We start from the raw sequence: 57,671 nt of genomic DNA, 5'->3' as shown, positions 1-57,671 counted from the left end.
GTCAGCAGACCATACCAGTTTGCCATCTACCCAAGTTTTCACGGGCCAGCCTTTGAGCTTCCAGCCTGTAAAAGGAGTGTTGCGTCCTTTGCTGGCAAACGTTTGTGGATCAACTGCCTGCTCCTGCTCCAGGTCAATCATGGTCAGGTCAGCAGTTGCTCCCTCTTCGAGGCGTCCTGTATCAAGTCGGAAGACACGCGCCGGGTCAGCCGTCATGCGGCGTACCAGAAAGTCCAGCGTCCATTGCCCGGTAGCTACAAATTTTGTGTATAGCAGTGGGAAGGCTGTCTCAAATCCGACGATTCCAAATGGTGCCATCTCCAACCCTTTTGCCTTCTCTTCCTCGCTGTGTGCTGCATGGTCAGTTACGATGATATCAATCGTACCGTCCTCCAGCCCCTCGATGCATGCCTGTACATCACGCGGGGAGCGTAGCGGAGGATTCATTTTCCAGTTGGCATCCAGTCCAGGAATGTCCTCATCGGACAATACCAAGTGATGCGGGCATACCTCGGCAGTGACCTTGATACCAAAGGATTTGGCATGGCGGATCAATCGCACCGATTGCTCTGTGCTCACATGGCATACATGATAATGTGCCCCGGTTGCCTCGGATAGCAGGATATCACGTCCGACATGGATCGCCTCAGATTCATTGGGTATACCTTTGAGCCCGTGGCGCTTGGCAAATTCACCGTCTGTCACCGCTGCTCCTACAACAAGTGTGTTATCTTCACAGTGTGCAATGACCGGCATATCCAGCGCTTTGGCTCGTGACATGGCATCCTTCATCATTTGTGCACTCTGCACTCCGACTCCATCATCCGTAAAGCCGATTGCACCTGCTGCTTTGAGCGCTTCAAAATCCGTCAGTTCACGTCCCAGTTCGTTTTTCGTGATGGCTGCATAAGGAAGCACCTTGGCGAGCCCAGCCTCTTGCCCTTTTTTCAATACCAGTTGAACTGTGTCCACATTGTCCGTCACCGGACGTGTGTTTGGCATGCAGGCAATCGTGGTAAATCCACCTTTTACCGCAGCGCGGCTGCCTGTTTCGATTGTTTCTTTATATTCAAAGCCAGGTTCTCTCAGATGCACATGCATGTCGATTAGACCAGGGATGACCAGCTTTCCCTGGGCGTCGATTTTTTCGACTTCGAGCTCTTGCCCGGATGCCCCTTCCTCCATAATGAGGCTAATTCCGGCTTCCGCATTTGCGATAGCCACAATTTTTCCGTCAGCGATGAGGATGGATTTTAATTCCGTCTCGCCCTGCTCGTTCAATACGCTTGCATTCATAATTAATTGTTTCATCTGAAATATTCCTCCGCTCAGGTTTTTTACAACTTTTTATCCTACGATTCTGCTGACAGTTTCTACAGCTTCATTGCCCGTTCCATAACCGCCATGCGAATTGGAACCCCGTTGGCCATTTGCGGAAAAATTCGCGATTGTTCGCTTTCCACAACTGCACTGTCAATCTCCACATTTCGATTCACTGGAGCCGGGTGCATGATAATTGTTCCGGACTTAAGGCCCGCTGCTCTTTCTTCTGTCAAACCGTACTGCTCTCGATACTCATCCGCTGAGCGCAACATTCCTTCAGCATGCCGTTCCAACTGCACCCGCAGCATCATGACTACGTCTGCCTGCAATGCTTCTTGCATCGGCACATAAGGCGCGTACGTTGCAAGATCAGATGCCTGCATATTGTCTGGTGCACAGAAGCTAACCTTGGCTCCGAATTTTTGCAAAGCCCACAGGTTCGAGCGAGCTACCCGGCTGTGCAGAATGTCTCCTATGATGGATACTCTCAAGCCTTTAAGCTCACCGAAAGTTTTGCGCATGGTGTAAAGGTCTAGCAGAGCTTGCGTTGGATGCTCATTGTTGCCGTCCCCCGCATTAACCAGCGGGACACTGACCTTTTCAGCAAGCTCTTGCAGCACTCCGGCTGGCTTTAACCGGATGACTCCAGCATCAATGCCCATGGATTCGAGCGTACGCACAGTATCGTAAATGGACTCCCCTTTTTCTACACTGGAAGCCGCAGCAGAAAAGTTCAAAACCTGAGCGCCGAGTCGCTTCTCCGCCATTTCAAAGGAAAAGCGTGTGCGTGTACTATTTTCAAAAAACATGTTGGCCGCGAAGCGTGACTGTAGAACTGGAATTAGTTTTTGCGGCTGTGATTCCCAATACTGAGCACGATCCAAAATCGACTCAATTTCATTTCGGCTAAGTTCTTTTAATCCGAGCAGGCTACGTTCTCTAAGTTGACTGGCTGTTGTGATCATACCTATTCCCCCCGGTTCTGAATGATCGTCACTTCGTCCTTACCGTCCGTCTCTTGAAGTGCAACTACGATTTCTTCAGATTTGGAGGTCGGGATGTTCTTGCCGATGTAATCCGGACGAATCGGAAGCTCACGGTGTCCGCGATCTGCTAGCACGGCCAGCTGGATCATTTGCGGTCGTCCGCAGTCCATCAAAGCATCCATCGCCGCGCGAATGGTGCGGCCTGTGTACAGCACATCGTCAAAGAGAATGACTTTCTTATCATGAACCGATATGTCGGCAGGATTCATCAAAAGCTCTTTACCATTTCCTTTAGCCTCGGCAACGCTGCTTCGGTCATCCCGGTAGGCTGTGACATCCAGTTCTCCCCACGGAATCGGTGCGCCTTCAATTTCAGCAATTTTTTCAGCCAAGCGCTGCGCCAGATGAACTCCGCGTGTTCGAATACCTACTAGCACACAATCGTCAATACCTTTGTTTTTCTCCAAAATTTCATGTGCAATCCGCGTTAATGCCCGACGAATCGCAATTTCATCCATCAGTACATGTGTTTCACTACTCATGCTTCCAGCCTCCTCAGGTGATGTTCCCTTCAGACCTGGTCCCGTGTTCGGATACAAAAAAGACTCCTTGCCCAAGTTTGGCAAGGAGTCTCGTGTGAACAGTCTTCCACTGTTCTCCGATCTGTCGGACACACTGAAGACATACCGCCGCAGCGGATGCACTGATCAGTGATCCATTCACGTTACCTTGCCAGCCTCACGGGACTGATTTAAAGGTGCTATTCAGGATTTCCTTTGTCCTGCTTCTTATAGTGCGAGATGGTTAGCCATCTCTTGGACAAAGTTCATCGCAACTACAAGAAGTATGACAGATTGAAAATCTCATGTCAACACCCGTTCAACCGGAACCACCGGAAGCACTTTAATAATTATACATCTTAGTTGTATAATTATCCATAGTTGTTTTTACCCATTCCTATTTAGACAATAAAAAAACCGCCATTTAGGCGGTTTTACTTAATAACTTATTCAAATTTTTGAATAGGAATGCAAAACATCATGGTTTTAGCGACTACGCAAGGAGGCTAATACATCCTCCATATCAGGAGGGATCGGTCTGCTAAATTCCAGGTACTCTCCAGTAGTTGGATGCTTAAATCCCAGTACCGCCGCGTGCAGTGCCTGACCATCCATACGAACCCCTTTACTGCGCCCATACATGGGATCACCAACCAGCGGATGTCCAATGAATTTCATGTGAACACGAATTTGGTGTGTGCGCCCTGTCTCCAATTGAAGTTCAAGCAGGGTATAATCCCCTAACCGTTCAATGACGAGAAAATGGGTAACTGCATGCTTGCTGTTGCGTTCCGTAACCGTGAACATTTTACGATCACCTGAATCACGACCGATCGGAGCATCTACGGTTCCCTGATCGTGGCTCAAATGACCATGGACCAATGCTATATATTTTCGAGTCACGCTATGATCCTTAAGCTGGGCTGCAAGTGATGCATGGGCCTGATCATTTTTAGCCGCCATCAGCAGTCCAGATGTATCCTTATCAATCCGGTGAACAATACCTGGACGTAATTCTCCGTTAATGCCGGAAAGATCATGGCAATGATACATCAGTGCGTTGACCAGTGTTCCCGAGGAGTGTCCTGGTGCAGGATGCACGACTAAACCACGTTGCTTGTTAATAACAATAACGTCTGAATCCTCATACACAACATCTAGCGGAATATTTTCCGGTATAATATCTACACTTTCCGGCTCAGGTATCGATAGTACAATACGATCTCCTTCAGCCAGCTTGTAATTCGCTTTGATCACCGCACCGTTCACCAGCACGCGACCATCCCCAATCCATAGCTGAATCTGGGAACGAGACACATCCTTCATTTCTTCGGCGATGTATTTGTCTATACGTGTTTTGGCATCCTCCGAACCTGCTGTCCATTCCAGAGATTCACCCTCCAGTTCGTCCTCATAAGACAAACCTGTGGCTTCGCCGCTTTCATTCACTTCGTTCATGCTATGACTTCCCTTCAACGCTATCCATGCCATTCCCTTTTCCCCGCCGCGATTCCAGCAATGTATCCAAAATAATCAGTGCAACACCGATGACAATCGCCGAGTCCGCTACATTAAAAATCGGGAATGTATAGCTTCCAAAATTGAATTGTGCAAAATCAACCACTTCTCCAGAAATAGCCCGATCCAAAAAATTACCGACCGCTCCCCCAAGCACCAAACTTAGCGCAACAGGAAGTAGCTTCTGCCCAGCTCTAACTGTCTTTCTCAGGTACCATACGATACCGATCACTACTACAATTGTAATCACGATAAAAAGCCAACGTTGCCCTTCCAAAATCCCAAAAGCAGCTCCACGATTACGATGGGAGGTGATTAGAAAGAAATTGCCGATGACCGGTATTTGCTCGTACAATTCCATCCGCGTAGCCACCAAATATTTAACTCCCTGATCAATCAAAAAAATAATTAGCGCAATACCAAAATAAATCACAGTCCTTCGTCACTCCGATCTGCTTATATCCGTTGTCGAACCCATTTATTGTAGCATAAGCCTTCTCAGATCGTCCACGAATCCCGCAGGCTATCGAGCATAGTCCTTTGCATGGAATCATTTGATTAGAATTTCCTATGTAAAAGAGGCCTTCCCGGTGCACACTACAAGGAGCATATCCGACACAACACATGCATGAAACCTAGAATAAGGAGAGGATTCCATGTCCCCATTGACGGACCAACAATTGCAGGGCTTGCGCAACGAACTGCTGGAACGCAAAAAGGAAATTGAGCATCGTTTACAAAACAGCGACCATTATGGACTCGGCGATTCTCAACGCGATCAAACCGGTGAGCTTTCTCCCATTGATAACCATCCAGGCGATCTGGCGACCGAAACTTATGAACGAGCCAAGGACATTTCCTTGCTGGAACATGACGAGTTTCAATTGGAACGTATCAATTCAGCCTTGATGGCTATGGACAAGGGAACCTATGGTATCTGCGCTGCTAGTGGTAAGCCCATTCCTTATGAAAGATTGCTGGCAGTTCCCTATACCATTTATTGCAAAGAATACAGTCCTGAAACAGAAGTATCCAACAACCGTCCAGTCGAGGAAGAATTTCTCGCTCCTGCGTTCGGTAGAACAAGCCTGGATGAGCGTGAAGAACAAAACGGCTTTGACGGTGAAGATGCTTGGCAGATCGTTGAGAATTGGGGTACCTCTAACACGCCCGCCATGGCGGAAAGTGGAGAAGTCCACAGCTATGATGATATGGAAATTGAAGCCGGCGATGATAATATGGGCTTCGTAGAGCCATATGAAAGCTTTGTCGCTACTGACATTTATGGAAGAAATGTATCCATTGTTCGCAGTTCTATTTATCAGCGATATATAGAAGATGGCGAGGGTGAAGGTTTGTTGGAGCCAGATATGCATGAGGACGAATCATAGCCTAGAAGCGAGCCGTCCTAGTAGGTGGTAAGCTCTAATTGTCGCTGGACGATCCGTACAATATCAGCGATATAATCACCGATAATCGGCAAATTCAGCGCTCCGAGCACTTGCAGCACATAAATAATGGTAGCTGCAAAAAAGGTAAATCCTAGCGCGATGCCGACTCCTCGGGAAATTCCAGATATTAGATTTAGCCAAAGTAATCGCCAAGGCTTATTCAGCAGCAAAGCGTAATCCGCAATACGTGTTCGTTCCATTTGCTCTGACACAGCCTGTACCAGCTTTTCCACACGACTTAGTTTCTCAGCCTGTTCACCTGCCAGTCCCTTATCCGAGGCTACGACGGTCCCTTCTCCGTTCATCCCTCGGGTACCCCTCCCCCGTGTACGCCTTGACCGTGCTGTCATATGCACAATCCCCCTTTTCCCATAGCTGCCCCGAACGCAGCAAACGAGCCGAAGCACGTAACGGAGGAAACCCGTTTCCAATGCTTAGGCTCGTTTTTATATACTGCCTGTTATTGTATTATGGGACAAGGGGCTTGTAATTATTCCCCAATATGAACGCCGATGGTTTTTCCATTTACTTCTACATGTTCTGCTGGTTCGGCTTGACCAAATGCCACAGTGGTCACCAATACATTCTCACGCAACACAGAATCGAAGCTTTCAATCGCCTGACGCAGCTCGTTGTCTACATCCAACGTCAATGCCACATACTTTTCAATCGGCAGATCCAGCTTTTTACGGTAGTCTTGTACCGCACGAACCACTTCACGTACCCAGCCCTCTTGCTCAAGCTCAGGCGTAATATCTGTGTTTAGCGCTACCGTTAAGCCATAGCCGGAAGCAGATGCGAAACCTTCTTTCGCTTTTTTCTCCACCAGCAATTCCTCGGCTGTAACCTGTAGTTCTTCCCCTTCTGGAGAAGCCACGTTCAGCACTCCTTTTTCTACAATAGAACGAGTGTCCTCAGCAGACATTCCTTTGAAAAGGTTTTGTAGGAATCCGACATTTTTGCCGTATTTCTTGCCTGCTACTTTCAAATTTAGCTTCAGTGTAAAATCTACAAATCCGCTATCGTCCGTCTCAACATGAATATGCTTCACATTGATCTCGTCTTTGATGATTTCCTCATAGCCGCTCAGGTCAAAATCCTGATCCATAGACAGAATCAACTCAGATAACGGTTGGCGTGTTTTCAGACCTGTTTCGTTACGGACATTACGTGCTAATTCAACGACGCGACGTGCCGTTTCCATATCACGTTCCAATTCCAGATCAATTAAAGATTCATTGGCAGATGGATAGTCGTCCAGATGAACACTTTCCCCATTGCTTAGGTTGAGATAAATATCCTCAGCGAGCAGCGGTGTAAACGGTGCAAGCAGCTTCGCCGTCGTTAACAGCACCTCCGTCAGTGTGCGGTACGCATCCAGCTTATCTTCTGTAAGCCCATTGCCCCAGAAACGATCGCGTGAACGACGAATATACCAGTTGCTCAGTTCATCCACAAACGACTCAATCGCTTTGGCAGAGTTCAGGAAGTCATTGACAGACAATGCTTTGTCCACAACCAAAATTAAGCTGTTCAGACGGGACAAAATCCAGCGATCCAATTTGTGTGCCGATGGCTTGAATGGATGCTCTGCCGGATCAAATCCGTCAATATCTGCATACAAGGTCAGAAACGCGTGTGTATTGACAAGCGTATCGACCAGCTTCGATTTAGCTTCGCCTACAATGCCTTTGGAGAAGCGTTTGCTGTTCCATGGTGCGCTATCGGAGAGCAATGCCCAACGGAAAGCATCTGTACCATACTCGTCAATCACTTCCCACGGATCGATAACATTCCCCTTCGATTTGGACATTTTCTGTCCCTGCTCATCCAGTACATGACCTGTTGCCATGACAGCTTTGTAAGGAGCTTTGCCAGTCAGCATCGTCGAAACTGCAAGCAAGCTATAGAACCAGCCACGAGTCTGGTCAATCCCTTCACAGATCATATCAGCTGGAAATTGCTGCTCAAACGTTTCATTATTCTCAAAAGGATAATGTTGCTGTGCAAACGGCATAGAGCCGCTATCGAACCATACGTCGATGACTTCTGGTGTGCGAGTCATTTCGTATTTACCGCATTGGCTACGAACCTTGATATCATCTACATATGGCTTGTGCAGCTCGATATCTGCTGGTACGTCCCCAATCGCACGTTCTCTTAACTCAGCAATACTGTGGGGTGCGAACTGTTCTCCAGTTTCCTCGCAAACCCAGATATTGAGCGGTGTGCCCCAATAGCGATCACGACTGATGTTCCAGTCCACCAGTTCCTCCAAAAACTTGCCAAAGCGTCCTTCGCGGATGTGACCCGGATACCATTCAACTTCGCTGTTGTTGGCAATCAGTTGATCCTTGATCGCAGTTGTTTTGATAAACCAGCTGTCCATCGCATAGTACAATAATGGAGTATCGCAGCGCCAGCAGAACGGATAGCTATGCTCGTATTTTTCCTTGCTGTACAGCAAGCCTTTTTCGGACAGCATTTTTACAATATCTACATCGCAATCTTTCACAAAACGGCCCGCAAAATCAGTAATTTCAGCTACATAGTTACCCTGGAGATCCACTACATTAATAAACCCAACGCCGTTTTCACGACATACGCGATAGTCATCCTCACCATGTGCCGGAGCCATATGAACGATACCTGTACCGCTGGAGTCTGTTACGAACTTCGCACCCAGAATCTGATTACCCTTCTCCACCTGAAAATAAGTAAATGGCGGGGTATAAGTTTGGCCAACCAGTTCTGAACCGGACAGCGTGCCAATCACTTCATGATCCCCTTTAATTACGGTTTCAACCAAATTTTTAGCAACGATGTATACACCATCTTCCTGCTTCACACGTGCGTATTCCAGCTCAGGATTAACCGCGAGCGCCACGTGACTCGGCAAGGTCCAAGGTGTTGTCGTCCAGGCAAGTACATATTCACCACTGCTATGCAGCTTGAATTTAGCCGTAGCACTTAGATCTTTTACATCTTTGTAGCCCTGTGCGACTTCATGGGAACTTAGCGTTGTTTGACAATCTGGGCAATACGGGCTCACCCGATGACCACGATACAGCAAATCTTTCTCATGAATCGTCGCCAAAATGTTCCATACACTCTCGATATAGTTATTGTCCAGGGTAATGTACGGGTGATCGAGGTCTGTCCAGTATCCGATCGCTTCGGTTAAATCGCGCCATTGCTGCTCGTACTCAAACACGCTCGCTTTACATTTTTTAATAAACTTCTCAACACCATATTCTTCAATTTCAGGTTTGTGGGAGATCCCCAGCTGCTTTTGCACGCCCAATTCCACTGGCAGGCCATGCGTATCCCAACCTGCCTTACGTACGACACGATATCCCTTCATTGTCTGATAACGACCGACGAAATCCTTAATTACACGACCCAACACATGACCGATGTGTGGTTTACCATTAGCTGTTGGTGGGCCTTCATAAAACACGAAATTAGGCTTTCCTTCACGATTGGTGATGGATTTGCGGAATGTATCCTCCTGTTTCCATTTGTTCAGGATGCGCAGGTCACGAGACCGTGCTTTTTCTTTAACATCCACTCTGTTCATAACATCATACTTCCTCTCTGCTCATCATTTATTGTTCTAGCGCACTAAAAAAAGCACTAAAAAAAGCAACAAAAAAAGCCCCATCCCTGTAAAAGGGACGAGACTGTGCTCGCGTTACCACCCTGATTCCGTAAACAGACCAGTCTAAAAAGACGATCTTGTCACGACTCTCTGAGCCCTACTCCACTTCAGCAGGGCGCCATTATAACGCATGGCAAACGGTGATTGCTTACACACGCCATAAATTTAAGCGCTTCAGCCCACTTCTCCGGGAGGATCTTCCATCATGTTCTGAACGTTGGCTTGCACCGAAAGGCCAACTCTCTGAGGGACAAATCATGACGTACTCGTTCCCATCAACGAATTACACATGTTAAATTCATTAAATCTTAAACCAGTAACATCGTTGCCTTGAATAACAACTATCAACCGATAGACGGATAATCGTTGAATCCAGTATAGTATTTACAGTTATAGCCTGTTTAAAGATAAAAGTCAACCCTAACAAGACCTAATAAAAGCTTGTCAGAAATCAAAATTAATAGATTTCTTTCATTTCACGCTCGCGCTCCAGTACTTCGCGTTCCCGGTTTTCAAGTGCTTCCCAGCCATCTTGGCTTAACAAGTCGAGCTGCGCTTCCACCAATGTACGAAACCGTGCTCGGTAAATGGAAGCCTGTTTCTTCAACTCTTCAACCTCCAACGCGATTTTGCGGGATTTGGACAATGCTTCGTTCACAATACGATCCGCATTTTTTTCCGCTTCCTTCACGATCAGTTGAGATTCCTTCTTGGCGTTGTTGCGAACTTCATCAGCTGCTTCCTGCGCGACAATAATCGTCTTGCTCAGCGTATCCTCAATCGTCGCGAAATGATCGAGCTTCTCCTGTACGTTCAACAACTGGGTGCTCAGTTCTTTATTTTCACGAATAACGCCCTCGTAGTCCTTGATCACCTGATCCAAAAATTCATTAACCTGATCCTCATCATAACCGCGAAGCCGGCGGGCAAATTCCTTATTATGTATATCCAATGGCGTTAATGGCATGCCGTCCACCTCCTATAAGATTGACAAAAAATTCATTTTCCGCGTCACGACGCTCAATATCATCTATCGGTCATCATACCCCGTTTTGTGAATACTGTACAGAGCAAAATCGTTCCAGTTCAACGCTATAGGTTAATTCTTTCGACAGAAATCTCATGAATCCTGCCTTCAGCTATACAAACTTACCGATTTTGACACGGAATCTACCCTTTTTTGTCATTCCGTCTGTTTCAAGCACTTTAAAACGCCCAAATCCCTGCATTGAAATAACATCTCCAACTTTAAGTGAAGTCGATGGGTTCTCCTCCACCTTCCAGTTTACCCGACATCGTCCCGCTCGAATCGGCGCTAATATTTTACTGCGGCTCAATTTGTAGACATCACTAGCAATCCCGTCCAGGCGCAAAGAAGCCACCGTGAGATCCATCGCCTCTAATGCAACTTCCTTCGTCCGAAGACTTGCTACTGGCAACAGTTCCGTCCATACATGAACACGATGTACCTGCTGCAAATGCATGGTCATAAAATCTCCGATCTCTGCTGCCACCAATACATGACACCCATCATCCAGCACGTGAATGTCCCCGATTTTTCCACGCTTGATTCCAAGCCCCAATATGGCACCCAGATAATCACCGTGCTCAAGAGTATTGAGTTTATGGTCATCAGAAGTGATGGAAAGAACCTTAATTCCCATTTCTTCATCGTCCAAATACGAATAATCGGGCGCAATCAGCGCCCGCTTTCGTTCTGAAGCCGTGTATCCGCCATCTACCCTAATCGTGACCTTGTCTTCTTTGGAAGCAAGTGTCTCCAATATGTACTGTTGTCGCGGATCCAAAAAATCAGTCAGCTTCTGCTCATGATAAGCTCCCGCATGACTGATCCATTCGGAAGCGCGATCCACATAATCCCGTTCATCCGGGTGAAAATGCTCATAAATCTCAGTTCGCATAAATCCTCCTAGACGAAATTGCCAATTAAAGAAATCAAACCGTATGATGCAAAACGCAGAGCAATCAACGCTATGATAGGTGAAATATCAATCATTCCGAAGATTGGCGGTATAAACCTGCGAAAAGGAGACAAATACGGTTCCACAAACTTGGCAAGTAGATCACCGATTACACTCTCTCTGGCATTAGGAAGCCATGACAGCAGAACATATGCAATAATCATGTACGAATAAATCTGAAATAGCCAGTAAATTACCTCGATCAAGAAAAGCTCACCTCATTCTGTTAAGTTCTTGTTCAGTGTCAGCCAGTATTTCCGTAATAGAGCCTTGAATTTCAACCGTATCTGGTGTACACAGAAAAATATTGTTACCGACCTTCGAAATGCCACCACTCAGTGCATATACAGTGCCACTCAAAAAATCAATGATGCGTAGCGCCTGATCCTTGCGAATTCGTTGCAAGTTAACCACGACAGTGCGATGTGAACGGATATGGTCGGCGATTTCCTGTGCTTCATCGTAAGAACGCGGCTCATACAGAACAACTTTCACATTTTTCTGTGAATGGATGCTGACAACATTCGTACCCTTCTGGTTCTTACGTTTATCAAAGCTTGGGGTTTCAATTTCTTGTTCTTCCGGCGTATTCATAACCTCTCGCTCTATAACTTCCTCTTCTTCCTGAAGCCCCAGAAAGTTCATGAACTTATTCATTACGCCCACTGAAAATCCTCCTCTCGTCCAACCAGTACGGAACCAAGCCGCAACCAGGTCGCTCCTTCTTCAACCGCCACTTCAAAATCATTGGACATCCCCATAGACAAGTGAACGATGGGTTCTCTAGTCAAGGCTTGTCCATTTAACCGATCACGCAGTTCGCGCAACCCCCGAAACACAGGCCGAGTAAGCTCCGGGTTTTCCTCATGAGGAGCCATAGTCATCAAGCCGATGACATCCACATGTTCCAACTCGCGAATTTGTTCCAAGAAGGGGGCAACCGCCTCAGGGGATAAGCCATATTTTGAGACTTCCCCAGAAATATTGACCTGCACAAAAGCCTGGACTCGCATTCCCAGAGCAGCTGCCTTCTTGTCCAATTCCTGGGCGAGCGAGAAGCGGTCAAGCGAATGTATAAATTTAAATTTTCCAATTACATCTTTAACCTTATTTGTTTGAAGATGACCAATAAAATGCCACGTTCCCCGGTCACCCAACTTGCTCCATTTATCCGCAGCATCCTGCCAGCGATTTTCGCCCACATGCTTCAAGTCGTTATCCAATACCGATGCCATTGCCGCTGCCGAAACATATTTCGTGACAGCGATCACATTTACTTCATCACGCGAACGTCCGCTACGGGTACATGCCGCTTCGATACGGGCGTTAACTTCTTTAATTCGTTCCTCCAAAGACACGGGAGGACTCACCTCTCTTCCAGACCAATCCAACTCGCCATTCTTCCTGTAACGCCGCCTTCCTTGCGATATGAAAAAAACAAATCGCTACGGCTACTCGTGCACAAGGTAGTACATTCGATATGGCTCGGCAATATTCCTGCTTTCATCATAATGTGTCGATTGCATTGTTTCAAGTCAAGTAGTGTTTTTCCACCTGCTAAGGGGAAATAAACAGAACCTTCCCATTTATCATTACCCGGGCAATCATGCTCTAAAACCCGAATTTGGTTCATCACATGTTCATCTACCTCATAGGATTCAGGACCAATAGAAGGACCAATTGCTGCTAGTATATCGGACGGCTGAGATCCATATTCAGTTTGCATGGTCTGTACCATTTTCAACGCAATCTCCGCAACCGTTCCCTTCCAGCCTGCGTGCGCCAACCCAATCACACTATGTACGGGATCACAAAAATATAAGGGTACACAATCAGCATAAAAGGAGGTCAGCAAAATACCAGGTATATTCGTTAAAAGTCCATCTGTGTCCTGAAAAGCTGATGCACGATCCATGAATCCTCGCCCACGATCAGCAGCCTGGACAATAGCAACATGATTACCATGGACCTGTTCACCACACGTCCACGCTTCGGCAGCAAAGCCAAGCTGCTTAGCAATCAGTTGGCGGTTGCGAATGACTTTCTCAGTGTCATCCCCTACATGAAACGCACAATTCAGACTATCGTAGGGCGCTTCGCTGACACCGCCATGACGCCCTGTAAAACCTGCTGTTAATCCCTGAACTTGTCGTTCCCAAGCTTGAATATATAACAACTCCGGCACGGGACGTCCGCCATTTTGCATGGGCGTAGTCCCTGTAGCCTCAGTATTCACTATAAACGGTTCCATTTCGTTCTCACCTCTATTGCCCAGTGTACCAAAAAGCCGCCACGATGTCTTCATAACATACTAAATAACGTGTTTCTACTCAAAAGCCTCGCCGATCATTCCGCTCCTGACGTTCGATATACAGCTTTTCCTCTCTTTCATCTGGAGGCTCGTGCAATCCCTCCAGTCGGACAAGCACAACGTCCGAACCGATTTTCACAATGTTATGCCACGGAATCACCAATTCGCTTCCCCCTCCGAACCAGCCCATAAACCGGCTGCTGCCCGGAACCACAATCGCTTCAATTTTTCCTTGTCGCACGTCAATCTCCAGATCACTGATTTGTCCCAGACGTCGTCCATCTACAATATTAATGACATCCTTGGTTTGAAACTCGGAAATTTTCATGGCTCTTACTGACGCTTCCGGTGCACTCACACGCATCACATCCTTTATTTCACTATATGAGAAGAAGAGGTCAAAAAAGTCCTGCAAACGCAAAAACGATCCGCACGGGATCGTTTTTATCACTGATTCATTCAAGCACTCATTTCATTAGGACTTTACATGTTTTTGCATTTGCTGTATAGCCGACTTCTCTAATCTCGAAACCTGGGCTTGAGAGATACCGATTTCGTCGGCAACCTCCATTTGCGTCTTTCCTTCATAAAAACGCATAGACAATATCATCTTTTCACGCTGGCCCAGGCGATGCATCGCTTCTCGGAGAGCGATTTCCTCAATCCATGAGACGTCCTTATTTCTGTCATCACTGATCTGATCCATCACATAGATTGGGTCGCCCCCGTCGTGATATATCGGCTCGAACAGCGAAACTGGATCCTGAATCGCATCCAATGCGAACACAACATCTTCTTTAGGCACATTCAGCGCCTCTGATATTTCAAAAATCGTTGGTTCCCGCGAGTTCAGATTTGTCAGACTATCCCGCACCTGAAGCGCCTTATATGCAATATCCCGCAACGAACGGGACACGCGGATTGGATTATTATCCCGCAAATAACGACGGATCTCTCCGATGATCATCGGCACCGCATAAGTGGAGAACTTTACGTTTTGCGAAAGGTCAAAATTATCAATCGCCTTCATCAGGCCGATACATCCTACCTGGAACAAATCGTCCACAAACTCCCCCCGATTGTTAAAACGCTGAATTACACTCAGGACGAGCCGGAGGTTGCCGTTGACCAATTTTTCTCTGGCTGATCGTTCATTATTTTGCTGAAGTGATGTGAACAACTCACGCATTTCTGCATTGGTTAATACCGGCAGTTTGGCGGTATCCACACCGCAAATTTCCACTTTGTTTCGGGTCATCGTGTCTTACCTCCCAAGGAGCAACATTAATGTTCATTATCTCCTGAGGGCATTTTTTTATTCGCCGTTTCCATCGCTTCCGGATATCCCCAAGCATTATACCATTTTATTGAATTCTTTCCGTAAGCGCTTTATAATTCGTTTTTCCAGACGCGAAATATACGATTGCGATATACCCAACAGGTCAGCAACGTCCTTCTGTGTCTTCTCTTCTCCGTCTTGTAAGCCAAAGCGCAGTTCCATAATCAAACGCTCACGATCCGTCAACTTATCCAGTGCCTTATGCAATAATTTACGGTCTACCTGCTCCTCGATATTACGATAAATGGTATCATTTTCCGTACCCATCACATCGGAAAGCAACAGCTCATTACCATCCCAATCGATGTTCAGTGGCTCATCAAAAGAAACTTCTGTTCTCGTTTTGCTATTGCGACGCAAATACATCAAAATTTCATTTTCAATGCATCGAGATGCATAGGTGGCAAGTTTGATTTTCTTCTCCGGGTCAAAAGTGTTCACCGCTTTGATCAGCCCAATAGCACCGATGGATACGAGATCCTCAATGTTGATTCCTGTGTTCTCAAATTTACGGGCAATATACACGACTAACCGCAAATTTCTCTCGATTAGCATTGACCGCACTGCTGCATCTCCAGTAGAAAGCTTTCCAAGCAAATACTCTTCCTCATCTCTTGTCAATGGAGGGGGGAGTGCCTCGCTACCGCCAATATAATAAATCTCTTCACTTTTCAGCCCGAACAAAAATAAAATACGATAATATTGCAGTTGCCATGCTAGCCTAATTTTCATTTTTAAATTCATTGGTTCCCTCATATCATTCTCCCCCTTTTGAAAATAGTGCAAGCTATACTCGCTCCGTCCATTCCAGCATTGAATGTTACTCTTCGTCTTCAAACATTGTCTTGTGCTCTTCTCCATTATCCGGATTCTGTAAAATGATCACTAGCATTTGCTTTTTGCTTCCGGTTTGTATCCGCACCTTCTTCTTCGTGTGCCGTCACATCTGGGTGGATGATAGCACGGTATTTGCCCTCTGCCGATAACTTTCCTCCGTCTAAGCCAATCAGCACTCGATGATGTACAAAATGAACTCCATTCATCACCACCTCTACTCGATCTGGTTTGAGTGCAAGCATAAAGGAATGTCCCCGGTTAATCCCACGATAAGGGACGAGACGAACCCGATCCTGCCAGCTGAACGATTCCTCGCCCAGATCCATCACTAGTTGGTCTGCATTACCCTCAGAACATTTTTGGAGCCAGGAGGCTGGTAAATACGATTCCCACAAAGCCGCCTCCATCACCATCACTGGAGTCCGGGTCAAAGGGTCATGCAGTTGGTTACCTGTATCCAACAAGCCTGTACACTCAATATGATCCTGCCCAATCCACACCTGTACTTGCCCCAAAAAGCCACTCATCCTTTCTGTGCGTTGCTTCGAGGACTGTACAATACGAAAGAAAAGCATCACTCCGCCAAATGCGCATAAAATAAACCAGAATGCGATTTTCAATTCAAAGGACATTCCACCTGAAGCGGTGTACCAAATGCCATTAAACAATTCCCCGGTATTTTGGAGAAAATAATGCATCCCCAAAATGCCACCTGCTGCTACAAAGTTGATCATGTAAAAGGCACCCATTGTACGTAGGTACTTTTGCATGCTGCCAAAGCCAAAAGCGACCAGCAGCATGATAACCGATAAGGCCAGCTTGATTAGAAACGTAAATAAAAATGACAACTCCGGCACAAACATCATGACCACGTACATTGCGCCAATTCCAGCTGAAGTTATCAATCGCCACCACACTGGACGGATTTTTCTCATCCAGGCGGTGACCATTAGCAGCACAGCATCAATGAACAAATTGACCAAGAAAATCAAGTCGATATAAACAACCAAGGATTCACCCGCCCAGCATGTTGCAGGATAGGCTTAAGTATAGTAGTCATACGATTCAAAGTCTGTCTAACGATGGGGACGGTGTCCGACTAATTTTGTCGGAAAGAGGAGAAGCACTGACCGTGCATCATGCGGAGAAAACAGAAAGAAGCCCGCATCTCCAAGGAGAATGCGGGCAGTCTGAATTTAAACTAGTTATCGTTATTATTATTGCGTGAACGGTTACGTAAGAATGTCGGAATATCCAATTGGTCACTGCTTTGAGAGTTACCAAATGGACGCAAGTTAGGAGAGGACTTTTCCGTTGCTTCGGAAGCCGCTGGATTAGCTGCTGGTCTACGTCCTGGTGCTGGCTGGCTTGGCTTACCTTCAAAACCAGTGGCGATCACGGTGACCTTAATCTCTTCTTTCAGATCTTCGTCAATGATAGCACCGAAAATCATGTTCACTTCCGGATCTGAAGCGGACGTAACAATTTCAGCCGCCTCATTGACTTCATACAGAGACAGGTTAGCTCCGCCAGTGATGTTCATAATAACACCACGCGCACCTTCTATGGATGTCTCCAGCAACGGACTCATGATAGCCTTGCGCGCTGCCTCAGCTGCACGATTTTCACCCGTTGCTTCGCCAATCCCCATCAACGCAGAGCCACGCTCCGTCATGATCGTTTTTACGTCGGCGAAGTCAAGGTTGATCAGTCCCGGTACAGCGATCAAATCCGAAATACCTTGTACGGCCTGACGCAGAACATTATCCGCTTCACGGAATGCTTCCAGCATTGGGGTTTTCTTGTCCACAATCTCAAGCAAGCGATCATTTGGAATTACAATCAAGGTATCTACTTTTTCTTTCAATCCCTCAATGCCAAGTTCAGCTTGATTGGAGCGTTTACGCCCTTCAAACGTGAATGGTCGAGTTACCACACCTACAGTCAGTGCGCCGCATTCTTTAGCAATTTCAGCAATGACTGGGGCCGCTCCAGTTCCTGTACCGCCACCCATTCCTGCTGTTACGAATACCATATCCGCTCCTTTGAGCGTATTCATAATGAGCTCGCGCGACTCCTCAGCTGCTTTTTTACCCACATCAGGGTTAGCTCCGGCACCCAGGCCGCGAGTCAGCTTATCGCCAATTTGAAGCTTATGCTCAGACTTTGCTAAGTGAAGCGCCTGGGCATCTGTATTGACAGTAATAAATTCTACACCCTGAACTCCGTTTTCGATCATTCGGTTAACTGCATTGCTGCCGCCGCCTCCGACGCCGATCACTTTAATTTGAGCCAAGCTCTCCATTTCAAAATCAAATTCCAACATACTATTCCATCTCCCCCTCAATGTGCATGGATGGCCCGTCCATGATTGGCATAATTAGCAATGAACGTTATATAAATTCACTGAACATATTTTTTAAGCGTTCAATCAACCCCTGCTTTTGCTCGCCTTCCGCAGCGGGACTGCTGCTCTTAGCTCGGTTAGTCGGCTTCTTGGTACTTCCGCCACTGTTACTAACGCTAGTCGATCTTCCGCGATAATAACGAATTGCATTGTGCAAGATCCCAACTCCGCTTGTGAATCCCGGATCTCTTACACCGATAAAATCAGGTACAGCGATCCTTACGGAAGCGGCCAGTTCGCTTTGTGCCACCTGAAGTACACCAGGCATGGAGACGGTGCCTCCGGTAAGTATATAACCCCCCGGAAGCTCTGTGTAACCCAAGCGCTTAACTTCCGCCTGAATGAGTTGAAAAATTTCCTGTACTCTCGGCTCAATAATAGCAGCCAAATCTTGTTGGTTGAACTCCTTATCTACATTACTGCCGATACGGGTCACTTTAAAGACGACATCGGTTGCTGCATCATCATACCAAGCGCAGCCGTATTTGAGCTTTACTTTTTCGGCTTGATCGGTAAGGGTTCTCAGTCCGTAGGCAATATCATTGGTTACAAACTCTCCACCGATTGGGAGTGTTGATGTGGCAACAATCGTTCCTTCCTGGAAAATGGCCACATTCGTAGAACCTGCGCCAATATCCACCAGCACGGAACCCATCACCTTTTCATCCTTCGAAAGAGACAACTGTCCAGCTCCAAGAGGCAACAAGACGAGATCTTTAATCCTCAATCCGGCTTTCTCAACGCAGCGCAACAGATTATGTATTGGGGTCTTGCCTCCAGTAACAATCGTAGCCTCTACTTCGAGACGAACACCGATCATACCACGAGGGTCCTGAATTCCTTCAAGGCCATCCACGACATACTGCTTGGCTACCACGTCAATAATCTCTCTCTCCGGTGGTACGGCAATAACTTCTGCCGCCTTCAGTACACGCTCGATGTCCTCCTCGCCGATTTCACGGTCCTCGTTGGACACGGCTACTACGCCATGACTATTTTGCAGACCAATATGGTTGCCTGAAATCCCCACATACACTTCTGTTATTTGAATACCAACCATGCGTTCTGCGTGATCCACGGCGTTACGGATTGATTGCACGGTTTGATCAATGTCTACAATTGCACCTTTGCGAATCCCTTCCGAGTCGGCAGATCCAACTCCAATAATATTAAAGGTTCCATTATTCATTTCCCCAATAATAGCCCGAACTTTGGATGTACCGATGTCCAAACTAACAATGATGTCATTGTTGCTCAAGTCTGTGGCACCTCCTGACTCCAAAATGAATTTCGTTCTTTAAACACACTCTGTACATATTCAACATACTCTATGCTTTCCCTCTTTTTTCTACAAATTTTTTAGAAGCCAATTTATGGTTGCAGTCACATAAAAATTTGAAGAAAAAAGAAGGAGGCAAGTCTATTACCCATAAAATCAATTCTAGCATTTTTTCACATCACTGAGTAGTATCTTTTTCTTGACTCTCTTCGCTCGTATCGGGTTTAAATGGAACGTAGGAATCTGCCTCCAGCATTGTGATCAAACCAGGATCTTCTGTTTCTAGCACCTGATTCAAGTAGCTAATCTTAGAGTTCAACAATGAAACGGTTGTAATAACCTCAAACTGGGAACGCGTGTACATTTTTATACGATCTGGAAAAGAAGGAATCGGTGCAGGAATGATTTCCGAAATATCAGCTGTCCATTCTCCTGGAATGCGTGATAAAGCATCACACAGCTTCGCTTTGTAGGGATCATCTGATTTCCACTTAGTCAAAATAGGCTTCTCAACCGCGATTCCACTACTTCCCACGCCCACGCTTGTCCCATTCGCTAGAATAGCACGCAGGCTCCCGTCACTTTGCAACTCGTAAGCTACCGTAGCAAACTCTTTAATGTGAATCGTAATGATACCTGGAAACTGCTTGTCCACTGTGACTTGCTGAATCGACTGAATTTCCCGCAGCTTCTCAGACACATCCGATGAACTGACTCCGAAATATTGATCTCCGACAGCCAGTCCACTTCGATTGAGAAGTTGCTCCTGGGTCGAAAATACATTACCATCAAAACGAATTTCAGAAACCTTACTCAACGAAGAACGGAAAAAGAGAACAGCGAGCAGTACAATAAACAACAAAATGAGAAGAATAGCAATCTTCCGGCTTGTTCTTTTTTTCGTTCTGTTCTTTTTAAGAACAGGTATTTGAGCATTTGGCATAGCTTCTCTCCACAAAAGCCCTTTGTCCCCCCGTTAACGGAGGGACATTATAGGCATTAATTTACGAAATCCAGTTGCTCGGGTACCGGAGACTGACGGCTCATTCGGGCACCCAATCCCTGGAAAAGACGTTCGATCCGGTCATATCCTCTGTCAATGTGGTGAACCTGCTCGACAATGGTACGTCCTTGAGCGGCCAGACCAGCTATAACCAGTGCAGCCCCTGCCCGCAGATCGGTAGCCTCTACTGTAGCCCCATATAGTCGAGAAACCCCTCTTATAAAAGCAGCATTCGCATCGACCGTAATATCAGCGCCCATTACATTCAGTTCATCTACATGCTTAAATCGGCTTTCAAAGACAGTTTCTTTCATAACACTGAAGCCGTCCGCCAAAGAAAGCAGGACCATAACCTGAGACTGCAAATCCGTCGGAAATGACGGGTAAGGAGAGGTAACGATCCTCTCTACCGCTTTGGGACGGCTCATACAACTTACGGTCATTATATCATTCAGAATGCCGATTTGAACACCAGCCCGCCTGAGGACGTGAATTAGGGCAGACAAGTGGGAAGGATTGCAATGTGTCAGAGACACACTACCACGAGTAGCTGCGGCTGCGATCATAACCGTTCCCGCAACTATTCGGTCAGGAATGACCTCATACGTACATGGATTGAGTTGACCGACTCCCGTAATTGTAATTGTGTCTGTTCCAGCACCAATAATATGGGCTCCCATGGCATTCAGAAAGTTTTGAAGGTCCTGAATCTCCGGTTCCCTCGCTGCATTGGTAATCGTTGTTCGTCCTTCGGCTAGCACCGCAGCCATCATAATATTTTCTGTTGCCCCTACGCTCGGAAAATCCATGTGGATGTCCGAGCCGATTAGCTTGCGGGCTCGAAACGTAATTTGCTCGTCTTTTTCCTCAATCTCTGCACCAAGAGCTTTTAGGCCCTCTAGATGTAGATCAATTTTGCGCTCGCCTATGGCGCAGCCTCCAGGCTGGTAAATGGAAACTTCTCCATATCTGGCGAGCAAAGGTCCCATTAGAAAGATTGAAGACCGCATTTGCTTCATCAAATCCTCAGGGATTTGGAACGTTCGGACGGATGATGTATCCACATATACCGTTTCCTCTTCATGTCGGCATGTGCAACCCAGTCTTTCCAGGATGTGCAGCATGACCTTAATGTCTAAAAGATGGGGGACATTCCGAATTTCCACCTTACCTTGGGCAAGCAAACTTGCTGCAAGAATAGGTAGTGCCGCATTTTTTGCCCCATGGATACGTATGGTGCCTGACAGGGGACGGCCTCCCTCAATCACCAATTTGTCCAATGTATCACCTCCGAGTTTACCGCTCACCCACTACGAAAACCTCCGGAACTAGCTTGATGCCGGTTTGAGATGATATTGTACTTTGAATATGCTTCATTAGGGTAAGCACGTCCTCTGCTGTCGCTTGGCCGGTATTTACAATGAAATTAGCATGCTGTACAGATACCTCAGCGCCTCCCGCCTTTAAGCCTTTGAGACCTGCGCTTTCAATAAGCCGGGCAGCGTAGTCTCCTGGTGGGTTACGGAACACGCTTCCTGCACAAGCTAACTGTAGCGGCTGGGTCAGTCTACGGCGATCTTTAAAAGCCGCAAGCGCTGCTGAGATTTCCTCTCGGTCTCCCCGCTTCATCTGGAACACTGCCTCTGTAACCATTCCACGTTGCTCATGCAGCACGGAGTGACGGTAGCTAAAATGCATATCCTCGGCATTGTACACAGCCAATTCCCCTGTATCCAGCACAATCTCAGCGGACTGGAATATTTGTGACACATCAGACCCGTGGGCACCAGCGTTCATGTAGACAGCCCCACCGACTGATCCTGGAATACCACCTGCGAATTCAAGACCTGACAGACCCTGCTTGCTAGCCATAACACATAGTTTGACCAGCGAAACGCCTCCACCAGCCACGATTCGTTCATCTTCGAAATGAACATAATCAAATCCTGGTCCCAGCTTAATCACCAGTCCCCGAATCCCTTTGTCAGAGACGAGCATGTTGGAGCCCCGCCCCAACTGCATCCAGGGTATTCCGTGTTCGCTAGCCAGCTTCAAAACTCTTGCCAACTGCTCCTTGGTATCCGGGATCACAAGAGCATCCGCAGGGCCTCCAATCTTCCAGGTCGTATATTTGGACAGCGGCTCATGCTCCAGCACTTTTCCGATATCATGCTCCGCTAATAATGGCATCCATTGCTGCATTGTACTGAAACCTCCTTGTTGCTTGCCCCGCACCGTTATAAGGCTCTCACCTAACAACTGGCAGCCTGGGTGATGGTCACAATCTATAGGGTATCCTATGTAAATACCGTCCAGTGTGTGACAACCGCCCAGATCTGCGCTGCGGACTACCTTTTATGGGCAAGACGCTCCATTTCTTTTACTAAAATATCTGCTGAGTCAGGCTTGCCAAGGGCCGATGCCAACTCCGCCATTCGACTCCGCCTTGCCTTATCCTTCATAATTTCCGCTATAGATTGAAACAGAGCCGGGCCACTCAATTCCTTTTCTGTGATCATGACAGAAGCCCCTGCCTTTTCAAGCGTACGAGCATTAGCCTCCTGATGGTTATTCGTCACATTGGGTGATGGAATCAAAATGGACGGAATGCCGAGCGATGTAATCTCTGCCAAGAAGGACGCACCTGCACGATTAACGATTAAAGAGGTACAAGCCAGCACCTCAGGCATATTGTGAATATAAGGAAGCACGTGTAGATGATTGGGCAATGAACCGATCTGATTTCGTATGCTGTCCAGCGTTTGCTCATAGTAAGATTCACCGGTCACATATACAAAATGGACGTCTTTCAGTTGCGAAAGTTGCGGAACCATCGCAATCATAGCATCATTAATGGCCTTCGCCCCTCTGCTGCCGCCAACCACCAGAACAACCGAGCTGTCCATCGGAACCCCTATAGTAGCAAATCCCCGATCCCGGTTAGCCAAACGAACTGTTGTAGCTCGCGGGTTCCCCGTGTAAAGTACATTTTTAGCTTTGGGAAAAGCTCCTTCAGAGCCTTCAAAGCTAACAGCCACTGTATCCACATAGCGACTCAGAAATGCATTGGTCAACCCTGGAATTGCATTTTGTTCATGAATAATGCTGGGGATTCCCAACCTGGAAGCTGCATAAACGACAGGGCCGCATACATATCCCCCGGTGCCAATAACGATATCTGGCTTAAATTTCTTTAATAATGCCTTGGATCTGCGAACTCCTTTGAAGAATCGCATGATCGTTTTTATATTTTCCACAGACAAGCTGCGACGAAATCCTGTGATATCAATAGCCTCAAATGGAATTTTTTCCTGAGGAACCAATTTACTCTCAAGCCCTCTTTGACCGCCAATGTATAAAAATTCAGCGTCTGGATCTATTTCTTCGCACTGTCTGGCTACGGCCAGTGCTGGATAAATATGTCCTCCAGTACCGCCGCCGCTCAACACGACGCGCATAAACGTTCACCTCGCATAACGTGATAAATTTAGTAAAATGCCCAGAGCAGTTAGCATTAAGGTCAATGAAGAACCTCCATAGCTGATTAAGGGCAGTGTTATTCCTGTAACCGGCATTAGGCCAATAACAACACCTATGTTAATGACGACCTGTACCGCCACCATTCCGACAATACCTACCGCAAGCAAACTGCCATAGGTATCCGGGATAGTAATAGCGACGCGCATCCCTCTCCACACAAGGACCAAAAAAAGCCCCAGCACAGTCATTCCACCGATAAAACCAAGCTCCTCCGCCAGTATAGAAAAGATAAAGTCCGTCTGTGGCTCGGGAACGTAGCTGTATTTTTGCCGGCTCATGCCGAGCCCCAGGCCCGCCAATCCGCCAGGACCAATAGCATATAGCGATTGAATAATTTGGTAACCCGCGCCAAGCGGATCAGACCAAGGGTCCAGGAACGCGGTAATGCGCTGGAGTCGATAAGGGGCAGCCGCAATCAGTGCAGCAAACCCCGCTGCCCCCGACAAGGCCAGTAGACCAAGATGCTTCATACGCGCGCCTGCCGTAAATACGATCAGCATAGATGCTCCCATCATTACCGTGCCTGTGCCCAAATCAGGCTGGAGCATGATGAGCCCAAAGGCCAGTCCCATGAGCCCAAGCGGGGGCAACAGCCCTCGAGTAAAAGTGCTGATATCATAATCAGGACGACTGAGCCATTGAGAGAGAAAAAGAATCATACCCAGCTTCATAAACTCGGAAGGCTGAATCCCAAAAGAGCTAATACCAAGCCAGCTTCGTGCTCCGCCTCTTACTACACCAACGCCAGGAATTAAAACGGCAACCAGTAGCAGCAGACAGATCAACAATACGACCTTGGCATATTTCTTCCAAATCCGATAATCCGTTCGGGCAGTAAAATACATGGCTACAAGGCCGAGCCCTGCAAACAGCAATTGTCGTTTAACAAAATAGTAGGAGTCCCCGTACTCGTGAAAAGCGAGGACGGCGCCCGCGCTGTATACCATAACCATGCCGATGGCTAACAAGCTTACAATACAGACGAAAAGCCATATATCTGGCGCCGGACGAGATTGCTTCATCAGGAGGCCACCCCTTGCATAAAAGTAGGGGCTTATCCAACCCCCCTACTTACAATTTATGCGCCGCCTCTTTAAAAATACGTCCACGCTCTTCATAGGATTGGAACATATCCCAACTTGCACAGGCGGGTGATAGTAATACCACATCTCCCGTCTCAGCAAATTCAGCTGCCTGGTGTACAGCTTCCACGAGCGTAGCGGCGGCATCCTCCCCATTATCGACGACCTTGACATGCTCTATTCCAGCCTGACGGGCCCGCTCTGCCAACTTATGCCGTGTCTCACCCAGAAGCACAACGGCTTTCACACCTTCCTGCAAGGATGGTGCAAGCTCCGCATAATTAGAGCCACGATCCAATCCACCGGCAATGAGTACAATGGGTTGCTTAAAGGAAGATAAGGCCATCATTGTCGCTTTCGAATTGGTTGCTTTGGAATTGTTGTAATAAGCTACACCAGCGTGTTCTACAACATATTCAAGCCGATGTTCCACGCCGCGAAAAACGCTTAATGGTTCCGCCAATTTTGCTGGTTCTGCGCCTGCGGCAACGGCGATTGCACAAGCAGCCAGAGCATTTTCTACGTTAAAACGACCCGGAAGCCCAATATCGCTCACACCTATAATGGGATGCAGTATCCCATTGCCATCGCGGTATACGATGCTTCTATCAATATCATCCGTCACATCCGGTATGTATGGCGGGTCAGTGAACACCCCTTCCTGCAAACGTTCCGTCATGGAGAAAGGAAGCAGCTTCGCCTGAATATAGGGCACAAGCTCACGGCAGACGGGATCATCCCAGTTCACCACCGCGGTATCCGATGCTGTTTGATTGGCAAACAGACGTGCCTTGGATGCAACGTAGTCCTCCATACTTCCATGGTAGTCCAAGTGGGTTTCGGCTACATTGAGCAAGCAGGCAACAGCGGGCTTGAAATCCTTTGTTCCTTTTAACTGAAAGCTGCTCAGCTCCACAACCATCCACTCATCCGGCTTGGCGTCTACAGCCGCCTCGCATAACGGCGTACCGATATTACCAGCAACGATCGGATGCATACCGGATGACTCCAGCAGCTTGCCCACCCATGTGGTGGTGGTCGTCTTTCCGTTGGAGCCAGTAATTCCGATGATCGGAGCTTTACATAGATGGTAGGCGACCTCAACCTCGGTCACGACCTCAATGCCGAGCTCGACAGCTTTCTGTACGGGAGGGGCCGTGTAAGGAATTCCTGGATTTTTGACAACCAGTTTCACTCCAGGATGAATCAGCCCTTCCGGGTGACCTCCGCATAAAACGGAAATTCCCAAAGCCTCTAATTCAGAAGCTTCGGGACATTGTTCCCTATCTTTTTTATCATTGACTGTGAGCTTAGCCCCGGCCTGGTGCAGCACCTTGGCAACTTGTACTCCGCTTTTGGCCAGACCGATAATGACTACTTCCTGATCTCGGTATGCGTCTGGATGGTTCATTTGTCTACAACCCCTTGTTGAGATAAAGTCCGAGTCCTGCTAACAGCAGTCCTACAGCCCAGAATGTAATAACTACTCGCCATTCGGACCAGCCGGACAGCTCAAAATGATGATGAATCGGACTCATTTTGAAAATACGCTTGCCACGTGTTTTAAAAGAAGCTACCTGCAAGACCACGGACAGCATTTCAATCACGAACACACCACCAATAATGATGAACAGAATTTCGCTTTTGGTAACAATAGCAATCGCGCCTATGGCACCGCCAATCCCCAGCGAGCCTGTATCACCCATAAATACCTTGGCAGGATGAGCGTTATATACGAGAAAACCAAGTACAGCGCCAATCATGGCTGCTGCGCAAACGGCAGCGGGAAGCGAGGTTGCCTGGATCGCCACAATAGCATAAGCTGCGAAGGCAATCGCACTTGTACCGGACAGCAGCCCGTCCAGCCCATCTGTAAAATTGACTGCATTGCTGATTGCCAGCATCATGATAATAATGAACGGATAATAAAACCAGCCGCCCCAATCAAATGACCATGACGTGCCTGGGATGCCGATTGCCGTGCTGTGATCATTGCTAATCAAAAGCCAGCACATAATCGCGCCAAACAATAACTGTCCGAACAGCTTTTGACGAGCCGTCAGACCGAGCGAGCGTTTAAATACGATTTTAATATAGTCGTCCAAAAAGCCGATCAGCCCAAAACCGAGCGTAGCAACCAATAGAACATAAAAGTCCGTATTTCTGATAGCTGAAAACTTAAGAAAGGTCAGCGTAAAAGCCAGCAGGATTACGATACCGCCCATTGTAGGCGTACCTATCTTTTTAAGATGGCTTTGTGGCCCGTCATCCCGGACCTGCTGGCCGAACTTCATTCGCCGCAGCAGCGGAATGAGCAGTGGAGCGGCAATGACCGCCAGTATAAACGATACGACGATCGTCAGCAGTAATAATTGAATATCCATGGGAGTCTCCCTCTCGTAAACATCAGTTCTGTAGCGGACCGTTTTTCAGCGCATCCACAATTTCTTCTAATCGCATCCCTCTGGATGCCTTAACTAGCACAATATCATCAGCATGAAGATAAGCCTGCAAATGCTCGATCAGCTTTTGCTTATCTGTATAAGCGTGTACGTTAGCAGTTGGCATTGTTCCGTGAGCACCCTCTGCAATCGAAGCGCCTAATGCACCGTAGGTAAACAGGGCCTCTACGTTATGCTTTGCAGCAAAACACCCAATTTCCTCATGGAATTGCTTTTCGTCAGCTCCCAGCTCCAGCATATCACCAAGCACGGCAATTTTACGTCCAGCCGTTTGATATGCAGACAACGTCTGAATGGCAGCCTTCATTGAAGCCGGACTGGCATTGTAAGCATCGTTCAGCACGGTAAGTCCATTGGAACACTTCACGACCTCAATGCGCATGCCCGTCAGCTTTAATGATGACAACCCTTTACGTATATGGTCTGCATCCACATTGAAATGACGTGCCACCGCCAGCGCAGCCAATGCATTTACTACATTGTGCTGTCCAAGCAAGGGCAGCCGGAAAGCCTCATGGCCGGATTGGGCTGTTATGAATAGGCTACCTTCTCCATCCGAAGTAATTTCAGTTGGATAATCATCATTGCTCGCAGCTAACCCGAACGTGAATAATTTTAATTCTTCAGGCTTGACCGTTTCAGGCTCCGCCAATACTTGTGGAAGTAGTGGTTCGTCCCCGTTGTAAATCAGCAATCCACCAGGCTTAAGACCACTTGCGATTTCCAGCTTTGCACGAGCAATTTCCGCACGAGAACCCAGCTGCAGTAAATGCGACTCGCCAATGTTGGTTATGACAGCTACATCCGGGTGAGCAATATTAGCCAGCAGACGAATCTCTCCGCGGCCACTCATGCCCATCTCCAGAATCAGAATATCCGTATCCTGCGGCATAGACAGTACTGTTAAAGGCAACCCGATATGATTGTTATAATTTCCTTCGGTTTTGTGTACTTTAAAAGTCGTGCCCAATAGAGCATTTACAATATCTTTCGTCGTTGTCTTGCCGTTGCTTCCCGTGATTCCGACGATAGAAACGTCAGTTTCGCGCAAGTATGCGGCCGCTAGATGCTGAAGGGCCTCTAACGTATCCTCGACCTCAATAGCATTGACGGTCGGAGGTGTTCCATGATCCTTTTGCCATAAATATGCTGTTGCTCCTCCCTCGCTTACGATCTGCTGCACATAATGATGTCCATCAAATCGTTCGCCCGCGAGTGGAACGAACAGCCCCAGGCTCTGTGGCCTGCGTGAGTCTGTAAAAACGCCCTCAACCATCCGTTCGGCATCCGCCCCTGCGTGAAGTGCTCCTCCACACATCGATGCAATCTGACCGATTGTTCTTTTCATCACTTGGATAAACCCCTTATCGCTTCTTTGGCTACGATGCGATCATCGAATTCATGCACCGTTTTTCCAATCAATTGGTAAGTCTCATGACCTTTTCCCGCAATCAATACTACATCGTCAGGGCTTGCCATTTCAACAGCTTTATGAATTGCCGTTCTGCGATCCACGATCAATTCATAGCGTTCTGCGGGTACGCCTTCATCAATCAACCCTTGTTCGATATCTTTCAAAATCACCAGCGGGTCTTCTGTCCGCGGATTGTCAGAGGTAATAAACGAATGATCGCTGTATCGCGCAGCAATTTTCCCCATTAACGGACGTTTCGTACGATCCCGATCTCCGCCGCATCCAAATACGCACCATACTTTACCAGTCGCAAATTCCTTTACGGTGCGCAGTACATTTTCCAATCCGTCGGGCGTATGGGCATAATCAACAATTACAGCAAAAGACTGACCCGCATCCACAGGCTCTACGCGCCCATCCACGCCTGCGATAGATTCCAGACTATGCTTGATATCCACCAGCGAGATTCCTTCCAGTAAAGCAGCTGAAATGGCAGCCAGTGCGTTGTACACATTAAACTTGCCGACCATTCGAAGCTCAATATCGGTATCCCCTTTAAAAGTGGATACATGGAAGGAGGTTCCCTTGGCACTTATAGTGATACGAGACGCCTGCACATCCGAATCCTTTTCCACGCCGTATGTAATCACTTGAGCAGCAGTTTGAGCCTGCAAATAGGAAGAGGCCGGATCGTCAGCATTCAGAACAGCATATTTGCTATCGGATGTATCGCGCGAGAAGGCATTTCCCAATCTGGAAAACAAAAGTCCTTTGGCAGCGCGGTACTCCTCCATCGTGTTGTGGTAGTCCAGATGGTCCTGCGTCAGGTTCGTAAATATAGCGGTACGAAAATCTGTTCCTTTGACACGGCCCTGCTCCAACGCATGTGAGGATACCTCCATGACACAGCATTGAACCCCTTGCCCTGCCATATTCCCGAGATAACGTTGCAGTTCTACCGCTTCGGGCGTAGTGCCAGACATAGGGTAAGACTGGCCGTTATAACGCATTTGAATCGTACCAATCAGCCCGGTGTTCACCCCGGCGTCGTTCATAATTTTTTCAATCAGGTATGTTATCGTTGTTTTCCCGTTCGTTCCGGTTATGCCGATCATACGCATGCGGCGGCTTGGCGAACCAAACATATAATCCGCCAAAACCGCCATGGCATGTCGCGCATCCTTTACGACAAGCTGCGGAACAGGCACATCCAGTTCTCTCTCTACGACCAAAGCCGCCGCCCCAGACGCAACGGCCTGCCCAGCATAGTCATGCCCGTCTACTGTAAACCCAGGTAAACACAAAAATAAGTCTCCCGGCTGGACACGACGTGAATCCGCCCCGATTCCTCGGCAATCCACTGTACCGTCACCCACCACGCGGGAGACGGCCAGCAGTGAAGCCAATTGTTGAAGCTGCATCTTACATTCCTCCATTGCTCTCTCGTTATTCATAGTATGGTATAAAAAGAACCTATCAATCCCCCATATATATACGGATCGTTGATCCTCGTTCCAACCTGGCGCCTGGCTTCGGTGCTTGACTTACGACCGTCTTGCCTGACCCGGATTTCACGAGCATAAAGTTCATATTCATATCTTCATATAAATCAGCTGCAGTGGCGCCTACTAAATCAGGCACCGTTTCAATCGGATTTTCTCCATACTTATACTCTTTGGCAATTTGATTGGTACGAGGTGGTATTTTCAAGGCAATCAGCGCATCCTTTAAAATATTTTGCACGATTGGCGCAGCAACCACCCCGCCGAATTGAATGCCCTTTGGGTTATCGACAGCAGTATAGACGACAATTTGCGGATCATCTGCCGGAGCAAAACCAATAAAAGATACAATATGCTCCGAGGAAGAATATCGTCCGTTAATTACCTTTTGTGCTGTCCCCGTTTTACCGCCAACCCGGTAGCCCTCAATAAAGGCAGGACGACCCGTACCTTTAGCGACGACACTTTCCAGCGCTTCCCTTACCTGTCGCGAGGTGTCCTCTGAAACAACCCTACGCACCAGTTCCGGCTCCACTTTTTCCAGAACCTTTCCGGTTCCAGGCTGAATCCAACCTTTTGTAATATGAGGTTTATAGAGATTGCCGCCATTGATGGCTGCCGATACAGCCGTAACCTGCTGAATCGGAGTGACAGATACCCCTTGACCGAAGGCTGTAGTAGCCAGCTCTACTGGTCCAACCTGAGGTAGCTTGAACAAAATCCCATTGCCCTCACCAATCATGTCAATTCCTGTTTTACTACCGAATCCGAAATTGCGAATGTACTTGAACAGTGTTTCTTTGCCTAGTCGCTGACCCAAGGTTACAAAACCAGGGTTGCAGGAATTTTCCACCACTTGAAGAAAGGTTTGACTGCCATGCCCGCCTTTTTTCCAACAGCGCAAGCGTGCCCCACCGACTTCAATATATCCTGGATCAAAAAAATGGTCATTTTTAAGATTAACCTTCTTTTCCTCCAGAGCAGCGGCTAGTGTAATAATCTTAAAAGTAGACCCCGGTTCATATGTCATCCAAATTGGCAGATTTCGATTGTAAATTTCAGGCTCATATTGCTTGTAAAGCGCTGGCTCATAGCTTGGACGTCCAGCCATCCCTAATATTTCACCTGTCTTGGGATTCATCGCAATAGATAATGCAGACTTGGCCTGAAATTTGACCATGGCTTGGTCAAGCTCACGTTCCATAATGGACTGCACCGACTTATCAATGGTCAATTGTAGATTCAGTCCATCCTTTGGTTCAATGTACTTTTCAGAAGAACCAGGCATCAGGCGTCCACCTGCATCTGACAAATAAGCGATGCTTCCATCGATCCCCCGAAGCTTACTGTTTTGCTGTTTTTCTACACCTGTCAGCCCTTGATTATCAATTCCTGTAAACCCAAGAATATGAGCCGCTAGATCACCATAAGGATAATAACGTTTGTTATCTTCAGCAACAACGATACCCGGCAGCTTCAAATCACGAATTTTTTGCGCTTTCTCCATCGTAATTTTTCGTCCGCCGGGCTGAAGTTTTTGGCTTGCTGTTCGTTTGGTAATCAGTTTGAGCACTTTATCCTCACTCATATCCAGCAAGGGCGCCAGCTTACGTGCCGTTTCTTCCGGCTCCTTAATTTGTACTGGTATCGCCATGACAGTCGGCGAACTGACATTATAGGTCAGCGCAGTCCCCTGCCGATCCAAGATTTCACCACGCTTGGCAGCAAAAGGAATATTGCGGCGCCACGAATCCTCAGCCTTGGCTGAGAGCTCGCTTCCTTTACCCAATTGAACATAGGCGAGCCGGATCGACAAGGCTGCAAACAATACCAATAGCCCCAGTAGCCCCCATACCAGCCTACGCCGCATGGTCACGTTAGATTTTTTCAAACGCGCCCCCTCCGTTCCTCTAATACTCATGACATGTCTTACCTCATGAATATTCAAAAGAACGGACATTAGAACAAGCTATCAGTTATCTTCGCCTTTAATTGCAGCAGCGCTTTTCTCATCTGCTACAGCAGATATTCCTCCCTTAGGAGTTTCCGCATTTGTTCCAGTATCCGCAGTAGTATTAGTCTTGGCTTTAGTATCAGCCTCTGTTTTCGTCGCATTGTCTATCTCATTAGCTGCAACTCCAGTGGTCGAGTCCTGTGTTTCCTCTGGCTTCACTCCGGTCACTGTCTCTTTGGCCGGCTGAAGCGTCACACTGACGATCCGCTTGCCATTTACCATTTGCGCCTTTTGAGAAACAACATACCCTTCACCGCTTACCTGAACACCAACCTTCATAAGCGTTAAGACTTGAAGTGTGTCACGCAACGATACACCTGTAAAATCGGGAATCGTCATGTTGGCACTATCCTCCGTCAGCAAATAGATGCGCTGTCCCGGTTTCATTTTGACGCCTGCTTCAGGATACTGACGAACAATTTTGGAGCCTTTACCTACTGTTTCGTAAGCTATCCCCTGTTTGAGTAATGCGTTTTGCGCATCTTTTTTCACTTGGCCAGTTAATTGTGGTACTGTCGGCAAGTTCACTGTTTTTACTGCCGTCCCATCCGATTTATTCGTTTTGGTTCCCGTTTTGGGAACCCCCATATATTGCAACGATTGGGACACGATCTTTTTAAACACGGGTGCTGCTGCTGTACCGCCGCCTACCGATTTGTTAGGTTCATCCATAACAACCAAAACAGCTATTTTCGGATCATTTACTGGTGCAAAACCAATAAAAGACACGACATCCTTCGAATGATCGTATACTTTTCCGACGACTTTCGTCGCTGTCCCTGTTTTACCAGCAACACGATATCCATCAATATAAGCAAGACGTCCCGTACCAATTTCCTGGTCAGACACGACCTGCTCCAGATAGCTGCTTGTCTGAGTTGCAGATTCCTGAGTAATCACTTGGCGAACTTCCTTTGGTTGAATCGTCTGCACTTCGCCTGTATCTGGGTTGATAATTTCCTTCACCAGATGAGGCTGCATTAACTTGCCGCCGTTAGCAATTGCCGAGATCGCCGCCACCTGCTGAATTGGGGTTACCTGAACACGTCCGTGTCCATATGCAGCCGTCGCGACTTCGGACTTGTACTGAGTATGGAAGGTAATAGCCCCGGTAGACTCACTTGGGAGATCGATGCCTGTTTTCACGCCGAATCCAAAGTTATTGATATATTTCTTCAGCCTCTCGCCACCCAACTTATCCAGCCCCAGATGGACGAAACCGACGTTACTTGAACGCTTGACCCCTTGCAGATAGGTTAACGTACCCCAGTTACGGCTTACGTCACGAATATCCCAGCCCCCGACGCGAATCATACCAGACTGGTAGGTCTCATTCGGATTAAATACCTTTTCTTGAACCGCAGCAGCCAAGGTTACTATCTTAAACGTGGAGCCCGGTTCGTAGATCGACTGAGTAGCATTATTACGGAAATTTTCCAAAGGCGTACTCCCGTATGTATTAGGATTAAAATTCGGATAAGTTGCCATACCGAGAACATCCATCGTTTTGGGATCAGCCGCTACCACAGTCATCGTTTTGGGATTATATTTTGCAATAGCTTCCTGCATGGCATCCTCTATATAATACTGAATTGTATCGTCAACCGTCAGCTTTAAATTTTTACCATTTTGTGCCGGCTCATAGATACTCTCCGATCCCTGTAGAGGGACTCCCTTTCGGTCTCGCTGATACAGGAGCTTACCGGCTGTACCTGAAAGCTCTTTATTATAATAGGCTTCCAAGCCCATTCCTGCTGTACCATCTTTTCGTAGATAGCCAAGGACATGAGAAGCCAGCTTATTTTCCGGATAATAGCGTTTGGATTCCTGAACAGTGTCCACCGCTCCAACTACATCATACTTGTCCCTCAAATACTCTTTGAACGTATCCACCTGTGCTTTCACCTCAGGGTCTACCTTCCAGCCCCCATTACGAATCTCGCGGTTTTTTAAGTAGTTGCCCGCTTTATCCTTTGCAGAAAGATGCCTTCTCAGCTCATCCTCAGGCGTTTTGAGTAGCTGGTGTAACCTGGCTACAACCTCATTCTCCAGATCATACTCCTGAATAATGCTAGGGTTGACAACTACCGTATAAGCGGGTGCATCTGTAGCTAATACATTCCCTTTACGATCCATAATGGTTCCACGCTTGGGCAGAATCACTTGGTCTTTTTCTATCTGTGTAACTACCTGCTTATGCCAGTATTCGCCGCTCACGACTTGAATCCAAAATACCTTAAGTAGCAGAACAAGAAAAAAGAGGGTAATACATCCCCCTATCAGCAGTGTGCGAAGCTTTATTCTTTTGACCATAGCTCAAACCTCTCTGCAAAAAAATGTACGTCAGAGCATAGCTTGATGCTATGCTCTTGACTATTTGGCAGCCTGCTTTTCCACACGAATGGGCTCTCTTGTTGGTTCGATATATCCCTGTTCCTTTGCAGTCGGCACAATCTGATTCTCCAGACGCTCCTTTTGAATCTTCAATTGGGCAATATTGGTCTGTAATTTGGTAATGTCCTTGCTGGCTGTATTAATCGCATAATTAATCTGATAAATGTGAGCATATCTGCCAATCAACGTACCGGCAATAACAATACATGCTACAAGTGTCACTAGATACAGCAGCTTTTCTCGAATCGGCAGCTCTCTACGGCGTGTAACGACTTTGGTGGTCTCACGATACCGTTGTTGCTGAACCTGCTCCTGACGGGCTCTTTCTTTTACAGCCAAATTACCACGTGTATAAGCCATGTCGCCTCTCCTTCTCCATTAAATTCACAATTTTTCGGCAACTCTCAGCTTGGCTGACCGGGATCGTGGATTAAGCTCCAATTCCTGTTCTGATGCCACAATCGGCTTACGATTCACCAGCTTTAGATCGCCTACCATTTTGTCATCCAGAATCGGTAAATCAGACGGATAGATGCTTTTCGCCAAATACTCCTTGAAAATATGCTTGCATATCCGATCCTCCAAGGAATGAAACGTAATGACCGAAATTCTGCCCCCTGGAGCCAGACATCTTACTGCCTGATGCAAAGTATCTTCCAGTGCACCCAGCTCATCATTCACAGCAATCCGCAAAGCCTGAAAACTGCGTTTAGCCGGATGTCCCCCGGTTCTGCGTGCCGCAGCCGGAATTCCTTCTTTGATAATATCGACAAGTTCCCCCGTTGTGTGAATAGGCTTGTTCGTTCTACGTTCAACCATGACCTTCGCGATCCGCCTGGAGAACTTCTCTTCTCCATATTGAAACAGGATTCGCGCAATCTCCGCTTCAGGCCATTCATTAACAATTTCATGAGCCGTAAGCAGGCTACTCTGATCCATCCGCATATCAAGCGGTGCATCATGATTGTAACTAAATCCCCGCTCCCCCTCATCGAACTGGGGCGAGGATACACCCAGGTCGAATAAAATACCCTGGACCTGCGGGACGCCGTCTTTTTCGGGCAATCCCAGTTCGGCCAGCTTGTCCTGCAAGTGGCGGAAGTTGGATTTCACTAATGAAATCTTCCCTTCATAGGCTGACAGCTTCTCTCGCGCATTGTTCAATGCCCAGTCGTCCTGATCAAAGGCGATTAGCCTCCCTTCAGGACCGAGCTGCGATGCAATGACGGAACTGTGTCCTGCCCCTCCCAACGTGCAGTCCACATAAATCCCGTCCTGCCTGATGTTTAGTGCCTGTGTTGCTTCTTCCTTGAGTACGGTAATGTGGTGAAACAAACGGCTGACCTCCTAAATTACAATTCAAAGTTGAAATCAACCAATTTCTCAGCAATGTCGTTAAATGCTTCTTCGGATTGGTTGAAATATTGCTCCCAAGTGTGCTTGCTCCAAATCTCTACCCGGGTGGACACTCCCAATACGACGCACTCTTTTGTAAGCTTGGCGTATTCGCACAAATTCCCCGGTAAATTTACCCTGCCCTGTTTATCCAATTCGCATTCAGTTGCACCCGAGAAAAAAAAACGGGTAAACGCCCGCGCATCAGCCTTCATCAGAGGCAACGCTTTAAGTTTTTTCTCCATGACAGCCCACTCATCCATGGGATACACGAAGAGGCATTGGTCCAGCCCGCGGGTAACCACAAACGAGGCACCGAGAAGTTCACGAAACTTGGCCGGTACAGTAAGCCGACCCTTCTCATCAATGCTATGTTGGAACTCCCCCATAAACATTGGTTTCGTCACCCCTTACCCCATTCTCCCACTTTGGCCCACTTTCCACCACCTAAGCATAATAGATTCGCTTTAAAAAATCAAAGACCTCTTTTTCATTACCAAAAAGTGATAAACCCTGGTTCAGGACATCATGTCTATTATTGCAGCCTCACGTCACATGATGCCAAAAAGCCCCTTATCCCGTGCAGCCGAACCCCCGACAATATGCATCAGGTTTCGAAACAACACGGAATAAAGGGCTTCTTCACTATCCATTATGTCAACCTATACCAGCACTTGCATTAAAAAATGCACTGCTTCTACAGCCTACATCGTGACCAAAAATAGATTACGCGTTCCAGCTATCCAAATAGACCTTTTGGTCTTCTGTTAATGTGTCGATCTTGATTCCCAAACTATCAAGCTTGAACCGAGCTACCTGCTCATCAATTTCATAGGGTACATTAATCACCGCTTTGCCTAGCTCGTTGTAACGATCATTCACATATTTCAAGCCAAGTGCCTGAAGTGCAAATGTTGTGTCCATAATCTCCGCAGGATGACCGTCGGCGGCAGCTAGATTCACAAGACGCCCTTCTGCAAGCAAATACATTTTACGACCATCTTTAAAGCGGTATTCCTCGATATTGCGGCGCACTGTGCGAATGGATTCGGAGCGTTTGGCAAGCTCAGGCTTACTAACCTCCACATCAAAATGACCTGCGTTACACAGCACTGCCCCATCCTTCATAACATCAAAGTGCTCCCCTGTAATTACAGCTTTGTTTCCAGTTACTGTAATAAAGAAGTCGCCCAGTTTGGCAGCTTCCACCATCGGCAATACATGGAAACCATCCATATGGGCTTCTACAGCCTTGATTGGATCAACTTCCGTTACAACCACGTTGGCTCCGAGCCCCTTCGCACGCATTGCAACTCCTTTGCCACACCAGCCATAACCTACTACAACCACTGTACTTCCTGCCACAACCAGGTTAGTCGTGCGAATAATACCGTCGAAAGCTGACTGGCCTGTTCCATAGCGGTTGTCGAACAAATATTTGCAGTAAGCATCATTTACAGCCACCATCGGAAAGTGAAGCTGGCCTTCTTTTTCCAAAGCCTTCAAACGAATAATCCCTGTCGTGGTCTCCTCTGCTCCTCCACGGATCGTAGAAATTAGATCAGGCCGTTCAGATTGCAACAGAGTAACCAGGTCGCCACCGTCATCGATAATGAGATCTGGCTTAGTTTCCAGTGCCTTGATTTGCAAATTTTTAAATTCCTCAGGATGTGGATTGTATTTAGCTAATACTGTAACACCATCTTCAACTAATGCGGCGCAAACATCATCTTGTGTCGACAATGGATTACTTCCCGTAATGGTGACTTGTGCTCCACCTGCTTGTACCACTTTAGCCAAATAAGCCGTTTTGGCCTCCAGATGCAGACAAATAGTTACCTTCAGACCAGCAAAAGGCTGCTCTTGCTCAAATTGTTGACGTATGCGGTTCAATACCGGCATATGAGCCTCTACCCAATCAATTTTCAAATGACCTTCAGGGGCCAATTTAAGATCGTGAATAATGCTATTTTGCAGAGAATGGGAAGTCATACGTTATTTCCTCCTATATATTAGTTAAATGGGTTTATGATCATTATACATATATCACACGATGCGTCCCCGACAAATCCAAAGGTACGTTCATAATCATATCCATCAGGTCGAAACCGTAACGGTTCAGAAAATGATAGATCGTATACGCACGCTCCTGCGGCTGTCCAAATGGGAAAAGCGACCATTCAATATGATCCCAGTGGCGAAGTGCTGTTCCATTTTGCCGAAGCAACGCTTCCTGTACCTTTGTTTCCAGATAGGCGATTTGCCCTAGAATTTTCTCGCAGTTGGTTTCTCCGAGTTGTAGCAAACCTTTTTCGATCAACCCTGTCTGCTGTATAAGCGGTTTATACATGCGGATAAAGGCATCCTTAGCCTCGGAAAACTGATCCTGCATTCCAAGCTGATCTTGATTGGCAATCCATTGCTTTTTCCGCTCCTCAAGCCCGTCTCTAACTTGACCAAAAGTTAGTTCGTACTTAAGCATATGCTTTTCCACGCCTGGCTCCATCAATGTAAAGGACATCCGAGGCAGCAGTAGCGGCATCTGCATCCCCAGCACTCCAAAAGCGTCCCGTGTAATCGCCCAATAGGCAATTTCTCCTAGACCCAGCACAGACGCTAGTACCGGGAACAATGAATCCTGCAGAAGAGGACGGGTTAGCACATTGTTACTGAACCGTTCCGGGTGACTATCTATCTCTTCAAGTAATTCATCTGCTGTAAACGCCACTAAACCACGTCGATCCGTAAATAATCCAGCTTTTTTGAAAAGCAGCAGGCGTTCCTCTTCATGAATGTAAAAAAGATTCGCACCGTCTTCATGCACATCCGCTTGTAAGTGATAGCCATAGTCCACAATCCGCGTAGCGGTTGTCCTATAAGCTGTCTCCAACTCATCATTGTGCTGAACCAACTGTCTAAAAACAGATGCCTCCAACTTACGCAGCAAAGGATCTGCAGAATCCATAAGCACTAATCCATAGGTACCAAACAAACGGCCCATCAATACGGCAAAGGCATCACTTAGACCAAATGAATCTGTCAAACCGTGCTCAATCATGCGCATAATATCAGTCTTATGTTCTGAATCCGGCAGGCTCTGCTCTATATCTGCTATCACTTGCTTCCACTCAGCAGTATCGACTTTAACAGCACTAACCGAGGAACGACGTTCAGGCTGCTTATTCAGCTTGATTTTAACAGCTTGCGGGTCTTTTGCCATTACGTATGTATGATTGACCTCGTCCCAGTCATGATCTTCACCAGCAATCCAGAAAATTGGAATAACCGGACGTCCAAGCCGTTCCTCAGCTTCTCTAGCTGCCTTAATAATCGTAGCGGCTTTGTAAATGACCAGCATTGGACCAGTGAACAGTCCGCTTTGCTGGCCGCCTACTACTACCAAAGCATCTGGACTTTCCAAACAGTCCAATGAAGCGCGAACCGCATCATGCGAATTATGTTGCTCATTGTATATACGAAGACATGCTACGACATCCTTACGGTTTAATCGCAGATGCTCCGTCTTATCCAGCCACTTCGCCCGTTGGGCATAAGCGTCGGCGTGCAGAATATCATATTCATACAAATCGCTTGCGCGTCCTGTACCTTGTATGTAGTCTTCTGCCAAAGCCGACCCTCCGCGAAGCGTTTCCGGGATTATTTTCATGGGTCTGCCTCCTGTCTCCACCAAAACCTTACTGCTTGATTGTACCGAAAGCCCAAGTCCACGTCAAAGCTTCCTATAAAAAAACCGCCGAATAACTCGGCGGTTAGTGTATATAACAGAATCAGGCGTACGGTTCAGCTACAAAATGTCCTTTAGACACTTCAATGAGCGTGGCATTTTCCAGGTTATAAGCCCCTGCCTTATTATCAGAGGCGTTATGAATCGGTCCACCTTGATCGTCAGGCATAATAATTCGCTTTTTGTTAGCTTCGACTTCCGGGTCAGGAAGTGGAATCGCCGACAAAAGCATTTTCGTATATGGATGGATCGGATTGGCATATAGTTCAGCACTTTCAGCAAGCTCAACCATTCTGCCTCTATACATTACAGCTACCCGATCACTGATGTGCTTGACCATCGACAGATCATGCGCAATGAACAGGTATGTCAAGCCGAGACGTTCTTGAAGCTCTTTTAACAAATTAACAACTTGAGCCTGAATAGATACGTCAAGCGCTGAAATCGGCTCATCACAAATGATGAACTTAGGATTAACTGCCAATGCACGAGCAATACCGATCCGTTGACGTTGACCACCAGAAAACTCGTGCGGATAGCGTGTTGCATGGTCAGGATTCAAACCAACCAGATCAAGCAACTCCTCAATCCGTTTCTTACGTTCTGCACGGCTACCCGCCATATTGTGAATATCGAGTGCTTCACCAATAATATCAGACACGGTAAAACGCGGATTTAATGATGCATACGGATCTTGAAAGATCATCTGCATATCACGGCGCATTGCTTTCATTTTACCCGGCGATAATTTATAAATATCGGTGCCGTTAAAACGCACGCTACCTGCTGTAGGTTCATATAAGCGCAAAATAGTACGTCCCGCTGTAGATTTACCACAGCCGGATTCGCCAACCATACCCAGCGTTTCACCCTCACGAATATAGAAATTCAGGTTGTCCACCGCTTTGAGCACACGGTTTTTGCCAACATTAAAATACTTTTTAAGACCTTCAACCTCAATCAAATTGTTGCTACTCACCATGATCTCACCTCCTATTTCTTCAACTTCGGATCAAGCGCATCACGCAAGCCGTCGCCAAAAAGGTTGAACGCAAGCATAATCAAACTGATCAAACCTGCTGGGAAAAGCATCCGCCACGGATAATACATCCATCCTGTCAGAGCTGATTCAATCATTGAACCCAGCGATGCTTGAGGAGCCTGTACCCCTAATCCAAGGAAGCTCAGGAATGCCTCGGAGAAAATAGCACTCGGAACAGTCAAGGTCAATGTGACAATGATTGGTCCTACCGCATTAGGCAACAAGTGACGGAACAACAAACGACCTGCACCAGCACCCATGGAGCGGGAAGCGAGTACAAATTCTCGGTTTTTAAGCTGCAGCATTTCACCACGTACAATCCACGACATGTTAATCCACCCGGTTACACAGAGCGCAATAATAATTGTGGTGATACTTGGCTCCAATACAACCAGCAACAAGATTGTAACAAGCAAGTAAGGAATGGAATACAAGATTTCAGAAAATTTATTCATGATTTCATCAACGCGGCCACCAAAGTAACCCATAATTCCACCATAAATTACACCAATCATCAAGTCAATCAGTGCAGCAGCCAAACCGATAATCAAGGAAATCCGAGCGCCCATCCAAGTACGTACAAACATATCGCGACCCAGATCATCTGTTCCGAACCAATGCTCCGCCGATATTGAAGCAAGTACAATGAGAACCAAAACGCTTAAGCTCGTCATAGCCAATTTATTTTTACGAAGTCGCTCCCAAGCATCTCGCCAAGCGGATAAGCTTTCACGCTGAATAACTTCAGACTGCTTTTCATCCGCTCCGACTCTCTGGAAATCTTCTGGTTTCACCTGAAGCTTATCCAAATTCACAGCATTATCTTTAACAGACATAAAGTTATCCCTCCTTCCCGCCAGTAAGCTTAATCCGCGGATCAATAAATCCGTATGCAATATCTGTAATAAAACGGGCCACCATCAACAAAATACCGTAAAAAATAGTAACTCCCATAATCATCGTATAATCACGAGTTGTAATACTATCTACGAATACCTTACCGATACCGCCAATCCCGAAGATACGTTCAATAACAACTGAACCCGTAATAATATTGGCTGTCATTGGTCCTACATAAGTGACAACCGGTAGAATGGCATTACGGATAACGTGTTTGAACATAATTGTAATAGATTTCAAGCCTTTAGCCTTAGCAGTCTTAATGTAATCCGCATGAAGTACTTCCAGCATGCTGGAACGCGTTAGTCGAGCGATAAACGCAATTGGTGAAGCAGATAGGGCTGCAACTGGCAAAACGTAATCCATCGGGCCTTCAAAGCCCATAACATTAAACCAGCCTAATTGTTGAGCAAAGAAAAATTGGATTAACGATGCCAGAACGAAACTGGGAACCGCGATCCCCATAATAGCTAATACCATAGCGACGTTATCTATGAGCCTACGATGATACAAAGCTGCTAGCATCCCTAGCAAGATACCGACAATTATCGACACGATTATGGCAACAAAACCGAGTTTAAGGGAAACCGTAAACGTTTGTCCGATAATGTCAGTTACACTTTGATTCAGTTTTTTCATAGAAATACCAAAATCACCTGAAGCAATATCACCTAAGTATTTAAAATATTGGACATATACAGGCTTATCCAGCCCATATTGCTCCATTAACCGGGCTTGAATCTCAGGAGAAGTCGCTTTTTCACTCATGAAGGGGTTACCCGGAATTGCTTTCATGAGAAAAAACGTCGCAGAGATCAGAATGAACAAAGACAGCAACATATAAAAGAATTTACTGATCAAATAACGCGTCATTGCCCGTTTACACCCCCCATAAATTATTTTCGACACCATTCGATTTTATCGAAATAGAATTGGACTGTCCAATCTACTTATTTGCATGGTTACATGATGATGGAAAAGACTAGGACACACAAAAAAAACGGGATATATATGGTTCAATCCACATATATATCCCGAAGTAACTATCAAACTTCAGAATTGAGCTTTAGTTACTGTGTAATATACGCTCTTGTGAAATCAATTGCTCCACTAAAGTCAAGTCCAATGTCTTTAACATTCGGTTTCGTTAAGGAAACATTTGAATAATAGTAGATCGGAAGCATTACCATATCATCTTGAACCAGAATTTTCTCAGCTTTCGCGAAATCTTCCATACGTTTAGCTGGATCCGTTTCTGTTTTGGCTGCTTGAATCAATGAATCATATGCAGGGTTTGCATAACCAGCATTGTTGTTACCATTGCCTGTTGTCCACATATCCAGGAATGTCATCGGATCATTATAGTCAGCAGACCAACCACCACGAGCGATTTGGAAATTCAGCTTGTTACGTGTTTGGATAAATACGCCCCACTCTTGGTTTTGAGTTTTAACGTCTACACCAAGATTTTTCTTCCACATATCAGCTACTGCCAAAGCAATCTTTTGGTGACTTTCGCTGGAGTTATACAGCATAGTAATTGTAGGGAGTGTAGTGATGCCTTCTTCTTTCATACCTTCTTGCAGCAATTTTTTCGCTTCAGTGAAGTCTTCTTTGAAGTAATCATCTTTATGCTCACTACGGAATTCTTGAGAAACTCCTTTGATACCTGGAGGTACAAAACCGTAAGCAGGAATTTGACCACCCATTGTTACACGCTCAACGATCGGTTGACGTTGAATTGCCATTGCAAATGCTTTACGGATTTTAGCGTTGTCAAATGGTTTTTCAGTTACATTAAACAGGTAGTAGTACGTACTTGCAATACCTTTAGCCTTAAACTCGTTAGGCAATTCGTTTTTCACCGCTGTGATTTGGTCAGTAGGAATTTCACCTGTTGGCATACCTGAATAATCAAGTTGTCCACTTCTGTACGAAGCCAGCTCAGTTGCACCACTGTTTACAAGGGACATTGTGATTTTGTTCAACTTGATTTCGTCTTTACCCCAATAGTTTTCGTTCTTGGAAACTTCGATCTTTTGACCGCTATCCCAAGTCGTCAATGTGAAAGGTCCGTTAGTAATCATGCTATCTTTCTGAACTGCCCACTTATCATTACCTTTAATAGAAGGGTTTACAGGATAGAAAGTGTAGAAAGAAGTCAATCCCAAGAAGTAAGGAGTTGGATGTTCCAGCTCTACTTGCAATGTATGGTCATCAACAGCTTTGACACCTACATCTTTAAAGTCTGTAACTTTTGTTCCTTTATAAGATTTCGAAGTGCTCAGGTTATAGCCCTCAGCATTCTTGATATAGTACAATTGGTAAGCATATGGAGGTGCAGGAGCCGTTGAAGGATCCAATACCCGTTGCCAAGCGAATACGAAGTCGCTTGCTTTGACTGGGTCGCCATTACTCCATTTTGCAGTATCACGAAGTTTGAACGTGTAGGTTTTGCCGTCATCGGAGATTTTCCAAGATTCAGCAACGCCAGGGATTTCTTTGCCGTCAGGACCCATACGTACGAGACCCTCATACAAAGTTTTCAGAACCGCGTTGGTTTGACTATCCTGAGCTTGTGCCGGATCGAAGGTTGGCGGCTCGGAAGAAAGGTTAACGCGCAAAATTTGCTTGTCGGCCGGAGCCGGCGTAGTCGAGGTGTTTTCTTGTGCGCCCTTACCATTGGTATCGTTCTTGCCGCCGCAACCTGCGAGCAGTGCGCCAACTGCAAGAATGAGTGTCAAAAGGACTAAAAAGCTTTTCCTTTTCATCTAGCGTTTTCCCCCTAGTTCTAAAGTGGTATATGTTTATAGATTATACAACCAGCGGTCAAAAAAATCTACATTACATTTCTTCAAATTGAGCTTTTTTTTCAAAAAAACATGATTAATTCATATTTTTTCATCATTTCATGTCACTTTATATCACATGGAGTTGAATATATTTTTAAATATACCAACAACAGTCAACAAAATATACGCCAATGTCATCCCCATAAAAGTTAATCTCCAGACCGCTCTACATAATCTTTTACCATCAACCTTTCCTTTTATTCGGTTTTGAGCTCCTCCAATTAAACCCAATGCGAGTAATAAGAGCAGCAGAATCAAATAAAACCCGAATCGAGATGTAAATAGGACATTAAAGAGGGCTGCAACGGAAAATATCAGAAAAAAAGTAGTGATGTCCATAGAAGTAAGCAATGATTTCTTCTTTTCCATTTTAAGAATGTAGCGACAAACCACAAACACGATCAAAAACGGAAAAAAGGGAAGAATACTGAAAGTGATAATAGTACCTTGTATAAGACTCAACTGATCACCCCTCTTTTAGCCGCATTCCTTCAATTAATTGCCACAATACTTCATGAGTTGGTGCACTAACCCCAGCTTGCTCAGCCATCTGCACCAGTTGCCCATTAATGGAAGCAACCTCGGTCATAGAATGTGCAAGGACATCAGCTAGCATAGATGAGTGGTTATCTGCCGTTGCCTGGCAAACATCCATAATTTGATCCCACCATGCGCTTTCCCAGCGAATACCATGGGCTTCATACACTCGAATGCCTTCATCGTACAGCTTGCGCATCATATGTATTCGAACAGGCTCTGATAGCAGCTCGCCATTCCGAACTCGCCATACAGCCGTCAGTGGATTGATCACAGCATTAATTAACAGCTTGCGATAGATGCCTTTCTCGATTTCTTTCGACAAGCAAACGTCAAATCCTGCTGCAAGCAGCCGATTTAGCACATATTGTTGTAAATCACTGTTTTGCCCTTCCTCTCCTTCCTCCGAATATCCGATTTCAGTCAGGCCTGATCCCGCATGTACAATTGATGCTGGTCCTTGTTTTTTAGCGCCTTCGGTTGTCACAGCCGGGTATACCACAGCTTTGGGCCATGCATGCCTGATGCGTTCTATATGACCAATTCCATTCTGCAAACAAACAATCCCTGTATCCCCTTCTGTCTGAACCATAGGTTGGATTTGCTCCAATACTTCTCCTATCGCCCCCTGTTTAGTCATGAGCATGATCCACCGTGCCGGAGCCTGTGAATTTAACCGTTGCCAATCTGCCAATGGCGCTACCTGCAATGTATCACCACATACATGGACAGACGCTTGGCCCTCCTTGTCAAACACCGTAATCCCTTCCCAAGTAATGACGCGTGCCTGTTCAGGTGTTCGTGTCCAGAGCCTTACTATAGTACCCGTGGCCGACAATCTCCCAGCAAACAGCAATCCCAGCGAACCCGCTCCAATAATATCAATCACTTTGTATCGTCTCGCTTCCATCTTTTTTTCTACTATATCATATGCACTCGAATGAAATAACAAAAAACGCCAACTACGGCCAAGCGATAGTTGACGTTTTATTTGGATAGCTACTGTAATCTTGCTACTCAATGCGCTCCAGATTCCCGTTAGCGTCCATTTTAAACCTGGATTTAAGCTCTTCCTCATCTTCTGTAATTAGAGCCAAACGCCGAGCGCGGTCCATAATCTGAATCAAAGCTTTATAATCATCATTTACAACACGATAGTCGGTTTGCACCTCATTCACTTCTTTGGACAAACGGTCATTAATGGAGCGAAGCTGATTTAATTCTTCTTCCTTTTCCCGTAAATCTTTCTCCAGCAACTTAATCTGCCGATTCGTTTCCTGCATAGATCCCTTCCATTGACGTAAGAAGCGAATTACTGCATCAATAGATAACGTATCCTCACTCGTACCATCCGTTCTATATCCCCCTTCGACTGTATCGAGCGTGGCAAAGGCCGCCACCTGCGATACCCCCACTGGGCTCTGCTTGCGAATATAACTGCGCTTCTGACGCTGCGCTTTGGCAATGCTAATTGCTTCATCATAACGTTTGCGCACGCAACTATTCCACCGAAAGCCACAGGCTGCAGAGGTTCTTCCGATTTTTTGTCCAACTTCCTCAAACGCAGCGAGCTGTGTTCCACCTTCCCGGATATGCCGCAATGTCACCTCCGCCAATATCAAGTCATCTTCCGCACTCCATGCATCTTGTCTTATTGCAGTCATGCCTCTAGCCCTCCTAACAACATCCTGAAATAACCGTCTTCATGAACCGATCTTGCCGGTATTTGAATAGGGTATAAAAGCTGTTTATTCATTTCTATGCCTCTCGTAGAGTTCATAGAATCTATTTGATACTAAATTGTATTTCCATTTCTGCAAGAACTCATACGTGAAGTAAACAGTTTCGGGTTTCAAGCATGCTCTGACTGCTGTACAATAAAATGAATGGTTAAAGAATAAGAATGGATCATATATATTACCATTAGTCTTTTTCTGGAATACCTAAAAGGGGAAACTAAATGTATAAACGAACCAAAATTACGATCTGCACCCTGCTGACGATCATGATGATGTTAACTTCCATGTATGTGCGTCCTACGATAGCCGCTCCCTCTCAGGAAGAAAATCAGATTTTACAAGATAGCCTGTCTATTGTGGAGATCGACCATGAAATTGAGCGAATCAGCCAGGAGCAGCAGACTCTTTTGCAGCGACAACAGCAACTACGTAGTAGCCTAACTGTTCAACAGGAGCAAATGACCCTACAGCGTAAGCGTGCAGGTGTTGTGCTGAGATCTTACTATATGGGTGAAAGGGACAAGCTGTTGAGTGTAGTGCTAGGAGCTAAAAGTATAAAGCAACTCCTCTCATTGTACGATTATTATTTGTTATTGATCAGTCACGATCAGGATGTGCTTCAGGAGTACGAATCCAATTATCAATTTATGCGTAAAACAGAGCAACAAGTCACCCAAGCTACGATGGAACTGGAGACCGTTAAAACAAACCTACTGGCACAACGTAAGCGGATTCTCCTGCTCCAGTCTCGTGTAAATGAAGGTGTTAACGCCAGTAATAACCCAGAAACTCTACGCAAGCTAATTAGTGAAATGACAGCTTATTGGGAGAATGTAGGTGTGTACGAGGTAAATAAGCACTTTAAAGCATTAGCTCAAGCGATGCAGGATTTACCCCAATTCATTCAACAACAGCAAGGAGCCATGGTTACAAACGGAAAAAGCATTACGATAAGCATTCGTGAAGAGGACTTTAACCGCTTTTTAAAGTCAGAGAATGAATTGTTTAATCACTTCAACTTCTCCTTCGTACAGGATCGGATTGTGGTAGAAGGCCAGCAAGGAACGATGAAATTGAGGGTAGAAGGTCACTATACGGTAGAGAATGAACCGAAAAATGCAATTCTATTTCATGTAGACCGACTGGTATTTAACGGATTGGAATTGCCAGATACGACTCGCAACAAGCTGGAAGAAGATTTTGATCTCGGATTCTATCCACAGCAGCTTATTTCATATGTCAAAGCAACAGAGGTACATGCTTTAAAAGGTATTCTTGAAGTTAAGCTTGAATTAAGCTTTAAGTAAGTTTTTGCTCACCTTCATTATTCTGATTGTTTATAAGAACAAACAAGAGACCTCGGGATGCTCCCGAGGTCTTCACTATTTGTAATAACATACAGAGGCTATAGCAAATCGGCTGCCAACTGCGCGAGCTTGGAGCGTTCTCCTTTTTCTAACATAATATGCCCGCTAATCCCTTCCTCCTTAAACCGCTCCACTACATAGGTCAAGCCGTTACTGGCTGCATCCAGGTAGGGGTGGTCAATTTGCTCTGGATCTCCCATCAGAATGATCTTGCTCCCCTCACCTACCCGAGATACAATCGTTTTGATTTCATGTCTGGATAAATTTTGGGCCTCATCGATAATAATAAATTGCCCAGGTATCGAACGTCCGCGAATATAAGTGAGTGCCTCCACCTGAATACTGCCCAAGCCCATCAAAATTTTGTCGATATCACCGGATTTTTTGGCATCAAACAGATACTCCAAATTATCGTAGATTGGTTGCATCCAAGGGCGAAGCTTTTCTTCTTTTTCCCCCGGTAAATAACCGATGTCCTTGCCCATAGGAACAACAGGCCGAGCAATCAACAGTTTCTTGAAGCGATGCTCATCCTCTACTTTAAGCAGCCCTGCGGCCAGCGCCAGCAGTGTTTTGCCTGTACCAGCTTTTCCAGTGATCGTTACAAGCGGGATATCGTCATTCAGCAAAAGCTCCAATGCCATCCGCTGCTGAGCATTACGCGCGCTGATTCCCCACACTGATTCGTTACTCAAGTACAAAGGCTCTAATCGTTCTGCATCCTGGCTTACTTTTAGCAGTGCTGATTTTCCAGTCCCCATTTCATCTTTCAAAATAACAAATTCATGTGGATACAGCGTATAAGGTAGTTGCAGTGGTTTGATTGGTAAAAAACGATTAGAGTAAAATTCATCTATGATGGACGGATGCACCTGTATGGCCGAGTATCCGGGGTACAACTCACTTGGATCACCTGTTCTATCAGATAGGTAGTCTTCAGTCAGCAGTCCCAATACATCTGCCTTGATTCTGACCAACACGTCTTTACTAACCAATACCACCGCACGCGGTTCAGACTGCTCCTGTTCTTCCAAATGATAATTTAAGGCAACCGCCAAAATGCGATTGTCGTTCGAAACCTCCCCAAACATCTCCTGAACTTTCAAAAAACTTCGGTGGTTTAACTCAACCTTAAGCCTCCCACCTTGAGGAAGTGGAACGCCACTATGAAGATGACCCACTTCTCTCAACCCATCCAACAATCGTGATACATTACGGGCATTCCGTCCAATCTCATCCGCGTTGCGTTTTTTGGAGTCGATTTCTTCCAGAACAACAGCTGGAATAACAATTTCATGTTCTTTGAAGGTAAAAATGGCTTTCGGATCATGCAGCAGCACATTTGTATCCAGCACAAAAATTTTCTTCATTAAATCCCCTCCAAAGCGGCGTGGACAATCTCGTGTTTCATACCTATACCTATTCACTGGCTACCCAATACTTGCTGATTCCCTGAAAAAAGAGCCCCAAAGCAGCATAATGCAACGAAAAGTGTAGCTGAAGATAGTCTCAGAGGCCTGTACTTTTTAAAAATAGACACAAAAGGCCCAGTGATTGCTCACTGGACCTAGACTGGATTCACTATACATTTAGACATACCTCAACCCCCTTATGTTATATAAGAGCTTTACTCGCAGCGAGTATAACATAAGCGGGGAAAAAGATACATACTCAGGAATTGGAAGAAGCCTCCGTGCTGTCGCTTGCTTTTTTGGCTAATTCCTCTTGTAGCGCTTTTTTGGCCAAATCGAGCTGTTGCTCATCAATGTATACATAAGGGCTACGCCACGTTCCTGCTACGGGGTTGTATTTTACATTTTGCTTGGAAATATTCCAATAGGTTTGTACGATATTTTTCATTTGCTGTGACTCGATATCAGTCATCATATTCTTATCAACCGATTTAATAATTGCACTAAACTTGGTCAAAGCGTTAAAGGATTGCATTTGGTCAATCAGGGAATGAAGCACCTGGTTTTGTCGACGATTGCGATCAAAGTCGTCAGATTCAGCTGTTCTTGGACGACAATTCGATTTGCGATAGCGAACAAAATCAAGAGCCTGGTCACCGTTCAAATGCTTGGCCCCAGCGGTCAGGTTAATATCGGTGCCATCAGCACGGTCTCGGTAACACATATTTTTATCAACCGTCACATCTACGCCACCTAGATTATCTACAACATCTCTAAAGCCCTGGAAGTTAATAACCGTTACATAATCAATATTAATATTTAAATATTTGCCAATCATCTTCTTCATTTGCTCTTCAGCAACTTCGCCTGATTCTTTCTCTCTAGCCTTAAATACCGGATAATACTCATTCAGCTTGCGTGGCTTATATCCATCCATTTCTAGACGAGTATCACGAGGCAAGGACACAATGGTAGACGACTTTGTATTAGGGTTTAATGTAGCTACCATAATAACGTCTGACAAATAAGTCGGATGGTCAGGGCGATAGTCGGTTCCAAGCAATAAAATAGTCAAAGGCTTAGATTCAGCCAATTGCGTTTTGGGTACTTCCTTATTGATTCCAGTATCCAAAACATCCTCTACCTGATTGTAAATATAGTAGGTATAACCACCTGCTGCCAGGATCCCTATAATGAGTAGAAATAAGACAAACTTCATAAACGATCTGAAAAAGCTTTTTTTCTTTTTCGTTTTTTTCGGTTTGGCGGATTTTTTCCCGCTTTGTGTCCGGGGAGGCAATCCATTCGAAAGATTACTCATGCTTCAACACCTTTTCCTGCGTTTTGAGAAATATAGCTTTCTCCAAGTTTACAATCCTAAAACACATACAGCGGCGCATCCCGTTTCCGGGCGTCGCCGCTGTGGCCGAAGACCAATCCAATTAATTATATATTTGCTTGTGCTGTCTTACGTTGTTTCTCCGCACGCTCGCGCTCACCTTTGTTCAAGATCTTTTTACGCAAACGAATGGATTTAGGAGTGATTTCACAATACTCATCATCATTCAGGTATTCAAGTGCCTGCTCCAGAGAGAAGATAACAGGTGTTTTCAATTTAACCGTATCATCTTTTGTTGCGGAGCGAACGTTTGTCAATTGTTTCTCTTTACAGATGTTAACGACAATGTCGTTATCACGCGTGTGTTCACCAACGATCATACCCTCGTAAATTTCAGTCCCTGGCTCCAAGAACAAAATACCGCGGTCTTCTACGCCCAGCATACCATAAAATGTAGAGGTACCGTTTTCCGTGGATACGAGTACACCTTGATGACGTCCACCCACTTGACCGCCAACAAATGGTCCATAGCTGTCAAATGCATGGTTCATTACACCATAACCACGAGTCAAAGTCAGGAAGTTTGTAGTGTAACCGATCAAACCACGTGCAGGGATCAGGAATTCCAAGCGAACCTGTCCGGTACCGTTATTAACCATGTTGACCATCTCGGCTTTACGGGAACCCAGACTTTCCATAACTGCGCCCATGCTTTCTTCCGGAATATCAATGAGGAGACGTTCGATTGGCTCCATTTTCTTACCGTCAATTTCTTTGACGATAACTTCCGGTTTGGACACTTGCAGCTCGTAACCTTCACGACGCATGTTTTCAATCAGGATACCCAAATGCAATTCACCACGTCCAGATACAATAAAGGCATCCGGGCTATCGGTTTCATCAACACGCAAGCTGACATCTGTTTCGAGTTCTTTCAGAAGACGCTCACGCAATTTACGGGATGTTACCCACTTACCATCGCGACCAGCGAATGGACTGTTGTTAACCAAGAAGGTCATTTGCAGTGTAGGCTCATCAATTTTCAGTACAGGCAATGCCTCAGGATGGTTTGGATCGGCGATGGTTTCACCAATGTTGATGTCCTTAATCCCCGCAATCGCCACAATGTCACCAGCACCTGCCTGATCGGTTTCAATCCGTTTCAGTCCTTGGAAGCCGAACAGCTTCTCAATACGTGCTGATTTACTGCTGCCATCACGTTGGATAACTGTGACCGCTTGTCCTTGCTTGATGATACCGCGGTTCACCCGACCTACTGCGATTCGGCCCAGGTATTCGTTATAGTCCATCAGTGTTACGAGGAATTGAAGAGGCTCATCTACTTTCTCAGTTGGAGAGGGAATATGCTCTACCACTGTTTCGTACAATGCTTGCATGTTGTCATCTTGCTTTTCAGCATCCAAGCTGGAGGTTCCGTTCAGTGCCGAAGCATACACAACAGGGAATTCTAATTGATCATCATTTGCACCCAACTCGATGAACAGGTCCAGTACTTCGTCAATGACTTCTGCCGGACGAGCTGCCGGACGGTCAATTTTATTAACTACAACGATAGGTGTCAGATTTTGCTCCAGCGCTTTACGCAGTACGAATTTCGTTTGCGGCATGCAGCCTTCATAAGCATCAACGACGAGCAAAACGCCGTCAACCATTTTCATGATCCGTTCCACTTCACCACCAAAGTCGGCGTGTCCCGGTGTATCTACAATGTTGATCAGGTAATCTTTGTAAGTGATAGCTGTATTTTTAGCCAAAATCGTAATACCGCGTTCACGTTCCAGATCGTTGGAGTCCATGGCGCGCTCCTGAACAGCCTCGTGTTCTCTAAATGTTCCGGACTGTTGAAGCAGCTTATCGACAAGTGTCGTTTTTCCGTGGTCGACGTGGGCAATAATCGCAATATTGCGAATGTTCTCTCTTGCATGCATGGTTTGTATCCATATCCTTTCCGTATATCAAATAGTGTCTCTATCCTGAAGCAATGCTCATTCAAGGCTAACAATCGTTCTTTAGGCCCACTCCCTGCCAGCCTTCTATATGTTTCAGGCTTTATACAGACAGCTTCTCTCTCCGATTCGCGTGAAAACCTTAAAATAAGCGTCAGAAATCATTCCGACGCTCTTTTCATATCCATTATATTATAGTAGAAATATGTCATAAAGCAAGACATTATTGCCTGTTCCGTAATTTACCGCCATGAAATCTAGACAGCTTGTCGGTTACCAGTTGCGTTTGCTACGGTTGTTTACGACCAACCAGACTCCAGCTCCGATTAGCACAACGGCAATAATATACATGATGCCTGTGCTTAGCAAGGTAATAATCAATAAAAGCACCGATATCAAGCCTAATAGCACACCACCAGTATATACATTACGGGAAAGCGAAGTATCATTAATGGCATACTCCCATAATCCAATCGCTACACCTAGAAGGAACAAAGGCCATAAGTAGACCATTAAATGCCATCCCCAAGTATTGCATAGAAAAAAGAGGAAGCCGTATACCGACAAAATCCCTGCTGGCAGCAACATAAAGGGTGGTACTTTGCGCATCATGAACATTGCATGCAACACAATTCCTGGTATTAAAATCAGCAAGGGCCAAAGGTTTCGTCCCAAGAAGGAGAACGTCCCTAACTTCCCTAACAAAATAATCAGTCCTACGGCAACAATGCCTACTCCGATCATACGCTCTTTTCCGGAATTCATCGTGGTCTCCTTTGTTTGCTGGATTTGTTTTTGGGTCATCAAATGAAGTGGTTTTTAAGTACACTTGTATGAATGCATAGTTTTTACAAAAGCCGAGAATATACCTCAGCATCTGCGAACCCTATGTCTAGTTTAGCCGATGTTTTCCAAAAAAACTACGTTCAAATATGACGGGCACGCAGCTGCCGATATATTCCTACAATGACAACTGCTGCGGCCAACAAGAGCGGTAACCATGCATGTATTACCTCACCTATGCCTACTAACCATATACCCAATTTGGGATCACGCAGTAGCATTTCTCCTGCCGTAAACGCTAGGATGGCAGATCCGAGCAGAACAAGGATCGGGAATCGGTGAAGCCAGATTGCTATCACGTTGCTGCCCCAGACGACAATCGGAATACTAATTGCAATACCAATAACAATAATAGCTATGTCCCCATTGGCTAGAGCTGCAATAGCTAATACGTTATCCAGACTCATTACAAAATCTGCTACAAGTATTACCTGGATCGCCTTCCATATGGTTGCTTCAGCTCTTACTCCCACATGATCATCATTCTCATAAAGCAGCTTAAATGCAATCCATAACAGAAGTAAACCGCCCGCCGCCTGAATAAAGGGTATGCCCAGCAAAATGACAGCTACAAAGGTCAACACACAGCGCAGAAGAACCGCGCCGACCGCCCCCCACCATATCGCTTGACTTCGCTGTCTTTCAGGCAAGTTTTTGCTAGCCATAGCTATAACAACTGCATTATCACCACTTAGCACCAAATTAATCATTAATATTTTTAATAGCAAAATGATATGCTCCATATGTACAAACACCCCCATCCTACATGTATGCGAAATCGGACGAGGCTATGCTTGCAGGCTTTTCGAGTAAGTCATGATTTAGTAATAACTGATGTCTAATTTGTTGAGTACAAACCTTGAATTCAACAGCAAACAGCAATATAATGAATCGTATTTCCGAAAAACGGGTATTAACATAAATCATATGCAATGTTTTGAGGTTGTCACCAACAGATTCCCAGACAGGGAGATGAGAACGATTGACATGTCCGTACTTCAGTTCTTTTGGCTACTGCTTAATGTGATATTTATTGATCTTCTGCTCGCAGGAGATAATGCGATTGTAATTGGACTTGCCGCCAGAAAGCTGCCTCCTGCAACGCAAAAAAAAGCAATTCTATACGGCACTGGTGGAGCCCTGCTCATCCGCATAGCAGCTACCATTGTGGTACTCTGGTTGCTTCAAGTACCGTGGTTGTTACTCATCGGGGGTGTGATGCTAGTTTGGATCGCGTATAAGTTACTCGTGGACCAAGAGGACCATACCGAAGTTAAAGCAGGAACTACCCTATGGGGTGCTATACGCACCATTATTGTAGCTGACGCAGCTATGGGTCTGGACAATGTGATTGCCGTTGCAGGCGCAGCACAGCAGCATTTGCTACTTGTAGTGCTCGGCTTGTTAATCAGTGTGCCGATCGTTGTATGGGGGAGCACTCTTTTTATCAAGCTGATCAATAAATTCCCCTGGATTATCTATTTAGGCTCGGCTGTGCTTGGTTATACGGCCTCTAATATGATTACTGAAGAACGTAAGCTGGCACCATACTTTACGGAGCATCCGGCGCTGCGTATCTTGTTTATTGCCACCGTTATGGCTGGCATTTTGCTCACAGGATATCTTCAAAATCGCAGAGCAGTATCCCGTCGAGAAAAGGCCGTCTAAACGGGTTTCAAAAGAACCCCAGCCAAATAAAAAAGGCAGACCCCAACATTGTTGCGGGTCTGCCTTTTTATTTAAAACCAATCTTCTTGTATAACTTCTTCTTTACGCCCCTCGACAGCTCCGCTTGCCTCAAGTACAATTGTCTCCGTTGTGGCTACAGCTTGATCGATTAAAGCATTTAAATCCCGAATAGAGGCTTCGATCTTTTGAACTACCCACAAATTCGGATTGGTCGTGGGAGATTTGGGGACGAACAATGTACAGCAATCCTCAAACGGAAGAATCGACAAGTCATAGGTGCCAATTTGCTTGGCGATTTCCGTAATCTCCTGCTTGTCCATCATGACAAGAGGTCGCAGCAAAGGGAGTTCCGTTGAACGACCAATTACATTCATGCTGGATAGCGTTTGACTAGCGACTTGACCCAGACTGTCGCCTGTCACGAGTGCCAGTGCTCCTTCCCGCTCTGCCAGCATCGTTGCAATTCGCAGCATCGACCGTCTCATTAGCGTAATAATCAAATTATCCTGCCCAGTGCGTGTAAAGGCCGTCTGCACCTCGGTAAACGGTACAAGATGGATTTTGATTTGACCCGCATAGCCTGCTAATACTTTTGCCAAATCAATAACCTTTTCTTTCGCACGCTCACTTGTAAATGGATAGCTATAAAAATGCACACATTCGATCTCCAAGCCTCTACGCATGGATGACCACCCTGCCACCGGACTGTCAATGCCTCCGGACAGCAGTAGCATAGCTTTGCCGTTCGTTCCTAACGGAAAGCCCCCTACAGCCATAATAACATCACTAAAAATATAAGCCGCCTGTTCTCTTACCTCCACACGCAACTCAATATCAGGTTGACGCACATCGACCTTTAGCGCCGGAAACTTCCGCAATAGAGGAGAACCAATTAAATGATTCATCTCTTGTGAAGAATGGGGGAATTCCTTCCAGACTCTACGGGCATTAACCTTGAAAGTCGTTCCCTCGTCCACGTTTAGCTCATGCATTAAAGCTACAGCGGTTTCAATGATAGCGTCCAGCTCGACTGGAGCCATTTTAACAGGACTGATCGTCGTGATGCCAAACACCTTTTGCAGCACCTGAATGATTTGTTCATAAGGCTCTCCTCCAAGAACCACATAAATCCGTCCAAATTCCTTACGCAACGAAGCACCTGGAAACGGCTTAAGCAGTAGCTTTACGTGTTTTAGTACAGCCTTTTCAAAACGAGCACGATTCTTCCCTTTTAATGTAAATTCCCCGAAGCGAAGTAACAGCATATCATAGTGCATTTTAACGTTTCCACCTTTCAAGGGATTCCAGCTTGGCTACAGCCTGTCGAAGTGCGAGTATGAGCTCATCGATATCCTCTTCCGTATGTTCATCGCCAAAGCTGATACGAATACCGCCCGACGCTTCGGCCTCATTTCGGCCCATCGCCAGAAGCACCCGGCTAGGCTCCGCTAATTTTGAAGAGCACGCCGATTTGGTGGACACTGCCACACCCAATTGCTCCAGCGTATGCAGCAGTACCTCGGCCTTCATACCTGGATACGAAAAGTGGACAATATGCGGCGCTTCTGTCCCGCTGTTCAGCCGCAGTTGCGGGATTGCTTTCACTTCTGAGGCCACTCGTTCTCTCCACTCGATCATGCGCCGTTCTGTCTCTGCTTGTCGTTCGCCCGCCAGCCGTACCGCCTTGGACATACCGACAAGCAGTGGTACATTTTCGGTACCCGCACGAACCCCTTGCTCCTGAGAGCCACCACTAAGCAATGGGAAAAGCTCTACACC

General features: G+C 46.2%; 52 protein-coding genes and 1 other annotated feature (2 of these 53 running past the window's edge). Of the genes, 3 read left to right on the top strand and 49 right to left on the bottom strand.

Features of this window, described 5'->3' with window-relative positions:
• From ABEW32_RS04540 to lspA, 5 genes are all read right to left on the bottom strand, one after another.
• Window positions 1-1,311, bottom strand: the 5' portion of a protein-coding gene (locus ABEW32_RS04540) for a dihydroorotase (protein ID WP_430185098.1). It extends 12 nt beyond the left edge of the window; only the first 1,311 of its 1,323 coding nucleotides appear in the window; the start codon lies at window positions 1,309-1,311; its stop codon lies beyond the left edge, outside the window.
• A gap of 62 nt (window positions 1,312-1,373) precedes the next feature.
• Complete coding sequence (locus tag ABEW32_RS04535) at window positions 1,374-2,288, bottom strand: aspartate carbamoyltransferase catalytic subunit (RefSeq protein WP_430185096.1); 915 nt, start codon at window positions 2,286-2,288, stop codon at window positions 1,374-1,376.
• A 2-nt stretch (window positions 2,289-2,290) separates the two neighbouring features.
• Window positions 2,291-2,851 (bottom strand): bifunctional pyr operon transcriptional regulator/uracil phosphoribosyltransferase PyrR, encoded by a 561-nt coding sequence (gene pyrR, locus ABEW32_RS04530; protein WP_430185093.1) that lies wholly within the window; start codon window positions 2,849-2,851, stop codon window positions 2,291-2,293.
• A gap of 504 nt (window positions 2,852-3,355) precedes the next feature.
• Entirely contained in the window at window positions 3,356-4,327 is a 972-nt protein-coding gene (locus ABEW32_RS04525; RefSeq protein ID WP_430185091.1) for an RluA family pseudouridine synthase, read from the bottom strand.
• Window position 4,328: 1 nt separating this feature from the next.
• Window positions 4,329-4,820: a signal peptidase II gene (lspA, locus tag ABEW32_RS04520; RefSeq protein ID WP_430185089.1), complete on the bottom strand. Its 492-nt coding sequence runs from the start codon at window positions 4,818-4,820 to the stop codon at window positions 4,329-4,331.
• A gap of 223 nt (window positions 4,821-5,043) precedes the next feature.
• Here lspA and ABEW32_RS04515 point away from each other — a divergent pair, with 223 nt between their 5' ends.
• Window positions 5,044-5,778 (top strand): TraR/DksA C4-type zinc finger protein, encoded by a 735-nt coding sequence (locus ABEW32_RS04515; RefSeq protein WP_430185087.1) that lies wholly within the window; start codon window positions 5,044-5,046, stop codon window positions 5,776-5,778.
• 17 nt (window positions 5,779-5,795) lie between these two features.
• Here ABEW32_RS04515 and ABEW32_RS04510 read toward each other — a convergent pair whose 3' ends face one another.
• From ABEW32_RS04510 to ABEW32_RS04330, 37 genes are all read right to left on the bottom strand, one after another.
• Window positions 5,796-6,188 (bottom strand): DUF5665 domain-containing protein, encoded by a 393-nt coding sequence (locus tag ABEW32_RS04510; protein WP_430185085.1) that lies wholly within the window; start codon window positions 6,186-6,188, stop codon window positions 5,796-5,798.
• A 140-nt stretch (window positions 6,189-6,328) separates the two neighbouring features.
• Window positions 6,329-9,418, bottom strand: coding sequence for an isoleucine--tRNA ligase (gene ileS, locus ABEW32_RS04505; RefSeq protein ID WP_430185083.1), 3,090 nt, complete (start codon window positions 9,416-9,418; stop codon window positions 6,329-6,331).
• A gap of 90 nt (window positions 9,419-9,508) precedes the next feature.
• Window positions 9,509-9,787 (bottom strand) — a binding site (T-box leader).
• Window positions 9,788-9,956: 169 nt separating this feature from the next.
• On the bottom strand, window positions 9,957-10,466 hold the full coding sequence (locus ABEW32_RS04500) for a DivIVA domain-containing protein (protein WP_013311075.1): 510 nt from the start codon (window positions 10,464-10,466) through the stop codon (window positions 9,957-9,959).
• A 172-nt stretch (window positions 10,467-10,638) separates the two neighbouring features.
• Window positions 10,639-11,421 carry a YlmH family RNA-binding protein gene (locus ABEW32_RS04495; protein WP_430185081.1) on the bottom strand — a complete coding sequence of 261 codons (783 nt, stop codon included), beginning with the start codon at window positions 11,419-11,421 and terminating at the stop codon, window positions 10,639-10,641.
• A gap of 8 nt (window positions 11,422-11,429) precedes the next feature.
• A complete protein-coding gene (locus tag ABEW32_RS04490; protein WP_063210150.1) occupies window positions 11,430-11,687 on the bottom strand; it encodes a YggT family protein in 258 nt (85 codons plus the stop codon).
• 7 nt (window positions 11,688-11,694) lie between these two features.
• Window positions 11,695-12,147: a cell division protein SepF gene (locus ABEW32_RS04485; protein WP_430185079.1), complete on the bottom strand. Its 453-nt coding sequence runs from the start codon at window positions 12,145-12,147 to the stop codon at window positions 11,695-11,697.
• Window positions 12,138-12,839, bottom strand: a complete 702-nt coding sequence (locus ABEW32_RS04480; protein WP_430185351.1) for a YggS family pyridoxal phosphate-dependent enzyme — start codon at window positions 12,837-12,839, stop codon at window positions 12,138-12,140. Before ABEW32_RS04480 ends, ABEW32_RS04485 begins: the two co-directional genes overlap by 10 nt.
• A gap of 8 nt (window positions 12,840-12,847) precedes the next feature.
• Window positions 12,848-13,732 carry a peptidoglycan editing factor PgeF gene (pgeF, locus tag ABEW32_RS04475; protein WP_430185349.1) on the bottom strand — a complete coding sequence of 295 codons (885 nt, stop codon included), beginning with the start codon at window positions 13,730-13,732 and terminating at the stop codon, window positions 12,848-12,850.
• Window positions 13,733-13,811: 79 nt separating this feature from the next.
• Window positions 13,812-14,156: a YlmC/YmxH family sporulation protein gene (locus tag ABEW32_RS04470; protein ID WP_430185347.1), complete on the bottom strand. Its 345-nt coding sequence runs from the start codon at window positions 14,154-14,156 to the stop codon at window positions 13,812-13,814.
• Window positions 14,157-14,267: 111 nt separating this feature from the next.
• Window positions 14,268-15,050, bottom strand: coding sequence for an RNA polymerase sporulation sigma factor SigG (gene sigG / locus ABEW32_RS04465; protein WP_007431182.1), 783 nt, complete (start codon window positions 15,048-15,050; stop codon window positions 14,268-14,270).
• A 96-nt stretch (window positions 15,051-15,146) separates the two neighbouring features.
• The gene (gene sigE, locus ABEW32_RS04460; RefSeq protein WP_430185077.1) at window positions 15,147-15,887 is read right to left on the bottom strand and encodes an RNA polymerase sporulation sigma factor SigE; all 741 of its coding nucleotides are present in this window, start codon (window positions 15,885-15,887) and stop codon (window positions 15,147-15,149) included.
• 104 nt (window positions 15,888-15,991) lie between these two features.
• Entirely contained in the window at window positions 15,992-16,978 is a 987-nt protein-coding gene (gene spoIIGA, locus ABEW32_RS04455) for a sigma-E processing peptidase SpoIIGA (protein ID WP_430185075.1), read from the bottom strand.
• A gap of 191 nt (window positions 16,979-17,169) precedes the next feature.
• Window positions 17,170-18,294 (bottom strand): cell division protein FtsZ, encoded by a 1,125-nt coding sequence (gene ftsZ / locus ABEW32_RS04450; RefSeq protein ID WP_305164638.1) that lies wholly within the window; start codon window positions 18,292-18,294, stop codon window positions 17,170-17,172.
• A gap of 67 nt (window positions 18,295-18,361) precedes the next feature.
• The gene (gene ftsA, locus ABEW32_RS04445; protein ID WP_430185073.1) at window positions 18,362-19,633 is read right to left on the bottom strand and encodes a cell division protein FtsA; all 1,272 of its coding nucleotides are present in this window, start codon (window positions 19,631-19,633) and stop codon (window positions 18,362-18,364) included.
• A 199-nt stretch (window positions 19,634-19,832) separates the two neighbouring features.
• Window positions 19,833-20,597, bottom strand: a complete 765-nt coding sequence (locus tag ABEW32_RS04440) for a cell division protein FtsQ/DivIB (RefSeq protein WP_430185071.1) — start codon at window positions 20,595-20,597, stop codon at window positions 19,833-19,835.
• Between the two features lie 56 nt (window positions 20,598-20,653).
• Window positions 20,654-21,937 carry a UDP-N-acetylglucosamine 1-carboxyvinyltransferase gene (gene murA, locus ABEW32_RS04435; RefSeq protein ID WP_488168815.1) on the bottom strand — a complete coding sequence of 428 codons (1,284 nt, stop codon included), beginning with the start codon at window positions 21,935-21,937 and terminating at the stop codon, window positions 20,654-20,656.
• 16 nt (window positions 21,938-21,953) lie between these two features.
• Window positions 21,954-22,859: a UDP-N-acetylmuramate dehydrogenase gene (gene murB, locus ABEW32_RS04430; protein WP_430185067.1), complete on the bottom strand. Its 906-nt coding sequence runs from the start codon at window positions 22,857-22,859 to the stop codon at window positions 21,954-21,956.
• Between the two features lie 146 nt (window positions 22,860-23,005).
• Window positions 23,006-24,115 (bottom strand): undecaprenyldiphospho-muramoylpentapeptide beta-N-acetylglucosaminyltransferase, encoded by a 1,110-nt coding sequence (gene murG, locus ABEW32_RS04425; RefSeq protein ID WP_430185065.1) that lies wholly within the window; start codon window positions 24,113-24,115, stop codon window positions 23,006-23,008.
• 6 nt (window positions 24,116-24,121) lie between these two features.
• On the bottom strand, window positions 24,122-25,219 hold the full coding sequence (gene spoVE / locus ABEW32_RS04420) for a stage V sporulation protein E (protein ID WP_430185063.1): 1,098 nt from the start codon (window positions 25,217-25,219) through the stop codon (window positions 24,122-24,124).
• Between the two features lie 49 nt (window positions 25,220-25,268).
• Window positions 25,269-26,690 (bottom strand): UDP-N-acetylmuramoyl-L-alanine--D-glutamate ligase, encoded by a 1,422-nt coding sequence (gene murD / locus ABEW32_RS04415; RefSeq protein ID WP_430185061.1) that lies wholly within the window; start codon window positions 26,688-26,690, stop codon window positions 25,269-25,271.
• Between the two features lie 4 nt (window positions 26,691-26,694).
• The gene (gene mraY / locus ABEW32_RS04410) at window positions 26,695-27,663 is read right to left on the bottom strand and encodes a phospho-N-acetylmuramoyl-pentapeptide-transferase (protein ID WP_430185059.1); all 969 of its coding nucleotides are present in this window, start codon (window positions 27,661-27,663) and stop codon (window positions 26,695-26,697) included.
• 22 nt (window positions 27,664-27,685) lie between these two features.
• Window positions 27,686-29,089: a UDP-N-acetylmuramoyl-tripeptide--D-alanyl-D-alanine ligase gene (locus ABEW32_RS04405; RefSeq protein WP_430185345.1), complete on the bottom strand. Its 1,404-nt coding sequence runs from the start codon at window positions 29,087-29,089 to the stop codon at window positions 27,686-27,688.
• Window positions 29,089-30,576 carry a UDP-N-acetylmuramoyl-L-alanyl-D-glutamate--2,6-diaminopimelate ligase gene (locus ABEW32_RS04400; RefSeq protein ID WP_430185057.1) on the bottom strand — a complete coding sequence of 496 codons (1,488 nt, stop codon included), beginning with the start codon at window positions 30,574-30,576 and terminating at the stop codon, window positions 29,089-29,091. The genes ABEW32_RS04405 and ABEW32_RS04400 overlap by 1 nt, the downstream gene beginning before the upstream one ends.
• A 55-nt stretch (window positions 30,577-30,631) precedes the next feature.
• The gene (locus tag ABEW32_RS04395) at window positions 30,632-32,548 is read right to left on the bottom strand and encodes a stage V sporulation protein D (RefSeq protein WP_430185055.1); all 1,917 of its coding nucleotides are present in this window, start codon (window positions 32,546-32,548) and stop codon (window positions 30,632-30,634) included.
• An 81-nt stretch (window positions 32,549-32,629) separates the two neighbouring features.
• Window positions 32,630-34,984, bottom strand: coding sequence for a penicillin-binding transpeptidase domain-containing protein (locus ABEW32_RS04390; protein WP_430185053.1), 2,355 nt, complete (start codon window positions 34,982-34,984; stop codon window positions 32,630-32,632).
• A gap of 60 nt (window positions 34,985-35,044) precedes the next feature.
• Window positions 35,045-35,425: a hypothetical protein gene (locus tag ABEW32_RS04385; protein WP_430185051.1), complete on the bottom strand. Its 381-nt coding sequence runs from the start codon at window positions 35,423-35,425 to the stop codon at window positions 35,045-35,047.
• Window positions 35,426-35,449: 24 nt separating this feature from the next.
• Window positions 35,450-36,400, bottom strand: coding sequence for a 16S rRNA (cytosine(1402)-N(4))-methyltransferase RsmH (gene rsmH, locus ABEW32_RS04380; RefSeq protein WP_430185050.1), 951 nt, complete (start codon window positions 36,398-36,400; stop codon window positions 35,450-35,452).
• 17 nt (window positions 36,401-36,417) lie between these two features.
• Window positions 36,418-36,855, bottom strand: coding sequence for a division/cell wall cluster transcriptional repressor MraZ (gene mraZ / locus ABEW32_RS04375; RefSeq protein WP_013311099.1), 438 nt, complete (start codon window positions 36,853-36,855; stop codon window positions 36,418-36,420).
• Between the two features lie 331 nt (window positions 36,856-37,186).
• Window positions 37,187-38,452 (bottom strand): adenosylhomocysteinase, encoded by a 1,266-nt coding sequence (locus ABEW32_RS04370; RefSeq protein WP_430185048.1) that lies wholly within the window; start codon window positions 38,450-38,452, stop codon window positions 37,187-37,189.
• Between the two features lie 43 nt (window positions 38,453-38,495).
• The gene (gene bshC, locus ABEW32_RS04365; protein WP_430185046.1) at window positions 38,496-40,127 is read right to left on the bottom strand and encodes a bacillithiol biosynthesis cysteine-adding enzyme BshC; all 1,632 of its coding nucleotides are present in this window, start codon (window positions 40,125-40,127) and stop codon (window positions 38,496-38,498) included.
• A gap of 121 nt (window positions 40,128-40,248) precedes the next feature.
• Entirely contained in the window at window positions 40,249-41,187 is a 939-nt protein-coding gene (locus ABEW32_RS04360; RefSeq protein ID WP_430185044.1) for an ABC transporter ATP-binding protein, read from the bottom strand.
• Between the two features lie 11 nt (window positions 41,188-41,198).
• Window positions 41,199-42,083, bottom strand: coding sequence for an ABC transporter permease (locus ABEW32_RS04355; RefSeq protein WP_430185042.1), 885 nt, complete (start codon window positions 42,081-42,083; stop codon window positions 41,199-41,201).
• 4 nt (window positions 42,084-42,087) lie between these two features.
• Entirely contained in the window at window positions 42,088-43,020 is a 933-nt protein-coding gene (locus ABEW32_RS04350; RefSeq protein ID WP_430185040.1) for an ABC transporter permease, read from the bottom strand.
• Between the two features lie 197 nt (window positions 43,021-43,217).
• The gene (locus tag ABEW32_RS04345; RefSeq protein WP_430185038.1) at window positions 43,218-44,918 is read right to left on the bottom strand and encodes a peptide ABC transporter substrate-binding protein; all 1,701 of its coding nucleotides are present in this window, start codon (window positions 44,916-44,918) and stop codon (window positions 43,218-43,220) included.
• 153 nt (window positions 44,919-45,071) lie between these two features.
• Window positions 45,072-45,461 (bottom strand): DUF3397 domain-containing protein, encoded by a 390-nt coding sequence (locus ABEW32_RS04340; RefSeq protein WP_430185035.1) that lies wholly within the window; start codon window positions 45,459-45,461, stop codon window positions 45,072-45,074.
• 4 nt (window positions 45,462-45,465) lie between these two features.
• Complete coding sequence (locus ABEW32_RS04335; protein ID WP_430185032.1) at window positions 45,466-46,446, bottom strand: ketopantoate reductase family protein; 981 nt, start codon at window positions 46,444-46,446, stop codon at window positions 45,466-45,468.
• 103 nt (window positions 46,447-46,549) lie between these two features.
• On the bottom strand, window positions 46,550-47,200 hold the full coding sequence (locus tag ABEW32_RS04330) for an RsfA family transcriptional regulator (protein WP_430185030.1): 651 nt from the start codon (window positions 47,198-47,200) through the stop codon (window positions 46,550-46,552).
• A 296-nt stretch (window positions 47,201-47,496) separates the two neighbouring features.
• Here ABEW32_RS04330 and ABEW32_RS04325 point away from each other — a divergent pair, with 296 nt between their 5' ends.
• Window positions 47,497-48,582, top strand: a complete 1,086-nt coding sequence (locus ABEW32_RS04325; protein ID WP_430185028.1) for a coiled-coil domain-containing protein — start codon at window positions 47,497-47,499, stop codon at window positions 48,580-48,582.
• Window positions 48,583-48,680: 98 nt separating this feature from the next.
• Here the strand turns inward: ABEW32_RS04325 and ABEW32_RS04320 are convergent, their stop codons facing one another.
• From ABEW32_RS04320 to ABEW32_RS04300, 5 genes are all read right to left on the bottom strand, one after another.
• Window positions 48,681-50,012, bottom strand: coding sequence for a PhoH family protein (locus ABEW32_RS04320; protein WP_430185026.1), 1,332 nt, complete (start codon window positions 50,010-50,012; stop codon window positions 48,681-48,683).
• A 301-nt stretch (window positions 50,013-50,313) separates the two neighbouring features.
• Window positions 50,314-51,375 (bottom strand): LCP family protein, encoded by a 1,062-nt coding sequence (locus ABEW32_RS04315; RefSeq protein ID WP_430185024.1) that lies wholly within the window; start codon window positions 51,373-51,375, stop codon window positions 50,314-50,316.
• A gap of 125 nt (window positions 51,376-51,500) precedes the next feature.
• Entirely contained in the window at window positions 51,501-53,342 is a 1,842-nt protein-coding gene (gene typA, locus ABEW32_RS04310; RefSeq protein ID WP_430185022.1) for a translational GTPase TypA, read from the bottom strand.
• 291 nt (window positions 53,343-53,633) lie between these two features.
• Window positions 53,634-54,125 (bottom strand): hypothetical protein, encoded by a 492-nt coding sequence (locus ABEW32_RS04305; protein ID WP_430185019.1) that lies wholly within the window; start codon window positions 54,123-54,125, stop codon window positions 53,634-53,636.
• A 161-nt stretch (window positions 54,126-54,286) separates the two neighbouring features.
• Window positions 54,287-54,946, bottom strand: coding sequence for a TerC family protein (locus ABEW32_RS04300; protein WP_430185017.1), 660 nt, complete (start codon window positions 54,944-54,946; stop codon window positions 54,287-54,289).
• A 229-nt stretch (window positions 54,947-55,175) separates the two neighbouring features.
• Between ABEW32_RS04300 and ABEW32_RS04295 the strand changes: the two genes are divergently transcribed.
• Entirely contained in the window at window positions 55,176-55,871 is a 696-nt protein-coding gene (locus tag ABEW32_RS04295) for a TerC family protein (protein WP_430185014.1), read from the top strand.
• 71 nt (window positions 55,872-55,942) lie between these two features.
• On the opposite strand, the gene thiI is transcribed toward ABEW32_RS04295, so the two are convergent.
• Both thiI and ABEW32_RS04285 read right to left on the bottom strand, forming a co-directional pair.
• Complete coding sequence (gene thiI / locus ABEW32_RS04290) at window positions 55,943-57,169, bottom strand: tRNA uracil 4-sulfurtransferase ThiI (RefSeq protein WP_430185012.1); 1,227 nt, start codon at window positions 57,167-57,169, stop codon at window positions 55,943-55,945.
• A 1-nt stretch (window position 57,170) separates the two neighbouring features.
• Window positions 57,171-57,671, bottom strand: partial view of a cysteine desulfurase family protein gene (locus ABEW32_RS04285; RefSeq protein WP_430185010.1) — the 3' portion only. Its footprint extends 648 nt past the window's final position; the window shows 501 of its 1,149 coding nt (coding positions 649-1,149); the start codon falls outside the window, past its right edge; it ends in the stop codon at window positions 57,171-57,173.

Origin of the sequence: Paenibacillus jamilae (assembly GCF_050482105.1) — a bacterium.
In the GTDB taxonomy this organism is placed as follows: Bacteria; Bacillota; Bacilli; order Paenibacillales; family Paenibacillaceae; genus Paenibacillus; species Paenibacillus jamilae_B.
This window is presented reverse-complemented; position numbering and strand designations above follow the sequence as displayed.

Excerpts from the sequence above, each read along its gene's own strand:
- spoVE (WP_430185063.1), bottom strand. The coding sequence starts at position 25,219 with ATGAAGCAATCTCGTCCGGCGCCAGATATATGGCTTTTCGTCTGTATT.
- ABEW32_RS04400 (WP_430185057.1), bottom strand. The coding sequence starts at position 30,576 with ATGCAGCTTCAACAATTGGCTTCACTGCTGGCCGTCTCCCGCGTGGTG.
- ABEW32_RS04535 (WP_430185096.1), bottom strand. The coding sequence starts at position 2,288 with ATGATCACAACAGCCAGTCAACTTAGAGAACGTAGCCTGCTCGGATTA.
- ileS (WP_430185083.1), bottom strand. The coding sequence starts at position 9,418 with ATGAACAGAGTGGATGTTAAAGAAAAAGCACGGTCTCGTGACCTGCGC.
- bshC (WP_430185046.1), bottom strand. The coding sequence starts at position 40,127 with ATGAAAATAATCCCGGAAACGCTTCGCGGAGGGTCGGCTTTGGCAGAA.
- ABEW32_RS04370 (WP_430185048.1), bottom strand. The coding sequence starts at position 38,452 with ATGACTTCCCATTCTCTGCAAAATAGCATTATTCACGATCTTAAATTG.
- murG (WP_430185065.1), bottom strand. The coding sequence starts at position 24,115 with ATGCGCGTCGTGTTGAGCGGCGGCGGTACTGGAGGACATATTTATCCA.
- ABEW32_RS04305 (WP_430185019.1), bottom strand. The coding sequence starts at position 54,125 with ATGAATTCCGGAAAAGAGCGTATGATCGGAGTAGGCATTGTTGCCGTA.
- sigG (WP_007431182.1), bottom strand. The coding sequence starts at position 15,050 with ATGACCCGAAACAAAGTGGAAATTTGCGGTGTGGATACCGCCAAACTG.
- ABEW32_RS04360 (WP_430185044.1), bottom strand. The coding sequence starts at position 41,187 with ATGGTGAGTAGCAACAATTTGATTGAGGTTGAAGGTCTTAAAAAGTAT.
- murB (WP_430185067.1), bottom strand. The coding sequence starts at position 22,859 with ATGCAGCAATGGATGCCATTATTAGCGGAGCATGATATCGGAAAAGTG.
- ABEW32_RS04495 (WP_430185081.1), bottom strand. The coding sequence starts at position 11,421 with ATGCGAACTGAGATTTATGAGCATTTTCACCCGGATGAACGGGATTAT.
- ABEW32_RS04355 (WP_430185042.1), bottom strand. The coding sequence starts at position 42,083 with ATGTCTGTTAAAGATAATGCTGTGAATTTGGATAAGCTTCAGGTGAAA.
- ABEW32_RS04440 (WP_430185071.1), bottom strand. The coding sequence starts at position 20,597 with ATGCCAAATGCTCAAATACCTGTTCTTAAAAAGAACAGAACGAAAAAA.
- thiI (WP_430185012.1), bottom strand. The coding sequence starts at position 57,169 with ATGCACTATGATATGCTGTTACTTCGCTTCGGGGAATTTACATTAAAA.
- typA (WP_430185022.1), bottom strand. The coding sequence starts at position 53,342 with ATGCATGCAAGAGAGAACATTCGCAATATTGCGATTATTGCCCACGTC.
- ABEW32_RS04295 (WP_430185014.1), top strand. The coding sequence starts at position 55,176 with ATGAGAACGATTGACATGTCCGTACTTCAGTTCTTTTGGCTACTGCTT.
- ABEW32_RS04385 (WP_430185051.1), bottom strand. The coding sequence starts at position 35,425 with ATGGCTTATACACGTGGTAATTTGGCTGTAAAAGAAAGAGCCCGTCAG.
- ABEW32_RS04335 (WP_430185032.1), bottom strand. The coding sequence starts at position 46,446 with ATGGAAGCGAGACGATACAAAGTGATTGATATTATTGGAGCGGGTTCG.
- ABEW32_RS04525 (WP_430185091.1), bottom strand. The coding sequence starts at position 4,327 with ATGAACGAAGTGAATGAAAGCGGCGAAGCCACAGGTTTGTCTTATGAG.
- ABEW32_RS04390 (WP_430185053.1), bottom strand. The coding sequence starts at position 34,984 with ATGGTCAAAAGAATAAAGCTTCGCACACTGCTGATAGGGGGATGTATT.
- ABEW32_RS04320 (WP_430185026.1), bottom strand. The coding sequence starts at position 50,012 with ATGAAGAAAATTTTTGTGCTGGATACAAATGTGCTGCTGCATGATCCG.
- murD (WP_430185061.1), bottom strand. The coding sequence starts at position 26,690 with ATGAACCATCCAGACGCATACCGAGATCAGGAAGTAGTCATTATCGGT.
- ABEW32_RS04325 (WP_430185028.1), top strand. The coding sequence starts at position 47,497 with ATGTATAAACGAACCAAAATTACGATCTGCACCCTGCTGACGATCATG.
- ABEW32_RS04350 (WP_430185040.1), bottom strand. The coding sequence starts at position 43,020 with ATGACGCGTTATTTGATCAGTAAATTCTTTTATATGTTGCTGTCTTTG.
- ABEW32_RS04470 (WP_430185347.1), bottom strand. The coding sequence starts at position 14,156 with ATGCGTGTGAGTGCACCGGAAGCGTCAGTAAGAGCCATGAAAATTTCC.
- ABEW32_RS04510 (WP_430185085.1), bottom strand. The coding sequence starts at position 6,188 with ATGACAGCACGGTCAAGGCGTACACGGGGGAGGGGTACCCGAGGGATG.
- ABEW32_RS04345 (WP_430185038.1), bottom strand. The coding sequence starts at position 44,918 with ATGAAAAGGAAAAGCTTTTTAGTCCTTTTGACACTCATTCTTGCAGTT.
- ABEW32_RS04405 (WP_430185345.1), bottom strand. The coding sequence starts at position 29,089 with ATGAAAAGAACAATCGGTCAGATTGCATCGATGTGTGGAGGAGCACTT.
- ABEW32_RS04515 (WP_430185087.1), top strand. The coding sequence starts at position 5,044 with ATGTCCCCATTGACGGACCAACAATTGCAGGGCTTGCGCAACGAACTG.
- ftsZ (WP_305164638.1), bottom strand. The coding sequence starts at position 18,294 with ATGTTGGAATTTGATTTTGAAATGGAGAGCTTGGCTCAAATTAAAGTG.
- pgeF (WP_430185349.1), bottom strand. The coding sequence starts at position 13,732 with ATGGAACCGTTTATAGTGAATACTGAGGCTACAGGGACTACGCCCATG.
- ABEW32_RS04330 (WP_430185030.1), bottom strand. The coding sequence starts at position 47,200 with ATGACTGCAATAAGACAAGATGCATGGAGTGCGGAAGATGACTTGATA.
- sigE (WP_430185077.1), bottom strand. The coding sequence starts at position 15,887 with ATGAGGGAACCAATGAATTTAAAAATGAAAATTAGGCTAGCATGGCAA.
- ABEW32_RS04300 (WP_430185017.1), bottom strand. The coding sequence starts at position 54,946 with ATGGAGCATATCATTTTGCTATTAAAAATATTAATGATTAATTTGGTG.
- mraY (WP_430185059.1), bottom strand. The coding sequence starts at position 27,663 with ATGGATATTCAATTATTACTGCTGACGATCGTCGTATCGTTTATACTG.
- ABEW32_RS04315 (WP_430185024.1), bottom strand. The coding sequence starts at position 51,375 with ATGAGTAATCTTTCGAATGGATTGCCTCCCCGGACACAAAGCGGGAAA.
- mraZ (WP_013311099.1), bottom strand. The coding sequence starts at position 36,855 with ATGTTTATGGGGGAGTTCCAACATAGCATTGATGAGAAGGGTCGGCTT.
- pyrR (WP_430185093.1), bottom strand. The coding sequence starts at position 2,851 with ATGAGTAGTGAAACACATGTACTGATGGATGAAATTGCGATTCGTCGG.
- ABEW32_RS04500 (WP_013311075.1), bottom strand. The coding sequence starts at position 10,466 with ATGCCATTAACGCCATTGGATATACATAATAAGGAATTTGCCCGCCGG.